Genomic DNA, 57,671 nt, shown 5'->3' with positions numbered 1-57,671 from the left:
ATATCTTTGTTCCTCTAACCCATGAGGGCGATTATCTAGGCGTTCTGGCAATTGGTATTAACCCTAATCCCACCTTAGTCAGGTACTCAAATCTGACACGAGATTTCACGATAGCGGTCTTTGTGTCGATCTGGGTGATGGTGATTTTAGGGGCAGTATTTAATGCGTTAACGATCACCAAACCGATTAAAGAACTGCTCAAAGGCGTAACAAACATTACCGCCGGCAACTTCAAGCAGCGAATTGATTTGCCTCTAGGGGGAGAACTCGGCGAACTGATTGTCAGTTTTAATGAAATGGCAGAGCGGCTGGAGCGTTATGAAGAGCAAAATATTGAAGAGCTGACCGCTGAAAAAGCCAAGTTAGAAACCCTGGTTTCCACGATTGCAGATGGGGCGGTGCTGCTGGATACGAATTTACAAATCATTTTAGTCAATCCCACAGCACGGCGGATTTTTGGCTGGGAAGGTCAAAATTTAGCCGGCGAAAATATTCTGCATCACTTGCCCATGTCGGTGCAAGTAGAACTGACACGACCCCTGTATAAAATTGTCAGAGGCGAACGTGAAGGGGCGGAGTTTCGCCTCACGCTTTCTGAACCGACAGAACGCACCGTCCGCATTTTGCTGACAACGGTTCTAGATCAGTACCGCGAAAGCATTAAAGGTATTGCGATGACGGTACAAGACATTACGCGTGAGGTAGAACTGAATGAGGCAAAGAGCCAGTTTATCAGCAATGTCTCCCACGAGCTGAGAACTCCCCTGTTTAACATCAAATCTTTTATCGAAACGCTGCATGAGTTTGGGGAAGATTTAAGTGAGGAGCAGCGCCGGGAGTTTTTGGAAACGGCGAATAACGAAACCGATCGCCTCACCCGCCTCGTTAACGATGTTTTGGATCTCTCACGGCTGGAATCTTGCCGGATCTATCACTTAGAGGCAGTTGATATCGCCCAGCCGGTGGAACAGACGCTGCGGACTTACCAGCTAAATGCACGGGATAAAGGAATTGAACTGATCCAAGAGATTCAGCCTGACTTGCCTCAAGTGTTGGGTCATTACGATTTGCTGCTGCAAGTGTTTGCCAATTTGGTTGGCAATGCTTTGAAATTCACCGAAACCGGCGGACGGGTGGCTATTCGCGCTTATGTCCTAGATGGGCCATTACCTAATGCTCATTTCTTGCCGGCAGCCGACGAAGACGATAAGACAAACGACAAAGCGCAAATCGTGCGAATTGAAATTTCGGATACCGGCATCGGCATTGATCCAGAAGATCAAGAAGCAATTTTTGATCGGTTCTTCCGGGTGGAAAATCGGGTTCACACCTTAGAAGGCACAGGTTTGGGTTTATCCATTGTCAGAAATATTATTGACAAACACCACACAACTGTGCATTTGGTGAGTGAAGTGGGCGTAGGAACAACTTTCTGGTTTGATCTCAACGTGTTTCAAGAAGCCGCCGCGCCGGTGGAAAAAGTGCGAGTCGAGCCGGCATCTGAAGTAGAAGCAGATTCTGCCATTGCGAGGGTACTTTAATAGTTGGCTAAAATTAACGACGAGCCAGCGCTAGGGCTAAACTGACGATCCCTAACCCCAGTAACAGCAGCCAAGCGGAATTGCGTTGTAGCCATGCTGTTACCGACCCATGTCGGCTGCCGGCATAACGATTGACAGGCATTTCTAGCGGCATAGAACGGTCATGGTAGAGGGTGCAAGTCTTGGCGTAGGGGCGTTGCGGGAACGTGCAGGTGTCGTCGTCGTGATAAATGCAACTGTCACAGAGAAATTCATCTTTGCCGGCCCGATACAAGGGAATACCGGGATGGCCATAAGCTTTCAGCGGAGTGCGGCAGTTGGGACAGGCAACAGCTTGGGCTTCAATCGACTGATGGCAGCGGGGACATAGCATTGATAATACAAAGGAAATCTCGCTTCCTTGATATTTTGACAGAATAGAACTATGGCTGGCAGGGTTGAGATTTTACCCCAAGGCTTGATGGCCGCGTTTTAGCTGCCCTTTTTTATGAAGCGATAGGAAGACAGCATGAATAGCAACGATCTGCTCAAGCAACTGCTCATGATTGGTATCGGTACGACGTCCTTAGTGACAGAAAAAATCCGGGAAGTGAGTGAGGAGTGGGTAAAAGATGGCAAACTCAATTCCGAGCAAGCCAAGAAGTTTGCTGACGATCTGATGCAGCAGCTCAAATCAGACCCCGGAACTTGGGAGGTGCAGATGCAGCGACAGTTGCGGAATGCGCTGCAAGATTTAGGGGTTCCTCGTCAATCAGAAATGGATGAGCTGCGGGGACGCCTTGACCGGCTAGAACGTCAGGTGCGTGATCTGGAAAACAAGCTCTGGCGTTAAGTTGTTTCAGCTTGATCGGGCTTCTTCATCTGAAGCCCAATCGATGATTGTGGCCTCACAGGAAACCGCATCTGTTGCAAATAAACACAGATCGATCATTGCTGTTCATCTGTGTTTATTTGTGAACGCATCTAAAAAATGTCCTTTGGGCCGAAGTTTAATGTAAATCTTCTTCCCAAACGGCAATATAGATGCGGTCGCTCTCATTTCGCTGAATTACGCCTTCTAAGCCGCCGCTGGTAAAGGAATACTGACTCAACTGACGCTGCTGCACGCGTTGCAATGCTTGTTGAACATCCTCACTCGCCCTGCCGCCGGCCATCCCATTTAACGTGGCCAGCATTTGCTCTGGTGGGATTGACTGGGCAAAGGAAACTTCTGTTTGGCGTAGCCGGCGAGAATCCTGGTCAACGATAAAGCCTAAACCAATTTGATTCGGCTCTAACTCATAGAGCATCGATTCGGTATTGGGCCAATAGCCAGTGGCGACTCTAGTGGGTGTGCCAAAAGTTTGCGTAACCGCCCGTTCTGGCATCCCTGGCGATAATCCAGGTACGCGTACATCACCGGCAGCAATATTCGTGGGATTTTCTGCTCTAGGCGGAGTGGCTGCGGGGGGACGAGACGGTGCCGGTGCAGGTATTTGTTCGACCGGGGTCGGGGAAGCGGAGGGGGCGGCTGTCGGAAATTCAGAGGGTTCAGGGTCTGGCTGTTCGGCTGCCGGCGGCGCTGATGGAGAGTCTGCAGGGGTTGGTGTTTGAGATGCCGGTGGCAGCGATTGAGCGGGAGAAGGAACTGAACGAGTAGGGACAGGTGCCGGCGAACGAGTCACAGGTGCCGGCGAACGAGTGGCGACAGGTGCCGGCGAGCGAGTGACTGGTGCCGGTCGGGACTGTTGAGCAACCGGATCGTTCGGTGCCGGTGATTGCAGCGCATTGCGGATCAGCGCAATAGCAACTGCCACAAATGTCCCAAGTAAACCGCCAATAATCAGCGCTTTTAACCAAGCATTACTAGAAGCAGCAGGGCGTGGTGCAGGAGGCCGAACAACGCCTCCGGGCGACACTGCCACCGTCTCGCTTGATGAAAATGTTGATTCAGGGGCAGCTTGCAGCGCCGCTTGCATTTCTTGGGCAGTGCTATAGCGCTGGGAGGAATGAGAGTGAATTGCCTTATCCAGCACCGTTGCCAAACCAGGACTAATATTGGGCGCATAAGGACGCCAAATAATCTCACCCGTTTGCGGATCGCTTTGCATCTGTTGGGGAGTTTTGCCGGTGAGCAGATAAATCCCTGTCAGCCCCAAACTGTATAGATCGCTTGAATAAGTCGGTCTGCCGGCAGCTTGCTCAGACGGCATAAAACCCGGCGTTCCCACAACCACTGACTGAGTGGGATTACCTTGAGTATTGAGGGCGGTGGCCATAGATTCCTTCACCGCGCCGAAATCAATTAACACCGGCAAGCCATCCCGTTGCCGCATGATGATGTTATCCGGCTTAATATCCCGATGCACCATCCGGTTGCGATGCACATAATCCAAAACCGGCAAAATCTTTACCAGGATTTCCCTAACAGCATTTTCGTTGACGCGGCCTTCTGCTGCCACCTTTTGCGTCAGGGTTTGACCCTCGATAAATTCCTGCACTAAGAAAAACTTGCCCGCTTCCTCAAAGTAGGCATACAAGCGGGGAATTTGGTTGTTGCCCTCGCCCAGAGTTTCCAGAATGGCCGCTTCTCGCTTAAATCGCTCTTGCACCAGCTGGTACATCTGGGGATCGTTAATGATCGGTTTGAGCTGCTTAATCACACACTGGCGTGCGGAAGGTGTGTGGGTGTCTTCGGCCAAAAAGGTTTCGCCAAAGCCGCCGGTGGCCAGCGACCGAAGAATGCGATAGCGATTGCCTATCAGGGTCGAACTCATAGAAATTTGGGTAGCCTATGCCTCAATTGTAGAGACATTTAGCTTACACCCATTGCAACCTTAAAAAATTGAATTCCAGAAATGAGAATATTTTAAACAAGCGGACTTAGCCATAGAAACCTTTTTCTCTGTAGGTTCTTGCGATAGAGAAGCAAGTCAGGCAGCGAGCAATTGTTAAGTTTAAAAAACATCTGCCAAAATGGCAACAACTTTACTTATTCTTCCCTTACTCTCATCACTCAAGAGTTTAATTAAACCTGAACGCACCAGCGAATCGATTCGCTGGCTTTCTTTTTTTGCAACCCGCTAAAAATTCTGAATGGCATTAGCGCCGGCGCGGCAGAAGCTGAATTTGGCGAGAGCGCTTTGCTGTCAATTGCTCATTGCATAATTGCAATGTGTGCAGAATTAAGCGGGTAGGAATTTTGTCAAAAATCACCTTTGAGAGGTATCCCTCATGAACCCGTTAACTCTGTCTAAACTGGCAGTTAAGCACACTCAAAATGCAGTTGCAGAATCGGTTTATCGGAATACTGGCTACGACACTACCAAGCCGGTGACTTTTTACGGGATTATCAATGAGCATTGCAATGTGAAATGCCGGCAGTGTGAATACTGGCGGCTCAAGAATTACAAAGACGAAATGAGCATCGAAGAATGGAAGAATGCCCTATTGAGCATCAAAGCGTTTGTCGGCGAGTTTTCCATAAACTTTAGTGGGGGCGAACCTTTTATTAAAAAAGGATTTATAGATTTACTTGCCTTTTGCGGCGCGAATGGCATCCACAGCGGCGTGACAACAAATGGCTCGTGCATGACGAAGGAAAATGCAGAAAAAACTGTAGCAGCTCGGCCTTTTAATGTCAATTTTTCAGTCGATGGCCCTAATGCCGAACTTCATGATTACCTTCGCGGTTATCCAGGATTATTTGCCAAGCTTTCTAACGGCATTAAATATCTGCGCGAGGAGTGTGACAAACAGGGTGTGAAGTTTCCGATTACCGTCAAACCGACGATTAATAAATTAAATTTCCGTTTGTTGCCTGATATCGTTGAGTGGGCGGAAAAAATGGGAGTGACAACCGTCAACTTCCAGCCGGTTAATCGGTGGACACAAGAAACTTATGAAGAACTGTGGGTTGAACAAGAAGACCAAGAAGAATTCGCAAACGTAATTGAGCGCCTGATTGAAATGAAGAAAAACGGCGCACCCATTATGAACAGCGATGAAATCTTGCGACTCATGCTGCCCCACTTCCGTGAAGAAAAAGCGCCGGCGGAAAATATGCCTTGTCGGGTGGGACTTCGCAATTACTGGATTGAAACGGATGGAAATGTAAAACTATGTAATGACTATCCCGTAATTGGCAATGTCAAAAACGAAAGTGCGCGAGATATTTGGTATGGCAAAAAAGCGCAAAAAGTTCGTCAGCAAACTTTGGATTGTGGGAAACTTTGCCTGATTACCTGTGTGTCACAAAAAACTCTCATGGACAAAGTTAAAATGGGGCTGAAACTTCTGCATAACTGAGAAAAAAGCAGATTTTGGGAAAATTTGCCGGTTCAACACGCTTGACTTCTTGCAAAAATTATAAAAACAAACAGAAAAGAAGCGCATCAAATGTTGATGTTTCTCTGCGGTAATAAAAATAATTTTTGCAAGAAGATTAAGCCCAACTCAGAATTCCTTTATCAATCCAACCTACGAGGTTTATAAAGTTTATCAAGAGAAAAGAAAATTGATAAATTGCTGCTATTTTAAATCAAGCAAACCGCTTTCTTTGAGTTTGGGGTTAAAGCGAACTTCTGTTTGTAAGCCACGGGTTTTGAGGGAAGCCAAAATGCCGGCTTCAACCCGTCGGGCAGCATTTTTCAACACTTTTGACTGTTCCATTTCCTGACCGGCAGCCTTTTCATAACTCGCCTGTTCCTCAGAAGTCATCAGGCTTTTCACATCAATCGGCTGAGTCCACTTCACTTCATCAGCTGCATTACCTGCCGGTGTGCCACCATTTTCTGCGATCCAAGATTCACGGATATTTTCTAAAATCGTGCGGCTAGGTCGGTCAATGGTTTGGACTTTTAGCCAGTAACAGTTTTGCGGTTGGCGGACAAAGTGTTGTTTGAGGCTGAGATAAACATCACGGGAATAACCAACAAATTGCAACACTTTTTCTGAATCAAAAATTGCGTATACCCCAACTTTACCTTGCAAGTTTTCAGGTAGTTGTCCACCGCTATCAAGGTAGGAAAGATATTCTAAACTCTGTAGAGATGGGATGTCTGTTTCAGTGGTCATATTAAGTCCTGAGTGCTGAGTCCTAAGTGCTGAGTTTGGAATTGTCAGGTGTGAGTAAAAATTGAAAAGAGCTTTTTTGAAGAAGGGCCGGCTTTAGGGTAATTGGATAAAGTTTTTTTATTTAATTTTGCGATAAATCGCACAAAGCCGGCTGGGTTTAAATATTTTAGCGTTGAACATAAAGTTAGGCGGAACGTTAATAATAACGTAATCTTCTGATTCATGATATGGCTCAAATTCAGCCGGCATCCCTTTGGGGGTTGCCAAACTATAGGGAACTGGCTGGAACAGTAATTCCGTAAATTCAATTTGTTCGCAGTGTCCCTGTTGGGCAATTTGATTGATAAAGGCTTCACCTGTTAATAAGTTAAACAGAGTTGCTTTTGCCGCAGGTTCAAGGGTAAAGCTGCTATCAAAGTTTTGAACGATTTTAAGAGGCATTTTTGGGATACTAACGAATTTGCAAGGGTGGGCTAAAAAGTGCGAAGGCAAAAATTGCCACTTCGATCAGCCTATTGGATTCCGTGCCCCCTGTCAGCTACAAGAGGAGGCGGAAAAGATTAAGAATTTTAAACGTAATAAAAGTGAATGTGGGCTGCCGGCAGTTCGGCAGAAACTCGAATGTTTCGGTTTTCGGTTGCCCCGACAATGCCGGTGAGCGGTAAAATCGAGGACATGATCGATCCAACTCCTCGTCCCAAAATTCCTCCCTATACCTGGAATCGTCCCATTGGCCTCGGATGGGACAAGCCTTACACTGTGCGCTACGCCAGCAATCTTGATGATGGCCCGTGGCATGGAATGCCTTTAGGTGGCTTTGGTGCCGGCTGTATAGGCCGGTCTTCCCGTGGGGATTTTAATCTCTGGCATCTTGACGGGGGAGAACATATTTTTAACAACTTACCGGCTTGCCAGTTTAGCGTTTTTGAGGAAGCAGCCGGCAAGAAGCAAGCATTTGCCCTGTGTACCGAACCCCCGGCAGATGGGAGTCTTCCGGCGTGGCAGTGGTATCCCAAGACAAGAGGGGGAGACGGGGAGACAGGAACCGGCACTTACCATGCGCTTTATCCCCAAAGCTGGTTTGTTTATGAAGGGGTATTTAAGGCAGAACTGACGTGTGAGCAATTTTCGCCAGTTTGGCCCCGTAATTACCAGGAAAGCAGTTATCCCCTGGCTATTTTTGAATGGACTGCTTACAACCCAACCGATGAACCAATCGTCGTCAGCATTATGCTCACCTGGCAGAATATGGTGGGTTGGTTTACCAATGCGATTAAATCGCCCCCAGTGCAGGTGCGGGATGATGGCAGTCCGGTTTACGAATATCAGTCACGCTGGGGAGAAAGTGCCGGCAGTTTTAATCGCTGGGTTGAAGATCATTTCCGGGTTGGCTGCTTAATGAGCCGGCTGAGCACGAATGAGCAACCTGTGGAAGGGGAAGGACAGTTGGCGATCGCCACCGTGACTAACCCGGCTGTGGAAGTGTTTTACAATTCTCGCTGGCAATGTGCCGGCACCGGCGAGGACGTGTGGAGATACTTCGCCGATGATGGTTCCCTCTCTGATCAGGATAACGAAACACCGGCAGCAGAGGGAGAGCAAATTGGGGTTGCCCTTGCCGTTCGCTTTACCCTGAGACCCGGTAAAACTCGCAAGATTCCCTTTATCCTTGCATGGGACTTGCCGGTGACTGAATTTGGTTCAGGTGCCTGGTATTACCGGCGCTACACCGACTTTTTTGGCCGGCATGGCAAAAACGCTTGGTCAATGGTTCGCACCGCCCTCAAACATTCAGATACCTGGAAAGAGAATATTCAAGCTTGGCAAAAACCAATTCTGGAACGCGAAGATTTGCCAGATTGGTTCAAAATGGCCTTGTTTAATGAGCTTTACGCCCTCACAGGCGGCGGCACTCTCTGGAGTGGGGCAGATGAACGCGACCCCAAAGGTCAGTTTGCCGTGCTCGAATGTATCGATTATCGCTGGTATGAAAGCCTGGATGTGCGGCTGTACGGCTCGTTTGCGTTGCTGATGCTGTGGCCAGAGTTGGAAAAATCTGTATTGCTCGCGTTTGCCCGCGCGATTCCTGCCGGCGACGATACCCCGCGCATTATTGGCTATAACCAAGCGGCAGCGGTTCGTAAAATAGCCGGTGCCACCCCCCACGATCTCGGCGCACCGAATGAACACCCTTGGGAGCAAACGAATTATACGAGCTACCAAGACTGTAACCTGTGGAAAGATTTACCCTGTGATTTTGTCTTGCAGGTCTATCGGGATTTTCTGCTCACAGGTGGCAGCGATATTGAATTTCTCACCGACTGCTGGCCGGCTGTGGTTGAAACCCTGGCTTATCTTAAGACATTTGATAAGGACGGCGATGGCATTCCAGAAAATGCCGGTGCGCCGGATCAGACGTTTGATGATTGGCAATTGCAGGGCGTTAGCGCTTACTGCGGCGGTTTGTGGCTGGCTGCCCTTGAAGCTGCCATTGCAATTGGCAAAATTCTGATTAATCAGTCTTTATCCCCAAATCCTCAAGAAACCATTGCCACTTACCAAAGTTGGCTTGATCAAGCCAAACCGATCTACCAGGAAAAACTTTGGAATGGCCAATATTACCGGCTCGACAGTGAAAGCGGTTCACAGGTGGTGATGGCAGACCAATTGTGTGGTCAGTTTTACGCTCAACTGCTAGGACTGCCGGATATTGTCCCCCGTGATTGCGCCCTCACTGCCTTAAGAACGGTTTATGAAGCCTGCTTCCTGAAGTTCCACGAGGGCAAAATTGGAGCGGCAAATGGGCTGCTACCTGATGGATCGCCGGTGAACCCCAAAGCGACTCATCCATTGGAAGTGTGGACCGGCATTAACTTTGGCATTGCCGCGTTTATGGTGCAAATGGGCATGAAAGAGGAGGCATTTGCCCTCAGCGAAGCCGTGGTGCGGCAAATTTATGACAACGGGTTGCAATTCCGCACGCCTGAAGCGATTACTGCCGTTGGGACGTTTCGCGCCAGCCATTATCTTCGTGCGATGGCGATTTGGTCTATCTATGGAGTGATGACAAACTTTCGGGGTTCTCACTAAAAAGTTGCCTCTTAAAAGCGCCCAATCAGTTAATTCCTTGATTGTTTAAAGCCGTACTCTAAGCTGGAAACCTTTAAATAAGGGGTTTTCAGCTTTCAATTTTTGATGAAAATCTAGAATCGATGAGCCGGCTTCAGCAATCTTTATTCTTAAACCCGCGTTTCTAAAATCTGCCTCAGAAGGGTTGTCATGCGTATTAACCCTGATATAAGAATTTCCTTAAGATTTAAGTAAATAGGGCTTAGCTTAAAGTGATAATCGCCAGAAATCTTTCCTCGCAACGTTTTAAACCTGAAATTGCATTTTAAAAGCAATGGTTGAGGGCAATGTGGAGCAAGCTATTGGATGATTTTAAAGATATTATGTGGAAAATTGAAAGAACTTAAAGTTTCTGTAAAGTTCCTCAGCCTCCTCAAATTGCTGGCTGAGACGTGCTTAGCTTGAAGCAAGATCGCTCAATCCACTCAATCAAAATTGCGCTTGCGTGTCCTAAATTTGGTAATTAAACCTTAAAATGCTCTAGATGAGGCAACCTTGGGATGAATTACCCTTGTCGGTGCAACGCTTAATCGCGGTTTGGAAGCCGGCACAGAGGGTAAATAAAGCTGTCTGGGGTTTTGCCGTACTCACCGCAGCACCGATGAAGGCTTTGTTTTCCTTCCAAGCGAGCGAGTCTGTAAAGGCAGGTTATTGCTGAGTACGCCTTTATACAAGCTTTAAAATCTTGAGGCGTAAGCCAAATCAAGGCATAAAAGTTTAAAGAATCAGTAAACTTAGCGTTTTACCCTTGCCATTCCTACTAAATATCTGCGTAAATTTAACAGTAGTGGATTCACTTAAAACCTTCCTGATATGACGGTGCATTTACCAAAGGCTCTTAGTAGAATTTCAGGTTTACTTGCTTGGGGCGTACTAGAGCATGATATCGGCAAGGCGAGCAGTCAGTTTTCCAAGCAAATGTAGCAACGATAACAGCTTTTTCGAGCAAGCGGTCATCAATATTGTAAATCTCATGCTTCGCCGCCTTGCTGATATCTTAGCGAAATCCATCAAGCAGCAGCAACCGAGTTGCATTCATTAGATAAAACTCATTTGAACATCCCTATCAGGAGCCAGGATCATGTATCAGCCATCTTCTTATTCAAATTCTAAAGTCAATCGCACAATGAGTGCCGAGCAATTGGAAGAGATTATTGATTCCATATTAGCCGGCAAGTATTCTTGGGCTTGTGTGTTACTGCTACGCTTTGCCGGTTATAACCCCCTCCATTACATCCCTTACAGAACTTACAATCGGCTGGTAAAGGACAACTCTTCCGTTAGCCGAGGCAATGACAGCAACGTCGCTTCAATCGATGCCGCTTCTAGAAGCACAGCACCCTGTGCCGCAATCTCCTCCTCCCGCAAAGCTAAAGTTGACTACCTAGAAGTGGTTAGCTCACAACCCGCTCAAGTTTGCAATACCCATTTAGATGCCGGTTGATTCAGTACGAAATTAAAAATATTAAAGCTTGAGGGTTTAAATTGGCTCAACCCATTCTCATGCCGACTTCGCATAGGCGCTTTTCCAAAAAGCGTCTCTATTTTTTTGTAGGTATTTTTAAATAAGCTTTTTTCTGAAAATCGTGGTTTTTCACCCGATTAGCGACAGATATTAAATTCTACCCTTAACCAAAAGGTAGGGAAATCTTAACCGGCACATTAACTACAGAGGCAGCATCCCCGATTTGCCAAAATATTAGAGCATCTTGCTGCCACAGATAACAACAAGTGGGCAAGATACCGGCACTACAAGTTGACAAAATCTGTCCCAATTGAGAGGGAGAGGGGGCAGAGGCAAAGGGAGAATTTGGTTCTGGGAAAGAAGCCATTTGCTCAACCTGTAGCTTTTTGCGGAAGTTGAGAATTTTGCTTGAAATTTGAAGATTTTTAAATGACTTCATAGATTTAATACAGCTTATTTTAAATAGTAAAATTAATAGCAAACTATCTTAAATAAATTTCAAAAGTAATCAGTATTTTCCCTGAGAGTAGCTGAACGAAAAATTCTTGATTTCTCCTGTTTGAGCCGGCAGAGCGTTTCAAGAGCAACAAGTGCGTTCAGTAAATTTACGATGAAAAGTCATAATTTTTCAAGCGAGAGACTCTCCCCGATATCATGCGATTCAGCCGCTCCAAACCTTTGTTTATCAAGGCATCCGGGTCATCTAGAGCAGTTATAGCCTAATTAAATTAAAAAGCTTATCATCACGTAAAGATTGGCGTTCAATCCTTTATTTACCTGGCAAAATCTTATAAGACGACGTAGCTTGGTATTAAGACTGAATATGCCGACGTACTTGTGCCGGTGCATCATCAAATAACCACCATCTGCTGAGCCTGAAAGCCAAAGAGCAGCGGCTTCTTGCAAAAATACCTTTTGCTGTGGCAGCTCGTTTTGCTCTGCTATGTCAGTTGAATGCACACTAACAGCCATCACCCACAGGATGACCCCGCCAGATGCAGAGGATTATGACAAAACTGAGAGCCACTCGAACCCGAAACAAGCCATTAAGGGTGGATACAATGAAAAAATTATGGAAATTCTGTCTATTTCTCCTGCATGGCCTATTTTTAGCAATTTTACTGCATGGCCTATTTTTAGGAATCGCGCCTTCAGCACGCACTCAAACAGTGCCGGCTGCTGGGTTGGCATCCAAGCCGTCGGCTTGGGCGACTTTGGCGCAGAAACTAGAATCTCGCTCATCTAAAGCGAAAGAGAAAAGTAATGTTCTTTCCGATCTGCCGGCGGTTGAATCGGTTGTCGCAGATGCAGAAAAATTGGAGGGACTGTTCACCCTCTATAACAACCAAGACACGGGTGAAGTCTTCGCCGAAATCAGCCAAGAACAGCTTGAAAAAAACTTTCTATGTACCGTCACCCTCGAATCGGGTATTGGCGAACGCGGCATTTATAGCGGGATGCCGGTGGGAGATTACCTGTTTTACTTCCGCCGCGTCAATAAAAATTTGCATTTTGTGATCCGCAACGTCAATTTCCGCACAGATCCCGATGATCCACAAAGACGTTCCCTAGAAAGATCGTTTAGCGACTCGGTTCTCTACTCCCTGGAAATTAAAGGCTTCGATGCTGAGCGCAACACCTTATTGGTGGATATGGGTGAGTTGTTGCTGGGGGACTTTCCGGGTTTAAGTTCGATCTTTCATTGGGTTTTGGGTACGCCTTACGAGCTTGATGCCAAGAAATCTTATTTCGGCAGTGCTAACTCTTTCCCGATGAACGTTGAGATCGAGTCGATTTACAGTTTTTCCGCTGCCGGTGGCGATGAAAATACCTATATACCAAGCCTGCCAGACAGCCGTGCGTTTACCCTGCGCCTGCATTACAGCTTGTCCCAACTAGATGATACTAACGGCTACCGTCCGCGCTTAGCTGATGATCGGGTTGGCTATTTCATGACTGTCTACAAGGATTTTTCTAACGATCACAACAAAGATCCTTTTGTGCGTTATATCAACCGTTGGCATTTGGAAAAGCAGAATCCCAGCGCTTTAGTCTCTCCTCCAAAGGAACCGATTGTATTTTGGATAGATAATGCAGTGCCGGTGGAATATCGCGAGTCTATTCGGGAGGGGGTGCTGCTGTGGAATAAAGCGTTTGAGAAAGCGGGATACCAAAATGCAATAGACGTGCGGCAGATGCCGGATGAGGCTGAGTGGGACCCCGCTGATGTGCGTTACAACACAATCCGCTGGATTAATTCTCTTGATGGTGCGTTTGCAATGGGTCCTTCGCGGGTTAATCCGCTTACGGGCCAAATATTGGACGCAGATATTATTGTGGATGCGAATTTCGTGCGAGCCATCAAGCGAGAGTATGGCACGCTTGTTGAACAAGAGCGATCAAGCAGTTCCTCTTTGTTTGCCGGCATTGGTGGCAACTCGGATCTATGTACCTTTAATTCGATTTCCCGCTATCTTCCTAACAAAGAGGGTAAAACCGGCACACCCGATCAAGCCCAAGAAATGGCCGTATTAGGCCGGCTCATGCAAAGTCACGATCTCTGCTATGGGATGCAATCTGCCGATCAGTTTTCTGTAGGGGCGATGTCGCTGTCGTTAATCAATAACCTCAGCCCTGAAAGTTCGCAGATGAAAGAGTATGTGCATCAATTTGTACGTTCGCTCATCGCCCACGAAGTCGGACATACCTTAGGGTTGAGACACAATTTCCACGCCAGCACGATGTTGATGCCTCAAGATTTGAATAACACCAACATCACCCAAAGCAAAGGGTTAGCGTCATCTGTGATGGACTACTTGCCGGTCAATTTAGCACCGATTGGCGTAGAGCAAGGAGATTACTATCCAGCAGTGGTTGGCCCTTATGATGAGTGGGCAATCCAGTATGGCTACCAAACCGGCCCAGGGACAGCCCCACAAGATGAGGTGCGCTTCCTCGAAAAAATTGCCCAGCGTGCGCCTAACTCGGATTTGGCTTACGCCACGGATGAGGACATCTGGTTTGACGATATTAATCCCTTCGCTCACCCATTCGATCTCAGCGGGGACGTGCTGCTTTACTCGCAGCAGCAAATGGATAATGCCCGTTATATGTGGGAGCGGCTGGAAAAACGTTATTTGCCCAAGGGCGAGAGTTACAATGAGCTGCGCGTGTTGTTTAACACGGTGTTTGGCTACTATTTCCAGCAGGCTTATTTTGTCTCGCAATATGTGGGGGGGCAGTCGTTTACCCGCAACCATGCCGGCGATCCCAACGGACGTGCTCCATTTATGTCGGTGCCGGCAGCCAAGCAGCGTCAGGCGCTAGCGACTTTGCAAACGTATATCTTTAATGACAATGCGTTTAATTTTTCTCCAGAACTGCTCAATAATTTAGCGCCGTCACGCTGGGTTCACTGGGGTAACTACGCCCCGATTTTCCGCCTAGATTATCCGATTTACGAGCAAATTTCTTTTCTGCAGCGGGTAGTGTTGCGAGTGCTGATGCATCCCCAACGTTTAGCGCGTCTGCGGGATGCGGAAATTAAGGCGCAGCCGGGAGTTTCCCTAACACTGCCGGAACTGTTTGACACGTTGCAGCAAGGCGTGTGGACAGAGGTGATGGTGGAGGGGATGCCGGTGGAGATTTCCAGCCTTCGCCGATCTTTGCAGCGGGAATACTTGGATATTCTGACGCAGATGGTACTCCGCCAGTCGGAAGTCCCTCAAGACGCCCGAACCCTGGCATGGTATAAGTTGCGCCAGTTAGGTGAATCGCTGGATACCACCCTTGCCAAGGGCGGGAAGTTTGACACTTACACCCAAGCGCACTTGGAAGAAACTCGCGATCGCATTAATAAAACGTTGGATGCTCAGTTACAGAGTAGTTAAATAGGGCATGGGGCATGGGGCATGGGGCATGGGGAGTTGGGAGTTTTCTATGTTTTCTCCCCCTCTTCCCTCCCTAGTCCCTAGCCCCTAGTCCCTAGTCCCTTAGAAGTTAAAACCTACCCCGAACTGACCTTCTATATCAACGTCGTCCAGAAATAGGAAATTAACCATCGCGGTTAAGGTTAAGTCTTCGGTGAACAGGTAATCTGCACCGCCGGTGAGCATGAGATCAAATTCAGTGTCATCGTCATCGTCAATGGAAAGGGCAACGCCTGGGCCGGCAAAAAAGCCTAACCTGTCTGCCGGTTCTCCGGTATCAAAGGTAGGCTGCCTGAATTCGACGGTCGCCGGCACACGGATGTCTAGGATGCCGTTGCTAAATGCGACTGAGGGACGCGCAGATACGCTAAATGCCTGCTCTTGAAATGGCAAGTCAAACAGTCTGATTTTGCTGAGAACGACTAAGTCCAAGATGTCCTCATTGTCGCCAATGTTACCGCCAATCCCGATGAAGTTGTTTCCCGGAATTCTTGTCCGTGTTTCAATCTGAGCAATGGCATCGGGTGCCTTTTCAGTAAAACCGGCCCGTTGTGTATTCACCGGCGCTGGGTTTAAGTCAGCCGCAGCGGTTGAGAACGAACGATCTAACACGGGTTCAGTTGAGATCCGGTGAGTCGGGATTGTGGATGCCGGCAACGTTACTGCGCCGGTGACCAAGTCAGCCTCAGACACAGACGCTGGGGCGGTGTCTGTTAAGACGGTTAAGGTTTGCTCAACTTCTGCTTGTGGCTTAATTGCGATCTCTTGAGTTCGAGCTTGCTTGTTGGTTACAGACTCAGATACTTGCTCCCACCGGCTTGCTGCCGGCTCTTGCAGGGATTCTTCTGCAACCGGCGCTTTAACAGACAGTACCGCCGCGCCACTCGTTTCTGCCGCAGCTGGCAAGCTGCCAAACATAACGCTTAAGGCGGTGAACGTCACGATGGAAGACACTCGCCTATTAATTATTTGTTTCACGGTCACTCCTCTTCTCTGATTGATGGCTCAATTTCGATGTTTCGCTGTTTTACATCTAATTGGTATAGCCTTTAGGCTTAATCTATCCCAAGGTAGATTTCCGCCTGTTTGCTAAATGACAATAGCTTACTGCTCTTTTGAACCAATAATCAGCCACAACTCAAGGAGTTAGGATACTAAAAAAATAAAGGAGGGGGAGAGGGGGTGATTGGGAGAAACAATGATTTAGATCAATGCAAATTACTAGCAATAAGTAAAGCGCTGACACATATTTAAGTTTCAGCAATTTACATCGGCTTGAAGTTCTTGCATAAATCTACAATTTAATATAAAATTAACGGTTAACTTTCACTTGGGAAAGTAAACGGTTAACAGATGCCGGTGAGCGTAGGGCGAGGATTCATTGCAAGTGTGAGTTGCCGGCGCTAGAACCGTAGGGACATTTGCCATACAGAGTGCAGATTTACGCCTACGCCCTTACCCAGATGAATTTAACTGGGAATCACGATAATTTTGCAGCAGAAAGCCAGTTGCAGTCCATACAAAAAAGGGGTGAGCTTTTTGCTCACCCGCTAGGAAAAACTAATTTTTGAGGCCGGCAACTTTTCTAGTTCTCTGGGTGATAGCCAAGAAAAAATTAACCGGCTTAGACAGACAAACCGACAGCTAACTCTGCGGTTCGGGAATCGTAATATCAATTCCTGTCACCTTAGTGCCATTCCCCAAACTTGTCAGAGACGGTTGAATCGCCTCCGCATTTCCCACCACCAAAGTCACGAGGTTTTCAGGCTTCAGGTAAGTTTGAGCAACCCGCTGCACATCAGCAATGGTTGTGGCTTCAACAGCCCGCCGGTATTGGAAGATAAAATCTTCCGGGTAGCCATAATACTCGTATCGCATCAGGCGCGATAGGGTTTGCACGGGATCGGCAAAATTGAAAATAAAGGAATTGAGGGTAGATTCCTTCGCATAAGCCAATTCTGCGGGAGTCACCGGCTCAGTGCGGATGCGCTCAAGTTCGCTCATAATTGCCTTAATGAAGGGCACCGTTGCATCAGAGCGAGTTTGACCGGCAGCGACAAACACGCCTGGGTAATCATACCGGGGACTCCAAAAGCCATAAACCGTATAAGCCAAACCTTGACGCGAACGAATTTGGTTAAATAGCCGGCCCCCAAAACCATTGAGAACATCATTAAGGACACTCAAGGCGGCATAGTCGGGACTGTTAAGCTGGCCCCCTAAGTGGCCCATCTGCACATAACTTTGAGTCAGTTGGGGTTGATCCACCAAAAAAACGCCACCTTTGTTCGCCTGAGACACCGGCGGCAGCGGCGGCACTTGCAGTTGTGGATTAGCCGGCCAATTGCCAAACTGTTTTTCTACTAGCGCTTGCATTTGTTTCGTGTCAAAGTCACCGACAATGCCCAAAATCATATTGTTGGGATGGAAATATTGCCGGTGAAATTGAACGAGATCGTCGCGGGTAATTTTATTGATGGTGGCATACTCGCTGGTGCGAGCGTAAGGGCTAGTTTGCCCGTAAATTAGTTTTTGGAATTCACGACCGGCAATTTCATCGGGATCGTCGTTGCGCCTCGCGATCCCACCCTGGCGTTGTTTTTTCGCCAGATCCAACTTGTCGGGGGCGAACACCGGCTGGCGGATCACCTCAGCGAATAGCCCAAACACTTCATTCACATCTTCACTTAAGGCGCTAAAGCTGGCACTGGCTGAACTGCTATCTACCCCTGTTTCTACAGAAGCTGCCCGTTGTTCTAACAGCCGATTCAGCTCATCGGGTGTATGCTCAGTTGTGCCGCCGATCCGCATCACTTGGCCCATCACTTCCGCCAGACCAACTTTTTCTGCCGGCTCAAAGCGATCGCCGGTGCGAAATAGCGCTGTACCGCTGACTAGAGGCAGTTCGCGATCTTCCATTAAGAATACAGTCATGCCATTTTTCAGCTCGTAGCGCGTGTAATCTGGCACCTGAATTTCTGGCAGTGGCGGAAACTGCAATTCTGTGTAATGTTTGGCTGCCTGCGCTGCTGCCGGCAAACGAAACACCATCACGAACAGCATCGCTACCACAAGCAGCCACGCCCATCTACTAGCTTTTTTGCGCTTCATCAACCCAAAGCCTTGCATACTTAATATTTCTCCTGTTTCCTGATTATTTGGGGAATGGGGAATGGGGAATGGGGAATGGGGCATGGGGCATGGGGCATGGGGCATAGGGCATGGGGCATGGGGCATGGGGCATTGATTGTTAATACTCCCACTCTCCCACTGTGCCCCTCTCCCACTCCTTCACTCCCCGTCTCCCCTACTCAGCACTCAGCACTCAGAACTCAGCACTTAAAATCCTATTTCGGCAGCAAACGCCCAACGGTGCGGTTTTCAGGCCGGAAGGTGGTTTGGGCGACTCGCTGAATATCTGCCGGCGTTATGGCGGCAATGGCTTCCAGTTCTTTGAATAGGTTGCGCCATGAGCCGGTTTTCGCCTCATACTCCAACAGCAATTCAGCCATGCCTTCGTTGGAATCGAGCGATCGCAACAAGTTAGCACGGGCTTGATTTTTCACCCGATCCAGGTCTTCAGTAGACACCGGCTCGGTTTTTAGCCGCTCAATTTCTTCGCTCAGTGCGGCTGCTACTTCGTCTACTGTGTGATTTGGCGCGGTTAGAGCGTAAAACAACATTAAGTTGGGGTACTTCTCACCGGGAAACCCACTGAAACCTTGCGCGTTTAACGCTAGCTGCTTTTCTTCGACCAGGGATTTGTAGAGTCGAGAGGTGCGCCCATCGCTGAGCAGAGAACCGATCATTTCGTAAATGACATGATCTGGGTGATTCATCGCAGGCCGGTGGTAGCCTTCCAAATACCAAGGTTGAGATTGCAGTTGCAAGGTTACTTCCTGGGTTTGGGTTTGGGCAGGTTCCACAAGCTCGACATCGGGAGGTGCCGGCATTGCTTTGTAGCGACCAAAATAAATCTGTGCCAGCCGTTTCACTTCTGCTGAATCAACATCCCCCACAACTGCAATTGTGATATTGCTGGGGACGTAGTAAGTGTTAAAAAATTGCTGGACATCCTCGCGCGTCAGGTTTTGGATGTCTTTCATGTAGCCGATGACGGGGCGTTTGTAGGGATGCACCTGGTAAGCTTTATCAAGAAACGCTTCGATCATCTGGCCGATAGGCGAGTTGTCGGTACGCAGACGGCGTTCTTCGATAACGACTTGCTGTTCTTTATAAAATTCTCGAAATACGGGGTCGAGAAATCGCTCCGACTCTAGCGACATCCACAGTTCTAGCTTATTGGACGGGAAACTGTAGAAGTAGCGTGTGGCATCTGTGGAGGTTGTGGCATTGAGTCCGACGCCACCGGCTTGTTCCACAATTTGACCAAGTTCATTTTGCTCGCTAATGCTGTTGGCTTGCGCCTCGACTTTATCAAATTCTGCCTGAAGTTGTGTGACTTCGGCTTCTTTACCGGCTGCTTTTGCGGCTCGAATCTGCTTCGCTAATTGATCCAGCCTATCGAGCAGTGGCTTTTCCGCTTGGTAGTTTTGTGTGCCTATCAGGGTTGTGCCTTTAAAGGCTAAATGCTCTAGGAAGTGCGCGACGCCGGTTTTGCCTTCTGGCTCATTGGCACCGCCGACATCAGCATAGGTGAGAAAGGAAACCACCGGCGCTTGATGCCGTTCCAAGACAATAAATTTCATCCCGTTATCGAGGGTAAATTCATTGATCCGCTCAATGACGCGATCTAAATAAGGCTGGATCGATTGAGCCTGTGTGCCCGTTTGCGGGGTACGGGCGAAAGCCGGTGCCGGTGGCAACCCCCACCACAGCAGCACCACTGCCAAAATCATAACTGTGATGCGCTGCCATGCGGCCTTGGGTTGCCGGCTGCGAGACGACTCGAATGGATCGATTGGACTCATAGAATACAAATTCACACGCTGCTATTCCTAGGATAAGGAATTTCAGGTGGCCTGGTTTATTTAACATCCCTTGATTCGTAGGTTGGGTTTCGTGCCTCAACCCAACTTCCCAACTTCGCCCAACAACATCATTGGATTTCACACAACCTAACAAACTCGTTAAAATAGTTGGGTTTTCGCTTTGCTCAACCCAACCTACGGGGAAATAACGAAAGTTTTATTAAAAAAATAGCCTTCAAGCTTAACGAACTATGAAAGTTTTGCCGATTCACGAGCTAAGCATAGGAGAATAACGGTACAGATACTCAGTCTCTTTATTAATAGATTTACTATGCGCTTGTTTAACCGGCAACCTCCGTCTGAAGCTCAAACGCGCACCCGCATCTTGCAATCAGCACAGCGGTTGTTCGCTAACAAAGGTTACGAGGGCACCACAACCCGCGATTTGGCGGCTGACGCGGGGGTGGCTGAGGGCACCTTATTTCGCCATTTTTCTAATAAAAAAGCGATTTTGGTAGAGGTTGCGACTCAGGGATGGGTAGATATTCTTACTGATTTGCTCACGGAATTGAGCGAAATGGGCAGTTATAAAGCAGTGGGACAGGTGATGCGCCGGCGAATGTTGCATCTGCGAGATAATGCCGACATGATGCGGGTGTGTTTTCTGGAGGCGCAGTTTCATCCAGATTTACGGGATCGCATTCAAGCAGAAGTGATTGGTAAAATGACGGACGTTGCAGAGGCGTTTTTTCAAACTGCAATGGATCGGGGTGTTTACCGGCAGAGTAATCCTAGGATTGTCGCGCAAGTTTTTCTGGGAATGTTTGCCGTTGCAGGATTTAGCCAAAGTACGCTGCTGGAGGAAGATTCTTCTCCTCAAGCTTTGTTAGAAATGGCAGAAGTTTTGGCTGATATTTTCCTAAATGGTGTTTTAAATAAGGGTGAATAGGGGCACTAAGGTTTGGGGTTAGGGTGCGGGTTAAATTTCTCCTGCCGATATTTAGTAAAGCCACAAAGTAGAGTCAGATAAATGCCGCAATGACGCAAGTCTAAACGGCTGTGCTTGCTTTTGTTTAAATAGATCCCAACTTGAAGAAATAAATCCAAGCTATTTACGGAGGTATTATGGCTACTTTTAGCGTTACAAATACCAATGATAGTGGTGCCGGCTCCCTCAGACAAGCGATTATAGATGCGGATATTACAGCCGGCACGGATACGATTACATTTAATATTGCCGGTGCCGGTGTGCAAACGATTGTGCCGGCAACTGCACTGCCAACGATTACGGATGCCGTTGTTATTAATGCAACAATGCAACCGGGATATGCCGGCACTGAAATTATCGGCAATTATATTGGCAGCAATGTTACGGGTGATGCTGCGTTAGGAAATGGAGGATTATCGGAGGTAAGAATCGAAACAGCCGATAATGTAATTTAAAATAACTTCGTTGCCGGTAACACCGCCGATGGAATTGGCATTGGTAAGCGACTATACCACGACATCAGGAACGTTAACCTTTGCTGCCGGGGAAACAATAAAAACGATTACTGTGCCGGTGTTGGGTAATACAGAAAATGAACCAGAATAAAGCTTTTTTGTCAATCTTTTTAATGCTACCAACGGCATATTCACGACGAATTTAGCGACTGGTACGATTGCTAATGATCATACGCCGATTCCAACACCAACGCCGGTTCCAACGCCTAGACCAACACCAATTCCAGCATCTACACCAATACCTATGGCTACACAACCTATTGATCAAGAGTGCAATTGTCCCATAGTCACTATTCCTAACCAGATTACTCTACCGCTCGGTAATACATCTGAGACGATTTTTACCGCGCAGCAAAGTGGCGATGTGGGGAGTGACACACTCCAGGGAAGCGCGAGTAATGATAGCATCGTCGGCGATAGTGGTGATGATTTTGTTTTGGGTGAAGCGGGTAACGATCACTTAATTGGTGGAGAGGGAAACGATAGCCTACAAGGTGGTTTGGGAAGTAATGTTCCCGTGGGAAATGAACTAGATCGTGACTCGATTGAAGGGAACGCCGGCAATGATTCTTTATTTGGCAATGAAGGTCAAGATACCATTTTTGGCGGCAACGGTGAGGATCTGATCTGGGGAGGTAAAGATGACGATTGGTTATGGGGTGAAGACGGTTATGATACGCTGTATGGGAATTTAGGAAACGATATTATTTTTGGGGGGAAAGGGAATAGTGATGCTGTCGGAGATATTCTTGAAAAGGATTTAATCTTTGGTCAAGATGGTAACGATTATCTCAATAGCAATGAAGGTAATGATATCGTTGTTGGTGGCAATGGTAATGACTGGGTTCATGGGGGGAAAGATGACGATTTGATCGTGGGTGATCTTGACAATGATACCCTGTTCGGTGACATGGGAAATGATATCTTGCGTGGCCACGGTGACGAATCGGACTCCAATGATCCTGAAGGACGAGATTGGTTATTTGGCGGCAGTGGGGATGATTTTCTCGATGGCGACGAGGGGGATGATAGCCTTTTTGGGGGCGAAGGCAATGATACCCTGCGTGGCGAAGCTGATAACATACCTGAGCTTCCAAATAGTGATCTGCTGATGGGAGAAGCCGGCAATGATTTGATATTCGGTGACACCGGAAATGATACGTTGTGTGGGGATGAAGGAGATGATACTTTAGTTGGCAAAAACGTCAATAACTTTGGTCTGAGCAACTTATCGCTAGCCACTGAAGAAGATGATCTTTGTGGCGGCGCAGGTAATGATTTATTGGTTGCTAATAGGGGAATTGATACGCTGAATGGCGGAGATGGAAATGATTCTCTCTATGGGGGGAAAAATAATGATACCCTCTATGGAAGCATCGGCAATGATTGGTTATCGGGTGATTTAGGGAAGGATTGGATAGCCGGCGGTTCAGGAAATGATAATTTTGTTTTCTCAGCTACAAGTGCCGATCTTGAGGCGGCTATTGAGTTTGGTCAAGATATGAGTGGCGATATCATTGCTGATTTTATTCAAGGTGAGGATAGAATTGCTTTAGCTGCCGGCTTAACGTTTGCTCAACTCACTATTTCTGCGAGTGGGAATGATACCTTCGTGAAATTTGGGGAGGTGTCATTAGTAACCATTCAAGGAATCGCCTCAACTGCAATTAGTGCCGGTGATTTTATCTCAATTTAATTTGTACCAAGTGGGGTGCATGAGTCACGCACCCTACCCTTGCAAACTGTAAGTCAGTGCTTAATAATGCCTCAAATTCCAACTGCACAAGTTAAACCAGGATATGTGCCTCAATCTCAGGACACCAGTATTGATGCTGATGTCTTAATGTTTCAACTTTTACGACAACTCACTCCTGCCCAAAAAATTGAAAAATTTTCATCCTTTAATCGTTCTAGTCGGAAACTTGTCCTTTCAGGAGTGAGTTATCAATTTCCTGATGCCCCAATCAATATCATTAAAAAAGAAATTTTAAAGAGGCGCTTTGGAGAGCATTATTTTCAACTTTTGCATGATAAAGAATTAAATGGAGAAGAGATTTTGATAGCTGACCCGATTGAGCTAGCCAAGGAGGTTGTTAAGATTTTAGATCGGTTAGGAATTGTTTATGCGATTGGGGGTTCTGTTGCTAGTTCCTTATGGGGAGAAAACAGACAAACGGCTGATTTAGACTTAATTGTTGATATCTCTTTAGAGCAAGCTGAGCAACTTATTCAAGAAATGAAAACTGATTTTTATATCAGTCGTGAAGCTGTTAGAGAAGCAGTCATGCACCATAGCTCTTTTAATGCTATGAGCCAAAAATTGATAGAAAAAGTTGATTTTTTTGTGATCAATAAGGACGAGCCTTTCTTCCAATCTAAACTGAATCGACGGCGGTTGGTTGAAGGGCTTTATGTTTATTCTCCAGAAGATATTATCCTGCAAAAACTTGTTTGCTATCGACTTTCTAGAGAAGAATCACAAAAACAATGGAGAGATGTTTTAGGGGTTTTGAAAGTTCAGCAAAATTCTTTAGATATGAATTACTTACAGTTTTGGGCTGAATCTTTAAAAATTACAGAAAATCTAAACAAAGCTTTACAACAAGCCGGCCTGTAGCGAGTTAAGGAGTGCATCTCACGTTTGTAAAGATACCAGCAGTGGGATCGAGATGCTGGCTAATATCAGACGCAAGCATCCTTCCCGCACTACAAATTTACAAAAATAGAATACTCCCTTAGTTCAGTAATAAAAAAGTAGTAGGATGTGTGATTAATTACGCCCCCTAATGTTGCAAACCTTTTAAATATTCAAAATTTTTTCTGGCATTAATAGTATACGGATGCTCTAATCCTAACTGACTCTCAAGAATCTCCAATGCTTGCTGGTATAAAGGTTCCGCTTCGCTGTAGCGTCCTTGTGACTCGTAAAGGAAGGCTAAGTTGTTGAGTTGGGTGGCTAAAGCGGGATGGTTGTCTGGCAAGCTGCGGCGGACGATTTCCAATGCTTGCCGGAATAAAAGTTCGGCTTCGCTGTAGCGTCGTTGTGCATAGTAAAGACCGGCTAAGTTGTTGAGGTGGGTGGCTAAATCGGGATGGTTGTCTGGCAAGCTTTGGCGGACGATTTCCAACGCTTGCAGGTATAAAGGTTCGGCTTCGCTGTAGCGTCCTTGTTCTCGGTAAAGGTTGGCTAAGTTGTTGAGGTGGGTGGCTAAATCGGGATGGTTGTCTGGCAAGCTTTGGCGGACGATTTCCAACGCTTGCAGGTATAAAGGTTCGGCTTCGCTGTAGCGTCCTTGTGACTCGTAAAGCAAGGCTAAGTTGTTGAGGTGGGGGGCTAAACCGGGATGGTTTTCTGGCAAGCTGCGGCGGCGGTCGATTTCCAAGGCTTGCAGGTATAAAGGTTCGGCTTCGCTGTAGCGTCCTTGTGCATAGTAAAGATTGGCTAAGTTGTTGAGGTGGGTGGCTAAATCGGGATGGTTGTCTGGTAAGCTTTGGCGGTCGATTTCCCCCACTTGCAGGTATAAAGGTTCCGCTTCGCTGTAGCGTCCTTGTGCATAGTAAAGATTGGCTAAGTTGCTGAGGCCGGTGGCTAAATCTGGATGTTCCGAACCCAAACGATGTTCCGCCACTACGACACACTGCTTTTTCCAAACTTCTGCCGGTTCATATAATGCCTGACCTTGATAAAACCAGCCTAACCCTAAAAACGGCTCTGTTACATCCTCATCCTCCACATAGTCAGACAGGTGGGAAGCACCGGCTTCTAGATGGGGAATGGCAGGACTGAGGGAGGCAACTTCTTCGCGGGTAATAATTTGTTGGGGAATTTGTTTTGCCACATCCACCAATGCAGTGACAAAGGCTTGTTTTAACCCTTCAGCCTTTCCCTGACATGACTCAACTTGAGCAAATTCTTCTAGCTTCAACCGGCAATATTCCCGAATCAGGGGGTGCAGCCGATAGATCCCCTTCTCTGTGCGTTCCAACAAATGCAAATTCACTAAACTCTCGTCTCGCGTTTCCTCTAACTCTTCTGTATCTGCAAGAGGCAAACACTTTTCTACCAGCCACCAGGGAATCGCAGTCGGGGCAAACACCCCCAACAAGCACGCTAATTGCTTCGCCGCTTCATCCAATTCTTGCCAACTTAAATCAATGGCTGCCTGTACGCCGAGGGAGGCTGTCATATCGGCTTCCGATTTTGGCTTTTGCAGGGCAGGTTGTTGCAAGCGCTTCTCTTCTAATCGCCGCAGCATTTCCGCCAGAGATAAATCCGGTTTTCGCCGCAGATATCGCCCCACCAATTCCAAACCCAAGGGCAAATATCCCAGCCACGCACACATCTTTTCTGCTTCCCCCAATTGCTGTTGAATGCGCCCATCTCCCACCAGCAATGTTAATAACGCCATCGCCTGATCTGGGGTAAGTACATCCAGCGTCAAAGTTTGCACCTTTGCCCCCAACTGCAACCGCGTGGTGAGCAACACTTTAAAGCGTGGCGGCATTACATCAACACAATCTTTTACTGCGTTGTAATCAGAAACATCGTCAAAAATCACCAGCACATTCCCCGGTGGACATTGCTGGAAGCAATACTCAACCTTGCGAATCAAAGTATCGAGTTGATCGGGTATCGCAAAATTAGGAAAATAAGCGATAGCAAATTCCACCCACTGCGCCTTCACATCCCCGGCTTTTGCCGAGAACCAATAAACTCCACCCGGATAATCATCAAGATGGCGACGCGCATATTGCAGGGCGAGTTCTGTTTTCCCCACTCCTCCCATGCCAGAAATCGCAGAGCTCGCAACTCGGCTTCCCTGCTGCAACAACTCGCGGATCTTGTCTAATTCTTCTTCCCGCCCAATAAATTCCTCTGGGTTAACAATACCTTTTTGCCCCAAATTGTTGAGAGGAGTGGCAGTAGAAAGATTAACAGTTGGCGGATTTATGGGAGGCGGAGACAATTTTGCAGCCGCTTGCTTGGATTTTTCAGGACGTTTAGCTTCCCACTCAATATCAAACTGCCTAAGATTCTCTGCTTTATCCTTGTGCCACAGTTTCAGCGTAAAATGCCACTCTTCTGATCCTTGGGTCGCGCTGCGGTTATCTTCCAGAATTCCCAAGAAGTCTTCTAAACGTTTGAGTGCTTCCCGAACTTGCGCGTCAGTTAACTTGCCTTCGTACTTATCCTTTAGCGTCAATTCTTCCAGACATCTGCGCTTTCCCCTGATAGCTATCTGCGTCTCATTCTGCCGGGTAAACTGAATCGAGATTTTATTCCCCTCCTCATATTCATCATTGACATAAGCCAGTAAGGCTTCAAACAGACGCTTTACCCGTGCTTTGACTTCTTCACCGTAGGAAGGCCGTGCCATAGAATAATTGGGGATTAAAGATTGGGGATCTCTTGATCTGCCCCCTAAATCCCCCAATTCTGGGGGACTTTGAATGCCGGTTCCCCCCAATTTTGGGGGGTTAGGGGGGCGACTTGCAACACTACAAAGTTTGGGGATACCCTAAACCATTCATCTACCCCAAACTACTGATTTCTCTGATTATACACAGCTTTTCAGAGGTGCAAGTGTGCGTCTTGCTTTGCCTCACTACCCCAAAAATATCGTGAATTCAACGACGAGAAAGAGGTTGAATTCCATGAAACCGCAACAACGCAAACCCAAATTTTCCAAGAAACAAATTTTTATCGCCACTCTGCTGACTGAATTTGCAATCGGTGTGGGTGCCGGCTTCCTTCATCCGGCTTTAGGGATTGTAATAGATGTCGGGATGACAACTATTCATATTGCTACTTACAAGGACAAAAATAATAAAGATGAATAATGATTAATCTTAGGGTGCCGGCCGCGTGCCGGTATCCTTCCAAACTGTTATTTTAGGGAGCAAGATGCTCCCACTTTCCCAATATTATTAGGAATCAGGGATGCACCCGACTTGATATGAGTCAGTTTCAACTGACTTTAGCTATTAGCTAGGGACTTAACTCCCAGGCGGGCTGGCGGGCTAAGCGCTTGACCCCGTAACCGCCTGGGATTCAAATCCCAGGCTAATAGCGAAAGTCCTCTAAAGAGGACTGATATAAAATCTGGGTTTAATCCGCGATTAAAAATTCTGGAATGCTCATTCTTTCACCCTCAGCAAATAATGAGTTCAAGATTATTTCTTTCCCTCAATTTTTAAAGTAATTTCGCTTGTTGAATCCACTGCGCCACTTCTTCAACAGAGGGACAAAGATCGCGGCGTTGCAGCGTCGCCACTTGCAGGCGGAGAATTTGTTGATGTAATCTGTGAGTCGGCGTTTGCGCTAATTGCGCCACAGAAGCGATGCCGGCGTGCAGCAAAAGTCCGCAATATTGACAGCCAACGCTAGGAATGCGAGCCAGATTTGCCAGCGCCACCCATTTATTAACATATTGAATGTGAATTTGCAATTGATTTGCCAGCGCTAACCGGCTTGCAGGAGTGCCGGCTTTTTTAATCAGTTGTGCTGTCGTGGTAATGCCGCATTCTTCGAGTTGAGATTGATTTTGAGCGCTCAATCCCGGCAATTGATCAATGGGCCAATTCCGCCCTTGGATCGCATTTTGATGAGTTTGCTTAGAAGTTTTCATAAAATTTTTGACTAAATGACCTATCTAAAATCTACAATCTAAAATACCCAATCTGTCATTGACATTATTATGCACATTCCTAAAGATTTCTCTATGGCACCGGCACTACGTCGCCGCCGGCAGCAATTAGCCAAATTAATTGATTTTCCGGTTATTCTTTGGTCAGGACACAGTTGTTCACGCAATTTTCCCGCCAATACCTATCCTTTTCGTGCCAGCAGTCACTTCCTTTATTTTGCCGGCTTGCCAATAGAAAATGCCGCAATTCGCCTAGAAGCCGGGAAGTTGGAACTGTTTATGGATGATGCGCCGGCTGATAGTGCGCTATGGCATGGAGAAATGCCGAAACGTGACGAAATTGCTACGGTTATCGGTGCAGATGCCGCATTTCCCATGACAGAATTGCCATCCCGCGCTGCCGATGCCGGCACTATTGCTGTGCAAAATATGGCAACGCAACAGCAACAGTCTCAAATATTAAATCGGCCTATTTTTCCTGCCAATTCACCCGAAGGAATTGATTTAAAATTAACCCAAGCAATCATCTCCCTGCGCCTCACTCATGATGATGCTGCCTTAGCCGAATTGCGACAAGCCGGTGTTGTCACAGTGGAAGCGCACAAAGCCGGAATGAGAGCAACACAGACAGCCGAAATCGAAGCCGGTGTTCGTTCTGCAATGGAGAGCCATATTATATCACATAATATGGGCTGTTCCTATTCCAGCATTGTCACTGTCTGCGGAGAAGTTTTGCACAATGATCAATATCATCACCCCCTACAACCCGGCGATTTACTGTTAGCAGATGTCGGCGCTGAAACAACTTTAGGATGGGCGGCTGACGTGACGCGCACCTGGCCGGTTTCTGGCAAATTTTCTCCCACCCAGCGCGATATTTACGACATAGTTTTAGCCGCCCATGATGCTTGTATTGAAAAAATCCGCCCTGGCGTAGATTATCGGGATATTCATCTCCTTGCCTGCCAAATTATCGCCCAAGGATTAGTCGATTTAGGAATTTTGCGCGGTGCTGCTGAATATTTAGTAGAAATGGATGTTCACGCCTTATTTTTCCCTCACGGAATCGGACATTTACTCGGATTAGATGTTCACGATATGGAAGATTTGGGAGATTTGGCCGGCTACCAAGAAGATCGAGTCAGAAGTCATCGCTTTGGCTTAGGCTATCTCCGCTTAAATCGCCTCTTAAGTGCAGGAATGTTAGTCACGATTGAGCCTGGATTTTATCAAGTGCCGGCGATTTTAAATGACCCAAATTTACGCTCAAAACATCAGAATAGCGTGAACTGGGATAAATTAGAAAAATTTGCCGATGTGCGCGGAATTCGGATTGAAGATGATGTATTAGTTACGGGAAAAGGTACTGAAATTTTGACAGCAGCTTTGCCGAATAAAGCAGAAGAAATTGAGGATTTGATTGGAGCCAATTGACTTGCTTAACTCAGAAAAATAACTTTAATTGGATTGAAGAAAATAAAGTTATTTTTCCTTTCATGGTAGACAACAAACTTATAAAATCTAAAAAATATGATCAAAGTATAACCTAAGCGATTTGCCAAACAAGACGGGATTTTCCCAGAATTCACAAACCATCTGGAAAAGATAGCTAAAGAAGCATTCCAGCCGTAAAATTACTCTTCAAAAATTGCGCCACGTTGGCTTAATTCTCGCTTCATTTCCTCACAAACTCCTGAATTGCCGGCAAAGCGAGTTTTTTCCAACTTCGCATTTGTGAAATTCACCCGCGTTAAATCAGCACCACTCAAATCAGCGCCGGCAAGATTCACCCCCGTCAGATCCGCATCCTTTAAATTAGCACCATGCAAATGAGCACCGGCAAGATTCGCACGGCTTAAATAAGCACTGCTTAAATTCGCCTCATTCATCTGTGCGCCGGTAAGATTAGCACTACTCAGATTTGTCCGCAGATCAGCACCAATTAAATTAGCCAAACTTAAATTCGCCCCGGCAAGATTTGCATTCACTAATTGAGCATCCGATAAATTTGCCCCACTTAAATTCGCCCCGGCAAGATCGGCTAACGTCAACTTCGCACCCGTCAAATTCGTACCCATTAAATTCGCCCCACACAAATCGGCATAGTGCAGGTTAAAACCACTTAAATCAGCGCCGGCAAGATCCTCAACCGTATTCAATCCTAAACTTTCCGCTAGTGCCACGAAATCTGTTTCTGTCCCCGCTAAAAACAACTCCCGTGCAATTTCTAGCTGCGTCTGATGACACTCACTTGCCGGCTCATCCTCTCCCAAAGCCTGATAAGTTAATCTGAGATTTCCCAGCGTCTGTCCCTCATCAAGCCGGTTTTGCATTTCTCGCGCCATACCCAGCCGCCGCTGCTGGTATTCCATACCACGGGCGAACTCTCCTAACGCATAAAAAGCATTTCCTAGATTCAACAGCGCATTACTCTCGCCGCGCCGATCTTGAATTTCCTGGGCAATTTCTAGATGCCGGTGATAACAAGCGATTGCTTCTGTCAAATTTCCTAAAGCCTGGTAAGCCGCCCCCAAATTCCCCATCGCCGCCCCTTCCTTACGGCGATCAGGAATATTTTGATAGGCTGCCAGTGCTTGTTGCCAAGACTGTAAGGCAGCTTCAAACTCACCTGTTTGATATTGTGAAATCCCTTGTTTCAGCAACAGATCGGCTTCATTCATATCTCACAAACACCCTCATAAAATCGGCAGCATTCTAATCTATAAATCCTCTAAAATTGCACCGCGTTCTTGCAATGCTTCCTGCATTTGTCTAGAAATTCCAGAATCATTGCGAAATCGCGCCCCCTCCACATTGGCACCGGCAAGCTCAACATCGGCAAGATTTGTTAACACCAACCCCGCATGATTTAAATCCGCATCCGTCAGATTTGCCCCGCTAAGATTCGCCCCGCTTAAATTGGCATTGCTCAAACTTGCCTCCCTCAAATTCGCGCCGGCAAGATTCGCCCCGCTTAAATTTGCTAAAGCTAACCCACAAAGATGCAAATCCGCATTCATGATATTTGCATCACTCAACAAAGCACCGCTGAGATCGGCACCGGCAAGATTTGCCCCACTTAAATTTGCACTGGACAGATCCGCATCATTAAGCAGCGCACCCCGCAGGTTTGCCCCAACAAGATTTGCCCCACTCAAATCCACACCCACTAAGGTTACGCCTAGCAAATTTGCACCGGCAAAATCTTCAGCGGGATTAAGTTCCGCCAGTTTAGCCAACTCGAAAAAATCATTGGTTTGATCTGCCACAATCTTGTCAATAACTTCTGCAAGTTCAGCCGGCGCGATTGCCGAATCTTCACTGCCGTTACTACTCCAAGATGACTGTTCTTGCAGCGAAGTATATTGCAGCGCCGCCACCCGAATCAGAGAAGGCTTGAGGTTAAACTCAACAATTGCCCCCGTTAATTTTTTTTCTAAAATAGAAAGTTTGTTTGGGCTGATTTCAGGTGGCCACAATCCCTCAATTTCAGTAATTTCTGTATCTGCCGGCAACACATCAAAGATCGCTTGCACTTGGCAAGGCAGACTCGTGACTTGCAACGTTCCCAAAGGGAAATTCTTGAGAGAACCTTGGAGAACAGCTTGGCTAGATGGAGCTGCAAATATCCAGCTGGGTTCTGTCTCACCCCCGCCGGTGATCACCTGACACTGGCAGGGATTGGGCTTTTCGGCTGCCGGCTCGTCTATCAGCGTTACCATGTCACTGCCGGCTTCCTGCTGCGACTCTTGCAGCATTTTGCAGTTTTCGAGCTTCAGCCTTAGCCGGCCCCGGATCAGGCCAAATTTGAAGCGCCCCTCCAACACCGACTGCCACGATTCATCGAAGTTGAGGGTTACGGATAAGTCAATTTGCTCGCCAACTGGGCCGGTTTTTCTAGGGATGCCGGTCAAATTCATTGATAAGCAGTCTGGCTGAGGCATGGAGGAGAGAAGTTCTTGCATCGCCCATTCAGAATTTGTCTTCAGGACATCTTAGATATCCAAATTTAGCTTAATCCAAAAGCAGCCTCACACTTGATATGGACTCAGATCAGCTAGATCGTGAATTCTTGAAGACAAAAAAATTTAAGGGCGCTTCCTGCTGGAGAAGACGCCCTCGATTGGTTTTGTTATTCAATTGATCTGGGTGATTTAATTGTTTTTTTTAGCTAGGTGCATCAGCCGGCTGCCCGATCCAGATGCAACCCTAGGAGGCAAAATCCAAGCAACGATCCTACAACTGCATTACAGCAATTACAGTTCACTCAACAGGAGGCAGATTGTTGACTTGAGTTGCATCGAGTCCCACTTCTGCTGCTGAGCGCGAAAGCATCGACTGCTGCCGATTTTTGATTTGGTGCTGGTGACGCATCATCAGGGCGCGAGCTTGATCTTGAGTAGACATTTTAAATTCCTCCGGTGTAGTCAATGTAATGCAATAAAGAGATAAAAATTAGCTCATCGTCGAATGAGAGCGGTCGTAGGAAACAGAGAAGCTGGAGTGAGGTTTGCCTTGAATGTTGCTCCAGTAGTCATCGGCTTCGAGTCCAACTTCTGCCGCTGCACGGGAGAGCATCGACTGCTGCCGATTCTTGATCTGGTGGTGGTGACGCATCATCAACGCACGCGCTTGATCTTGAGTGGACATTCTCGGTTCCTCCTGTTTTTCTGAGAAAAAAGATGGGCTTGTTTGCCTTCTCTATTTAAGATATCAGCAAATTCTGTATAAATTTTTACAGAATGCGTTTTTGAAACAAAACTTAATATTCTCTCAGAAAAGGGCTATAACTGCGTTGGCCCTAAAAAGCTCAGGCTCCCTCGTTGGTATAGAGGAAGCCTGGTTTTGAGTGCTGAGTCCTGAGTGGGAGAGTGGGAGAGTGGGAGAGTGGGAGAGTGCTGAGTCCTGAGTCCTGAGTCCTGAGTGGCAGAGGGGAGAACACTTAATTTTCCCCATGCCCCATGCCCCATGCCCCATGCCCAATGCCCCATGCCCCATGCCCTCTTACAAAGGCCGGTAGACGCGGTAGTTGATGTTGGGGAAGATATTGTCGATTTCTTCGACTTTTTCCAGCCAGCCGCTATCAATTTTGCCCATCTTAATTTCGTCGTAGAGCTTATTGAAGCGCATCAGGTGTGAGCGCGTCCGGCGCACGGCATAGGGCACCATTGTGCCGGTACGCATAATAAAGGCCCAGTCAGAAGATTGTGCCAGCAAGACTTCCCGCGCTGCTTGATTGAGCGCCCGCCACTCCAGCTCATCTGCCGGCTCAAGCTTGCCCAGCTCAATCATCCGTTCTGCGGCTTTGTGCAAATGGGGATAAACCCAGGCATTGGTATCATTGAGCCAGTATTCGTGGAAACCCTTATAACCCCAACTCGATTGGGAGGGGCGGGCGACTTGCTGAGCGGGGTTCTCGCGCAGGTAATCGGCCAAGTGGGTCATGCTATATGTCCCTTGGTCATACCAACTCTTGCGGAACAGGTAATTGATAAACGAAGGGCCTTCATACCACCAGTGACCGAATAACTCAGCGTCGTAGGGTGAAACGATAATGGGAGGACGCTGCATGATGCCGTGCAGGTGTTGCACTTGGCGTTCACGGTTGAACATGAAGTTGCCGGCGTGTTCAGCCGTCTTTTCCCGTGCCCAGTAAGGATCGTAAAGCGCTTTATCTCCTAAACCCAGACCTCGACCTGTGATCTTGTGGTATTTGATGCCAACGTTCTTCCGCTGGCCGTTGGGCATGATGTAGGGTTTGATGTAATCGTATTCCGCTTCCCAACCCAAGTCTTTGTAAAATTCCCGATATTCTGCGGCACCGGGATAGCCGACTTCAGACGACCAAACTTGTTGTGAGGATTCATGATCGCGACCGAAGGCAGCGACGCCACACTCAGTATAGATGGGGGCGTAGGTGCCAAAGCGTGGGCGGGGACGCGCATAGAGGATGCCGTGGCCATCAGTGAGGAAATAACGCAAGCCGGCATCGGCAAGCATCCGGTCTAGCCCTTCATAGTAGGCGCATTCCGGCAGCCAAATTCCTTTAGGAGACCTGCCAAAGTTTTCTTCGTAGTGTTCGCAGGCAACTTGAATTTGCGACCAAACTGCCTGGGGATACATTTTCATCAGCGGCAGGTAGCCGTGGGTCGCCCCGCAGGTGATGATTTCTAGATTGTTAGTGTCTGAGAACTGCTTGAAGGCGCTAACAAGATCGCCTTTATGATGCTCCCAATACTCGCGAGCTTCGTGAAACTCTGTGGCGTAGTGCTCGGCAAGGTAGCGGATATGGCCATTATGTTTGTTATGTTCAACTTCCATCTCGGCCAGTTCTTCAAGTTTGGCCAAGTGTTCGCTGTAGCGTTCTTGCAGTAGTGGATCGCGCAGCATTGACACCAATGGCGGTGTCATGCTCATGGTTATTTTGAAGTCAATGCCGTCTTGCTTTAATCCTTCAAATACTCGCAGTAAAGGAATGTAGGTTTCTGTGATGGCTTCATATAGCCATTCTTCTTCTAATACATAATCACTTTCAGGGTGTCGGACAAAGGGAAGATGGGCGTGTAGAACAAGGGCGAGGTAGCCAATAGCCATAAATTACTCAAGGATCGTGGTTAAATGCAGAACCGATTGGGAGCCGGGGAATTTTACAATATTTAAAGATTTTAAGATGAAAGGGGAACGAAAGAGCAATCATCGGCTAAAATTTCATCTAAAAAATGTTTCCTAAGACAGATGACTCGATCTGAAATTATGGCTGTTGTCAGCGAGGGATTTGCATCTATCAAATTGGAGGATAGCTAATAATATAAAATCCGATACATTAATGTAATTTAGAAAACAAAAAGCTGTAATTCTTCCATAGTAATGCTTTTAGCGATAACACCCAAGGTAAAATTTACCCACCCAAAATTGATATGAGCGACAACCAGCATCCAGCATTTGAGCCAAATCAACCGGCAAACTCAGGTGATGGGATTTCCAATCGTAACAAGCCGGCAGACGAGTCCCGCAAAATTACTGAGGTGCCGGCAGATTCATCTGAAGATGAAAAAAATTCGGTTTGGGAGTCTGTTACGGAGAAAGTCACCGGCGTTGGCGGTGCAATCGGCAATAAAGCATCGCAGACGGGTAAGGCGGTGGTAGAAACGGCTGCAAATGTGGGAGAAGCTATCGGGAATACGGCATCTCAAGCGGGTAAGGCGGTTGCTCATGCGGGAGAAGCTGCTGCCAAACAAACACAACGAATGTTCTCTCAAGCGGCGCAAGGAGCCGGTGTGGCGGTTGCTTTTGTGGGAGATAACCCACTGTTGCGATATGCCACTCAGGTGTTGCAGGTGGATTGGTTGGTGAGAATTGTGGATCGCGTGGATGTGGTGAAAGCGCAGGAGGCAGTGCAACAGCTCAAGCAAAAACATCCAAATCAATCACCGAGTCAGATTGCTCATCATTTGATGCTGGAGAAGTCGTTTTATGCCGGCGGCATTGGACTGGTAACGAGCTTGGTGCCTGGGGTAGCGGCGGCAACCTTGGGGGTTGATTTGATGACAACAACGCTATTACAAGCGGAAATGGTTTATCAAATCGCTGCCGCCTATGGGATGGATTTGCAAGATCCGGCACGCAAAGGCGAAGTTTTGGCAATTTTCGGGCTGGCGCTAGGCGGATCACGGGCAATTAAAGCCGGCTTGGGGTTGTTGCGGACATTACCGGCAGCCGGTGCGGCGATTGGTGCGAGTGCGAATGCGGTGATGTTGTATTCACTGGGATATGCGGCGTGCCGGTTCTATGAAGCCAAGCAAAACCCGCTCACTTCTAAAGAAACCCTCTCGCAAACTCAGGCGCAGAGCGAGAAATATCAAGAGGTGGCGCTAGAGCAACAAGCGATTATGGATGGCATTTTAGCCCACCTGATTTTAGCCGGCAATCCGGGGAAATCTCGCGACGACATTGTGCCCGAATTGCAACCGCTAAACCTCAGTCCCGCTTCCCTGGAGGTCATTTCTACCAATTTGCAATCCCCTCAACCTTTAGAGGCACTGCTTGAGCGCCTTAATCGTGATTTTGCGGTGGCCCTGCTAGGGCAGTGCGATAAAATCGTTAAACTCGACCAAATTACTTCGCCGGCAGAATCTGAAGTCATCGCAACCATTACAACAAAATTAAATACCAAAATTGACGCAATCCAGTAACTACACGGATGCGAAGCCTTGAGTGCAGATGAGCAAAATAAGGAAGAGTGAAGAGTTAAGTTTGAAATGTGAAGGGTTAAGCAATTTATCCTTCACCCCTGCAAGCGCACTTCTCTTTCTTTCGCCTCTGTCCTGCACTGCCGGCTACCCAATCGGCAATCAGCGTTCAGGAGTATTTAATAAACGTAAGGATAACCTTAGTGTTGCGGTAGTCCTATGCAAACTCAAGCGCATTTCCCCGAATCTAGTCTCGATCAGGTCATCAAGAAAATTTTTACCTCCTACCGGATTACACGCGCCGATCAACAATTATTTATGAAGACGCTGCTATCCAAAGACACACTCACCCCGCAAGAGCAAGAGCAGATTGACCGTGTGTTCGACGCCTTACGCAGAGGGTTGCTCCGAGTAGTCGATTAAATGTGCCGGTTTCTATTAAATTGTCAGCGCTTAATTTTGCTCTAAAGTTCCAAGGTTTTGTGAAAGAGTTGGTTTTTTCCCACAGCGTTGTGTCAAATTTTTAGGGGAATATTTTTGAGGCTGCAAGCAAACGGTTACTGTTTCTTTTTGAATCGAGTACGATTGCAGCCGGCACTCTTATTTTTTTATCTGTAGGTTTGAGCGTCTCGACTTATTGCTAAAGTTGATTTTTTTACCCTAGATAAATGCAGAGTGCTGGCAGGTATATACAGATAAAGCCAGAAAATGTATGACATCTATCATACAAAGTAAAAAATAACTTTAAGCTTAATCAAGCAAAATTAACACGAAAAACAGGGGCAAATATATGGATGGCCCCTTGAAAACATGAGAATTGGCTAATAAGCGAACTCAACAGCTTTTTAGGCAACTGCCGTATCCCTCAATAGCAGCGATATTTATAAACTGATACTGTTAGCGACAACAAAACCGCTGTCCACATCCACTGTGGAATGCCCTCTAAAACTCCAAACACTTCGGGGAGTACAAGACCTAACACTGCCATAATGTAAGCCGTTGCGATAGTGGCAATCACAGGGGTGAAAATGCTAAGAATTTCTCTCATCGTTGATTAACTCTCCTTTTGCTATGGTGTTGGGCAGCGCTCTCGCCAGTCTCTTGCGGATTTCTATTTCACGTCCTGTTTTCGATAATGTCAACAATTTTACATAAAAATCCATACATGGTGTGGCAATTTCTAGTCTGGCTGTGTTAAATTCGGCAATTTGGCAACCAGGCTAGAGGCACCAAGATCGATTAAGAAAGAAGAAATTGAACGTCAAATCGGCTTTATAATGCCTCACCAATCAGAGTAAAAGCGGCCCAGTCCTTGGGATTGGGGTGTTGTTGCATCGTGGTAAGCATGGCGCTGCGGAGGGCTTGGGCTTTGTCCTGCTTTTGCAGAAGATGCCGGTAAAATTCAGTCATTAAGGATGCGGTTGGGGCGTCTGGAACTGCCCACAGTGACACAATCGTGCTAGGCACACCGGCACCAATCAAAGCGCGAGATAACCCAATAACCCCATCGCCGGTGATGCGTCCCCCAGCCGTATCACAAGCACTGAGGACGACTAAATCGGCATTAAGTTTCAGCTGTAAAATTTCACCGGCACTCAGCAAACCTGTGTCACCTTTAGAAGGGGCGAGTGCAATTGCCCCCGGTATGCCTGATCCCTGAAAATCATCTAATAAGCCGTGGGTTGCCAAATGAATTAGCCGCGCGGCAGGCATTTGCTTTGTAATTGCCTCCTTGGTGGCAGCAGCGCCGGTGATCCCTTGAGTGTTGAGTATTTGAGCAATCGCCAAGGCTTCCCGTTGTGCCCCTGGTAAACTGGGTAACTGCTGGGGCGGCTCTCCTGGTTTTAACGAAATGCTTGGCATCGTGGGATTGCCAACAACCAACGTCTTTGTCCCTGAAATTTGTTGCCGTTGCCGGTGGGTTAAATCCAGCACTTGAATTGCCGGCGCTATGACAATTGTGTGTTTTTCAATCAGGTATTTGCCGGCTTGATCTTGTAAAGCGGCGAAAGGAACGAGAAATAGTTGTTTTTGCGGGATAAATGTCACACGGGCTTCTGGATCTGCCGGCAACAAATCTGCAATCGGTGAAATAAGTAACTGATGAAGTTGTTGCAGCCGATTTGCCGGCTCAGTTTCACTCACCCTCGCAATGGTTCCCAACCCGCGACCCCGAACACCTATAGATTCTCGGCTGTTAGTAACGAGTTGGGAAAGAGACGTATTTTGTTGTTGCCATAGGGATTTGAGATCGCTTCGACGAAATGCAACTTCACCTGTCGGCTTAACCACCCAAATAAATAATTCTGATTCTTGATAACTTTGTTTATTTTTAACATTGAAATCATCATAAATAATGGAATATTCAACTAATGTTGCATTTTGCTGTTTGGCAATTTGTTTAATTTGCTCGATATTTGGCGGCGCAATTTGAGCAGCAGTTTCAGGAGATAGCCGGCCTGCTAATAATTCTATAAATGCTCTAGCTCGCCCTCGCTCTGCCATTTCCAGCGCTGCTTCGGGTTTATTTTGAGCAATTAACACTTGTTCCAATGTCGTGTAGGTATTTCTTTGGGTTTCAAAGATTGACACTTTCAGCGCATCATTATCTTTTAAACCGGCTCTGAGAGATTCTAAAACTTGAATGCCGGCACGCAGCGTTTTTTCGGCTTCAGGTAAATTTCCAGATCGAAACAGGGACAGCCCTAAATTATTTAGAATAGACCCTTCTGAAATCGGATTTTTAATGTCCCTGACAATCTCCAAACTCTGCCGGTCATATTCTATAGCTTTCTCATAATCATTCAGGAAATGATAAGCCAATCCCATATTTCCCAGCGCCTTTGCTTCCCCCAGTCGGTTGCCAACTTCTCGCGCCACCGCCAAATGCTGCTTATAGTAATTAATAGCTTGGGCGTACTCACTCTGGTCATCGTAAACAAGACCGATCTGTCCCAAAGCCGTCCCCTCTGCGCTGCGATCACCAATTTCTTTAGCAATCGCCAGTTGTTTCTCGTGGTAATCAATCGCTTTAGCATACTCGCCTATCTCGCGGTAAACAATTCCCAAATTTCCCAGCGCGTTTCCCTGCCCATCACGATCGCCAATTTCTAAGGAAATCGCTAAGTGTTGGTTGTACTTTTCAATTGCTTTGGCATACTCTCCCACCTCAAAATAGACTGTTCCGAGATTGCCCAGCACTGTTGCCTCTTCCTGGCGAGCGCTTAGGGATTGCATAATTGATAAAGTCTGCTCGTATTGTTCAATTGCCTTGGCATACTCGCCCAACTCCTGGTAAGCACTTGCCAAATTTCCCAGAATATTCCCCTCACTTGAAGGATTGCGAATTTCTCGTGCAATGCTCAAACTCTGCTGATATAAATTAATCGCCTGAGTCACGTCACCTTGATCGTGGTAAACCGTTCCCAACAAGTTGAGCGTGGTTGCCTCACCACTGCGATAGCCAATTTCTCGCGAGATATCTAAAGTCTGCCGGTAAAATTCTATTGCCTTGGAATAGTTGCTTTGCGCTTTGTAGGTGCGTCCTAAATTGCCCAACGCATTCGCTTCTCCCAGCCGATGTTTGAGGGATTGAAAGATCGCTAAACTTTGCTCATACATTTCAATCGCTTTGGGATAATTGCTTAGTGCATAATAATCATCGCCTAAGTTCGATAAAATGATAGCTTCTCCTCCCCGATTGCCAATTTCTCGCATAATCATGAGCGTCTGCTCGTTATTTTCAATTGCTTTGGTATAATTGCCAAAATTCTTGTAAACAACTGCAAGATTGCCCAGCGCATTCGCTTCTCCCCGGCGATCTTTGAGTTCTCGTGCAAATGCTAAACTTTGCTCGTACGCCTCAAGGGCTTTGGCATAGTCTCCCAAAGCTTTGTATACATTTCCCAAATCATTAAGTGCCGATCCCTCACCCGATTTATCTCCAAGCTTTCGTGCCAGCGCTAAATCTTGCTCGTGATACTCCATCGCCTTTTCATAATTGCCCAAATCATTGTAAGCAATTCCCAAATTTCCAAGAGCGTATAGTTGCCCTTTTGGGTCATTGATTTCTTGGGCAATGGCTAAACTTTGCTGATAGTATTCAATCGCTTTATTGTAGTTATTAATACTGTAGTAAGCAGCTCCAAGGTTGCCTAAAGTCCATACCTCTCCCTGTCGGTTTTTAAGTTGCCGGTAGATAGTTAGTGCTTGCTGCCAAGATTCAATTGCTGCTTCAACTTGATTGGCTTTTAACTGCTGAGCACCTTGAGTTAACAGTCGTGATGCTTCTGCTTCAAGGTTATTAGGGGCTTGTGCTAACACCCCACCCTGATGGATTTGGGATCTGCGATTCGGGATGAATTGAGAATTAAGGAGAAGAGTAGATAGAAATGTAAAGAGGGCGCTACGGACTATTTTTTGAGTTTGCATACGATTAAGATCAAAGAATTAATTATGAGTTTCCAAACAAAAATTTTGAATGAGCGGTTAATTTTAGACACCAAGCGTTAACTCATCTGTATTTATCGGCGTTTATCTGTGTCCACCCGTGGCTAAAAACTAATCAAATTATTATTTGAGCGGTACACCGGCAGCCTATTAAATTAACCGCAGATGCACGCAGATAAACGCAGATGAATCTATTTTTTTGCAGGAATTGATAAACTCAAATCACTTCAAAACTTATTGAGAGTGCTGCCATTTGGGTTGTGTCGATGCCACGAACCGCAGGATTAATTGCTGCCGCCGGCATCCCGCGACTGGTTTCTCCTAAGTCATCGAGTAAATCTCCCATCACTTCCGCCGGCTGATTTAAAGTCACGGGGCCTCGTCCTACTCCCGTTTGAGAGGATAATTGACGCAATGCCTGAAGGGCTTTTCGTAGGGGAAAACTGCTGGCAACAATCAAGACTTCAGTCAAACCTTTGGGTTCCTGGGTAATCAGTTTAAATCCATCTTTATTTGAGTCTGGAATTGCTAGAGTCTGGCCGGCACTCACCCGTGTTACGTCATCCGATGCTGTCCACTGATTAGGAAAAACCACTGAAATTTCGCCACTAGAATCAATCACCAATACACTGAGATAAAGATCGCGAGATTCTTTATTCTCAATTTGAAATTGAATCGGTGTTTGTAAGGGCAGTTGCGTAACAGTTGATGCAACCTTTGGCTGAACACTGGGTTGTCCCCCACCCCGCGCCGTGAATGACTGCGCTAAAACTTGGCTTTGATTTTCTGGCGTCATGGAGACAACTAAATTCAACCGCGAGGAATTACTATTAAGAGTAAGTTTGACAATTCGCGCGGCGAGAAGTGATTTGAGTTTAGCTTGCAACCGGCTCACCGCAGCACTCACCGGCTCACCGGCAGCCCCAAAGGAATTAGGAATCACTTCCAAACTGGGGGAAAATAAGCCAATACTATCCACGGCTGGAAGATTGGGAATTTGCCTAGACTGTAATTCTTGGCGATACGTGCCGGTCATCCGTCCTAAAATGTAGTGCACCTCTTTTTGTTGCACCGGCACCACTTCAATGCGTCTGATCGCGTCGATGGCTTGTTTGGCGCTGCCGGCATCGTTACCAAGAGACAAATCTAAACCGATGCGGAGATTTATGTCGGTGGGAATGCCCCGTGCGCGTTCCTGCAATAGCGATCCCGGCTGGGCGTTTTGCAGCAATTTTCCCTGCCCAATTAATCCATTTCGAGATTCTAACTGTACCAGTCCTTGTTCGCCACCACGGGCGTCCACAACGGTGAGAACCGCCCCTTTCCCAAATGCAGCAAGGCTTTGGGGATCGAGTCCTCCTAGCCATAATGTGGCTTGATCGCCGTTAACATTAGTAACAACTGCTTCCGCCGGCTGCGTTTGCCGGTTGATAAAATACAGGGGTTTGTTATCGTTGCCGCTATTCGGTTTAACTTCAAATATCGGTTCTTGCCGGCTGAAGGAAAGCTGGGTGGTACTGCGGGCAATATTCGGAATCGCATTAGCCAACACTTCTGTGCCGGTTTGCTGCCAGAGATATTGCGTCATTAAATAAGTAAATGCGCCGGCAAAAAAGTCGCTGAAGGGCGAATCAGCAGCTAATTGATTACGTTTTGTCGAGGCAATCACCGCACCTTTCGCGATGCCGGCGCGACGCTGTTTGATAAATTCTTCTGGAGAAAGATTCAGCCGTGAAAGCCATTGCTGTTGATATTCAAACTCAGCCGCACTCGCTTCGAGTTGTCTGCCGCCATCACGGGATCGCACCCGGAAATTCCCCCGCGTACCTCCGCCGGAGTGGCAGCTATCGAGCACCGCCGTTACATTTTCTGTCTGCAATGCCGACATTAATAAAAATAGCGTGTGCCCCATAATGTCTTGCACAGCACCGCCTTTCACGGGATAATCGGGCGGTAGTTTACTATCTGCCGGCACAAAGGTACTATTCAAACCATCAGGATAATCTTTATCTGGATCGACGACTTGAGATCCGTGTCCGGAGTAGTGAAATACCACCACATCTCCCGGTTTGGCTTGTTTAATTAAATGTTCTTCAAACGCCTTTAAAATGCCGGTTCGTGTGGCTTGCGCGTCTGTCAGTGTCAGGATATCCTTCGGATTGAAACCAAATCTGTAGGTCAGCAGTTGCCGCTGTAATTCTACATCCGTGATGCAGCCTTGTAAATTTGAAAAACCGGCATCTTCAGCGTATTGATTAATTCCCACCAGCAAGGCAAGTTTGCGCGGGGTGCTTTGAGCCAGCAATTTACCCATTTTGTTGCCTTGCTGCTGTATATCTAGCTGGCTTAAACCTAAAGTTGAAAGAAAAGAGCCGGTGAATTGCAAAAACTGACGGCGCTTAATGCGGGACATCGTTCCTCCTCAAGAATTTTGATTTCTGATTTTGGATGCACCCATTTGAGCTTTTAAATTTAATGAGTTTTATTAAGTATTAATACAGAATTGGGATTGTTTGAGAATTTGCCAAGATTTATGATTATTGATTAGGTTTTGTTTTTATTTAATAGCAAAATTTAGAACATGAGTCAAGAAATTAAAAGCAGAGTTTATGAAATTTTAGAATCATCTGATTCTGAGGATTGGCTGAGCCGATTCGACGATATTAGCGTAACTGTGCTGGTAATTTTAGATGTTACTGATTTTGTTTTGGCGACTTCTCAGGAAATTTATTCCAAGTATGAGGTATTTTTATCAAATATTGAATTAATTGCCGTTATCTATTTTACAATTTTGTATCTTTTGCAGCTTTGGTCATGCACAGCAGATGCTAGATACTCACATCGTTTTTGGGGAAGATTGCAATATGCCGTGAGTCCTTTAGTGGTGATTGACTTAATGGCGATTATTCCTTTTTTCTTGCGCGTGATGTTTCCGCACGTGCAATTAATCGAATCAACAGAAATTTTGCGATTGTTGCGACTACTAAAATTAATTAGATATTCAGAATCTCTGCAAACTATTCTGAAAGTTATCAACGGCAAAAAAGATGAATTAATTATGACGGTTGTAGCGGTGATTATTTTGTTAATATTTGCATCTAGTATCATGTTTTTGGTGGAAAATGAAGCGCAACCTGAAGCGTTTCCCAGCATTTCAGCGGCGATGTGGTGGGGAGTGGTAACATTAACAACGGTGGGGTATGGAGATGTTTACCCGGTAACGCCGGTGGGAAAATTATTTGGCGCAGCCCTTGCTTTTATTGGGATTGGATTGTTTGCGCTGCCGGCTGGAATTATTGCTTCAGGGTTTTCTGAAGAAATCCAAAAAAGAAAGCGTCCTGAACTTGAGGCAAAACCTTGGACAAAAGAACGACAGCAGGCAATGACAACCCATATTGAACAATCAGCAGAGTTAATGAAATTCTGCATAGAGACAGCGAAGAAACAGTTTGGCGATAGTTTTGAGAATGAAGAAATTATCCGAGACTTAGCGATTTCCCTATATAAGGAAGCAGTGGGTAAGTTTAAGGTTCATTGAAGCCGGTATCAGGGGATTTAAAGTGTCAGGTATTTAATTTGTTAATATTGATGAAGAGAGGCAAAGAAAAATTCACTGATTTTAATTTGTTTCTTACCGCACACTGTTAGATTCCCTTAGCTTTAACTCCTCAACTTAAGTGGATCTTCTAAATTACACTCATACTGAATATTCTTAACTATAAAACTTGCATTAAACTTCTGCTTAAATTGAATTTGCAATTGTTGTATGTTTGTTCCAGTGGTTGGAACGCGAGTGGACACTACGACGCATAACTTTTTTTTGTTTTTGACATCATCTGAAAGTAAAGCAATAGTTGACTGTATTTGCTTAACTGCATGGGAGATGTCACTGCCTTTTAACTCTACATATATCTCTATGTCCTCTTGAGGAATCAGCACATAATCACAACGTAAAGTTTTATTATCATTAATAGCGCAGCCATCTACTTTAATTTTGCGTATTTGCTCTTGGTTAGAATTTTTAAAAGTTATTTTACTCTTATTTTCTTGCAAAACAATTTTTGTATCAGATACATATTCCTCACATTCTGGAAAGCTTTTCATAGATGACTTAAGCTAGGTTCAGAAGTTTATCAAACTCGATAGCTAGCTCATCAGAGACAGCATCAATAACTTTTGCATCTATTAAGCCCGTATCGGGGCATATAATATTGCAACATTTACCATCTGCTAATGTGTAAGCAGATAAATCCTTAGTCATTAATGCCTTATACCTAGGCACTATTTTCTCTAGCTCATTCAACGCATTTTCATCCGCTTGGTTATAGAGAATTCCAGCTTGTAGCAAATTATTAATCGCTGTTAAAGTATACGGGCTGTGAGTCGTTATAAAAAATTGAAGCTGATCCTGTTGCTGATTAAACACAGTGGCTATCAAGTCAATAATATCGCGTTGTGCGCTGGGAAATAGATGCGCCTCTGGTTCCTCAATATAAACTGTTCGCCCAGGAGAAGAACGAGGGTTAATAAAAAATGGTAGCGTAGCTAGCATAATTGCCAGAGGTAATGTCTCTTGTTGACCGGAAGATGAGTTTGCAATACTAATACGTCTTCCGTCTGCAATCTCTAAAAAATCTTTACCCTTTTCATGTATATGTTTACCGCACAACGCTTTTTCTACTAATCTATCTATCTCATCTTGTATGTCTTTCTCTTCTCTAGATTGGTTTTTTATTCTAGAACGTAAGCGATAACGTATGCCTTTCATGTTTTCGTATGTAGAGCCAAAATCCCTCAAAAACGGATCGAGAGCATTATTGCTAGATATAAAAGAGAATATATTACTTTGAAGGTTAGCAAAAAAAGAGCGCCCTGCTGGAATAAAAAGTTGTACGAACTGTGCTTCTATGCCAAGGGAGTCTTTTATCATATATTCAGTTAAGTATTCTCTACCTATAATTAGATAAGATATATTAATGCCTAAAGCCTCGTATCTTTTATCTTTAGATGCTTTTTTTTTCTCTTTTTTTATATAATTGCGTAAATCATCAAATAGTTGTTTGTAAAAATCTGAATAAGTTAATAAAACTTTACCTTTATTCTGAGGGTTTTTACTAATTTCTATAAAAACATCGGAGATTTGATATCTTATAAAAAACTCATTATTGCCTAGTGAATTTGATGGAAAATATTCTTCAAATTTTTTAGAATAATTCGAGTTTAAGTCGCGCTTTGTCTGCTCATTTACTACAGTCGATAAAATGTCCCCAATAAAGCTTTTAAAATAGAAAAGTAGCTTTGCACATACACTTTTACCACTAGCTTGAGGCCCAATCAAAATGTTTATCTTTCTGACTTCAATCTCTAGCTCTTTAATTCCAGCAAAGTTTTTAACGATTAGTTTTTCAGGCATAGTTGAAAGTTAAGTAGGCTCAAGATAACCTTAATCTTATTGCATGAGCTGGCAGCTTGTAAGTCTATGATGCCATAAAAGTAAATCAAATAACAATTATAGCTTATCCTTCAGCGAAAAGCGGGATTGTGTAATAAGTTCATCACTCAACTAACGGCTGAACACCGGCTAAGTACAAGGCTGATCACTTTTGCCTGAGAAACGCGCATAGGCTGAGAACACAAAACAATAGCCTCTGGAGGTTGCCCCTATTACTTACATAGCCTGAAATTTGCAGTCGGCAGCGACTCCCCGGCCACCCAAAATTATATCGTTGAGATAGCAGAGGAGTATGAGATTAAACACTCGGCTAATTGCGAGGTGGAATATTCAAATTAGCCCGCCGGCGCTTCCGAGAAAAACCAATTCCTAACAACAGAAATCCTGCCGCAGTTCCCAAAATTTGGCTGGGTTCTGGTACATCCGCACTTGCTGGTAACGCAGCAGAACTTATTTGTTTGTTCATTCCTTCCGGAATAGGAATCGGCACAAATTCCTGCCGTTTGGGATTTTTTGGATCAACTCGTACCTCTTCAGACACTGCAACAAATGCCGTGTATTGAGATAGCAACCGATAGGCAAGTGCAGTATCAGTAACTGCCTTAACACCGGCAGGATTTTCAGCGCCGTACATTTGATTCATCAAATCCTTAATTCGCGCCCTTCCCCAGAGTTGTGAAATGGCAGAATTGCCACTCACTTGATCGAAATTCACATTGAGAATCTTCTCATAACGCTGACCCCCTGCGATAGTGCCGATGATGCGAATTTGCCCATTTCTTTGGTCTTGTTTACGCCCAAATAAGACTAAAGGTTGACTTGCAAATAAATCTGCTGCCTTGAGGGGATAAATTTCCGCCGGCTTCCCAGAACCTACCCAAGTTACCTCAATATTTGTTAAAACCGGATTGTTAATTTCTCGAAAAAATTTCTGTGCAACAGCCTTGGCAGATTCATGGGGAGGCACAATTTCAGCCGTTCCTCGTCCCAACTCTGCCAGCCGGTTAATTAAAAACCGATTCGTTGAAGAACCGACACCAAAACTATAAAGCCGGTTTCCAGCTTTTAGCCGCTTCTGAACTTCTGCAATCACTTGAGTGTCATTACCAATCAATCCGTCTGTCAACAAAACTACACTTCGTAAGCGTCCTTTAGGTGCCGGCGAAAAGTTTAAAACCTTATTCATTCCATTCATTAACTCACTGCCACCATTCGCACTTAAGCGATTAACATAAGCAATCGCTTTGGCACGATTTGCCGGCGTATTTGGTAACGGTTTAGAGGACAGTTGAGTTGTGTTACTGGCAAAATCTATAATCGTAAACGTGTCATCAGGATTGAGACCATTAATAAACTGTCGCATCAATTCCTGAGATTGTTGAATAGCCGCACCGGCTTGAGATCCAGATGTATCCATCAAGAACACAACATCTTTAGGCACAATCTGATTCGGATTGTACTTGACTGCCGGAATTAAATAAGTTGCAAAATGACCGCCTTTTTCATCCGATTGAGTTAATACCGTTGCCTGAGTGGAAGCACCGGCAACTTTATAACGCAGAATTAAATCTTTATTGGGAATCGTATTTTCTCCAGCAAGTTTCACTTCCATTGTTGAACCGGCACGTTGAATTGCCATTTGATGGGAAGGTGAACGGACTTCAGTAATCGGGACGCCGGCATCAATATCTACCGTGACATTAATATCTTGCCCAGATCGAGTTGTGGCAATTGGTGGATTTAGTTTCGCGCCATCTGCTACACTTGTTCCTGGAATATAACGCGGCCCTACCACCATTGGGAAAACAAATTCATAGTCGCCTCCCTCAAACTTTAAACTTTCGGTGTAGCGAATGGTGACATCAATTTTCTCACCGGGTTTAATATTAGCCAAAGATTGGGTAAAAATATTATCCCGTTCCTGTTCAAGCAAGCCGGCAGTTTTCCCCTGCTGTTTCGCTTGCTGATAAATTTGCTTTGCTTCTTCCCGCTTTTTAATTAAGCCACGAATCACGCGATTCCCAACTCGAATTTCCATATCATCCACCGCCGCCTCATCTGGCAGAGGAAAGGTATAAATCGCCTCTAAAGGTTCTTTGTAAGGATTAGCAAATGTCTGCGTCACCTCCACCCGCGACACATTTCCAGAAATTTTTGCCTGGACTTCCGTATGTTGCAACGGAAATATTTTTTGTTGATTATCCGCAGTAAATAAGCCTGGAACCTGTGGCGGTGCTTTTGGCTTCACCGGCAGGTTATATTCCTCCGATACTGGGCTATTGTAATAAGTTGCCGGCGGCGGAAATAATGTACTCAATACACTCATGCCGGCAATCCATCCCACGACGATAACAGTCCCCCCTAATAGCACCTTATTCTTTGTCTTTGACAGTGCTGAAGGAGTCGCATTTAAATCCGTAAGAATTTCAGTCGTTGATTCATAACGCCGCTTCGTTGCACTTTGCAGCATTTTGTCAATAACTTTCCCCAACTGAGGACTCACCGGCATCCTCAAATAATCCCGCCAAACCCAACAATCTTCGCCGCTATCAAACAAATCAAAGGGAGCAACTTGAGTCATTAAATGGATACAAGTGACACCCAAACTGTAGATATCACTGGCAAAAATTGCCTTGCCTTTGGTTTGTTCCGGCGCTGTGTAGGCAGCAGAACCGATCATCGTGCCGGTTTTCGCCAAAGCCGTCTCCGTCGCCAATTTTGCTGCCCCAAAATCGACTAAAACCAGCTTGCCATCAGCCTGCCGGCGAATAATATTTTCTGGCTTAATGTCTCGGTGAATAATTTGGTGATTGTGGACAAACCATAACACCGGCAGCAAGTCATTCAATAGTTGACGAATTTTAGTTTCGTTAAAAGATCCCGCCTCTGCTAATTCTTGCGCCAAATTGCAACCGGCAATCCACTCCTGCACAAGATACTGATGTCCGTTTTGCTCAAAATACCCCAACATTTGCGGAATTTGCGGATAGTTACCTAGTTGTTTGAGTCGCCGCGCTTCTTCTCGAAACAGTTCTGAAGCTTTCTCAGTATTGCCGGTTTGCTGCGGAAAAAACTGCTTGATCGCGCACCGTCTTTGTGCCGGCAGCAACTCATCCACCGCCAGAAAGGTGCGCCCAAATCCGCCGGCACCGATGGGTGCAATTGCCCGATATTGCCCTTGTAGCAGTAATTGAGCGCCGCAACTATGACAAATTTCCGCTGAGGGTGGGTTTTTCGGGCTTTTACAGTTGGGATTGAGGCAGTAGCACCCATCGAAGTTGCCGGTGGAGTTTCGTTGAGAAGACAATTGACTCATAAACACCTGATTTTTAAGACTTAATGGAGTTGCCAGGGATGGCACATGACGTGTCCAAGCGAGGAAGCGCTTGTTGAATAGGCGCTACAGTTTTTGCTGGGTGAAATACGGATTAATCAGAGCAAAAAAAGCAGCCGGTGCGCGTTGCTGAGCTTCAGAAAGTGCCGGTGGACAAGCACTCAAAAGCCGGCTCGTCTGCTGAAGTACAATAATTGCCGCGATTCTAGCCAATCTTTCTTCAGGGGGATTGACACAGATCACTTTAAACTCGGAACACTGGATGCTGTAGCGCTGTAAGCCTAGGGTTTAAACCCCAGCCAGTTGGGTGTAGAGGTAAGCCGGCAAATACTAGGCGTTTGAGTTGGGATCTGTTATTTTTTGGGATAATATGCGTTGAGTTATTTCTGATCCAGCAAACGAATTTGATTGCTGCGGTTGCTGGGATTGACATCACGCGCAGCAAGAGCGCTTTCACAACTGTCGATACCCAATTTCTGAATTGAGGAAATCAGGGTGCTGTCATCAAGGGAAAGAACATGGCTGGGAATCCCGCACACGTCAAACGGCTGCTAGAAACGAAACAATGTCAGGGAGGCGATCTTAGGGATGCCAACCTGAGCCGGTTCAATCTCACGGGTGCCGACCTCAGCGGTGCCAAGTTAATGTTTGCCAATCTCAATAATGCCAAACTCAGCAAGGCCAATTTGAGTGGGGCTGATTTAAGTTTTGCTAACTTAGTGGCTGCGGATCTGGTGAGTGCTGATTTAAGCGGTTTAGACGCTAAGGGAATTAATTTGTTTGAGTCCCATCTCAACAGTGCCAACCTCAGCGGTGCTGACTTAAGAGTGGCAAATCTGGTAAACAGTGATCTCAGTGATGCCAACTTAAGCGGATCAGATATGGGAGGGGCGAATTTAATCGGCACCCAGATGACGAGAGCCAACCTGAGTGGGGCAAACTTGGGAGGGACAAATATGGGGAAAACAAATTTAGTTGCAGCTAACCTGCTGAATGCGAATCTGAGTGATGCGCGGTTAGTGGAGGCTGATCTCAGTGATGCTAACCTCAGCGGTGCGAACTTGAGTAGCGCCAACCTATTAAATGCAAATCTGAGTGGCGCAAATCTCAGTGGTGCCAATTTGAATGGTGCGAACTTGGCAAATGCGAAGCTGGATGGTGCAATTGGGCTTGAGAGCGACAGCCAAAATATAAGGCGATCAAATGTGGAGACAACCTCAAGTGCGCCGCCGGTGGGAATGTCTTACTTGAGTTTGCCTCATGCAGGGCCGTATTATTCCGATTCCCCAGGTTCTGCCGGCAAGCCACGCTTCGGTACGCCCTAGAAATCGATTTTTCTTAGTGGTAAATTGCCGGTTGGCACTATTGTTTGCCTAAGGTGTAAACGTCCCTGTGCTGGAACTTGTACAAGGTCTTATACGAGTTCACCAAATTCTTGATAAAAATAATGCCTCTAGAATAAAACCCTATCCCGTGACCGAGGCAACTAATGGATTCTTCAGCCCCACACCGGCTGCCTCAACTAGCCAAAGTGTTCTTCAAACTCGGCGCAATCGGATTTGGTGGCCCTGCGGCTCACATCGCCATGATGGAGGATGAGGTTGTCAACCGGCACAAGTGGCTGACGCGAGAGCAATTCCTCGACCTCGTCGGTGCAACAAACTTGATTCCCGGCCCGAATTCTACGGAAATGGCGATTCATGTGGGATACATCTACGCCGGCTGGTTGGGGTTAATCGTCGCCGGCATCTGTTTTATTGGGCCGGCAGTTGTGATCACCGGCGCATTTGCTTGGGCTTACGTCGTGTTTGGCCAACTGCCGCAAGTCGCCCCCTTGCTCTATGGCATCAAGCCGGCAGTCCTCGCCATCATCCTGGGCGCTATCTGGAAACTAGGGAAAACCGCTGTTAAAAACCGCAAACTTCTGCTGATCGCGGTTGCGGTTGTCGTAGCCTTATTTTTAGGGCTAAATGAAGTGATTGCCCTATTACTGGGGGGTTTGCTGGGAATGCTTTGGCTGCGTTTATCCCAGAAACGCAATAATGGAACCGGCACAGGATTTAACGGATGGCTGATCGGATTTTCCTTCCATCCTTTACTCTCCCAACTTTCTACCGCTTCCCCGGTTGCCTCCCCTGCGGCCCCGACTTTGTGGCAACTGGGATTATTTTTCCTGAAAGTTGGGTCTGTTTTATTTGGCAGTGGCTATGTGCTGGTCGCCTTTCTAGAAGAGGGATTAGTCGGGCAAGGCTGGCTAACTCAGCAGCAGCTACTTGATGCGATTGCCATTGGCCAATTCACACCAGGGCCGGTGTCATCAACTGCTACATTTATTGGTTATGTGATTGCCGGCTGGCCCGGAGCAGTCGTAGCCACACTGGGCATTTTCCTGCCTTCGTTTCTGTTTGTTGCTGCATTAAACCCACTGATCCCGCGCCTGCGTTCCAGTCCTTGGGCTTCTGCATTTTTAGATGCGGTGAATGTTAGTGCTATTGCCCTGATGGCGGCAGTGACTGTGCAACTCGCTAGAGGAACCCTGCTCGTCTCAACCGGCACCCAACTCAACATTGATTGGCCGGCACTCTTCATTGCGATCATTGCTGCCGGTGCTGCCATTCGCCTTCGCGTTAGCGCCGTCTGGCTCGTGTTAGGGGGCGCATTGATGGGCTGGCTTGCTAATTTGATCTTGATCAACGGATAGGCGAGGAAGGGCTGGGAAACGAGTCCCTAGCCCCTAACCCCTAGTCCCTAACCTCTAATTACCGGCCAATGCCAACGTAACGAAAGCCGGCTTTTTCCACCGTCTCGCGATCCAGGAAATTGCGGCCATCAATGATCACGCGGTTGTTCATCAGCTTGGCCATTTTTGCATAGTCAAGCGTGCGGAACTGTTCCCATTCCGTCACCACCAGCAGGGCATCGCAGCCATCGGCCAGCCGTTCTGGATCGGTTTCCACAAGCACGCCAGATAGGCCATGACGAATGCCGGTTTGAGACACAATCGGGTCGTAAGCTTTCACTTTTGCCCCCAGCCGGTTTAATTGCTCAATCACGTTGAGTGCCGGCGCATCGCGCATATCATCCGTATCCGGTTTGAAGGTCAGACCTAACAAACCTACGGTTTTACCCTTAAGGATTTTAAGTTCGTGCTGAAGTTTTTCAATCGCGAGTAACCGCTGACGCTGGTTGACGCTGACTGCAGCTTTGAGGAGTTGAGCCTCATAGTTATAGTCATCAGCAGTGTGAATTAACGCGGAAACATCTTTGGGGAAACAGGAACCACCCCAACCAATGCCGGCATTCAAAAACTTGCTGCCAATTCGGGAGTCCAAACCGATTCCTTTGGCAATCTGCACCACATCTGCACCGACGCGGTCGCAAATATTGGCAATTTCATTGATAAAGCTGATTTTGGTTGCCAAGAACGCATTTGCGGCGTACTTGATCATCTCAGCAGAACTAATATCGGTGACAACCACCGGCACCGCCGGCAGCGACTGATCTTCAGCAAACTTGCGCTCAATGATCGGCGTGTAAAGTTCTTGCATCATTGAGATGGCTTTGGGGCTGTTGCTTCCCAAAACGATCCGATCTGGGTTAAAGGTGTCGTAGACTGCTGAGCCTTCGCGTAAGAACTCTGGATTGCTAACGACATCAAACTTAACACCGCTTTCAATGGCAACCTCTTCATTTGTGCCGCCACCGACTCCCACTAGCACCTTCTGACGCTCTGCAATGCCATCAAGCACAATCATCCGCACCCAGTCACCTGAACCGATCGGCACGGTTGACTTATTCACAATCACCTTGTACCCGCCGTCTAAATGGGCACCAATGCCACGAGCAACGGCTTCGACATAGCGGGTATCGCTTTCGCCGGTTGCGAGTGCCGGTGTCCCCACGGCAACAAACAAAATCTCACCGTGAGCCACCCCGGCTGCCAAATCTGAGGTAAATTCCAGATTCCCACTCTGATAGGCTGACTGCATAATCTCTGTCAGTCCCGGTTCAAAGATTGGCGACTGCCCAGACTTCAGCAGAATTACTTTTTGTTCGTTGTTGTCTACGCACACGACATGATGGCCAATATGGGCCAAGCAAGCGCCGGTTACTAAGCCAACATATCCAGTACCAATGACACAAACACGCATAATCGTAGATCCTCAAAAATAAGGGTTTGGGGTTTGGGGAAAGAAAAGTAAGAGGTGGGCGGCGTGAACCGAGTTAATTGTGCCCATACCAGCGGCATGAATTGCACCTGTGGAAAATTTGTTTGAGTGCTTTTTTGTTTTGCCTTCTCTGTTTACTTTTTGTGCCTGTTCGCCGCAGTGTTATTTAATGCAAAGGTTGTTAGTTTGAAGTGACACGGTCGCGGAAGTCCTGCACTGTCAACTTTAAACCTTCTGCTAGGGGCACTGTGGGCTGCCACGACAGCCAAGTTTTAGCAAGAGTAATATTCGGCTGCCGCTGCTTCGGGTCGTCTTCAGGCAAGGGTTTAAATATAATTTCCGCCTCTGGATTGACCATGTGCTGGATTTTCTGAGCTAATTCTAAGATAGTGTATTCATCCGGGTTGCCCAGATTGATCGGCCCGATGTGTTCGCCATTCATCAGCCGGATCAGCCCTTCCACTAAATCAGAAACGTAGCAGAAACTGCGGGTTTGTGATCCATCGCCATAAACGGTTAGGGGAATTCCCCTTAAGGACTGCACGATAAAGTTACTCACCACTCGACCGTCATTTTCTAACATCCGAGTTCCGTAGGTATTAAAGATGCGAGCCACTCGAATGTCAACGCCATTTTGCCGATGATAGTCAAATGCTAGGGTTTCGGCAACCCGCTTGCCTTCGTCATAACAGCTGCGAATGCCGATGGGGTTCACGTTGCCGCGATAGTCTTCTGTTTGCGGGTGAACTTCAGGATCTCCATACACTTCGGAGGTGGAAGCTAGCAGAATTCGTGCTTTGACACGCTTTGCCAGTCCCAGCATATTCATGGTTCCCAAGACATTCGTTTTGATAGTCTTAACGGGATTGTACTGGTAGTGCACCGGCGACGCAGGGCAAGCCAAATGGTAAATCTGATCTGCCTCTAACCGAATCGGTTCGGTGATGTCATGCCGGATGAGTTCAAAGTAGGGATGATTGAACCATTTCAAGATGTTTCGCTTGTGGCCTGTATAGAAGTTATCCACACAAATCACTTCATGGCCATCGGCCATCAATCGGTCGATGAGATGGGAACCAATAAACCCAGCGCCACCTGTAACCAAAATTCTCATCGTTTCCTACTCCCGCTCTGTTGATATAAAATCCGGTTGAACACTCTGAATCTTGTCCACTCCTTAAACAAGCTGAAAGTTTGACTATGCTTAGTTTTCAGCCATAATTATCAGCGTGATTAATCGCGCCTTTACCCTCTAAAACCCTGACATACAAAATTTAAAATCGATCAGGTATAAAATCGCGCCTAAAGGAATTATTCCCCTGTTGCTGCGTGTTCTATCTCCTCTATCCTTAGAGTTTTACCATTCCAGCCTTGAATCAAGGCAGGGTCACTGGCTGCAAGTGAATAAGGCTTTGCTACAAAAGGCGGACTCCAAACCAAATCAACTAGCAAGTTAACAAAAACTGCGGCTGAAACGGGACTTCAGCACGCAGAATTTATCAAATCTTTAACTGTTGGAGCAATTTGCCAAATTGTTTGGCCTTAACCTTGATCTAGCTTAAGCACTGCCATGAAAGCTTCTTGGGGTACATCCACGGTGCCTACCGACTTCATCCGTTTTTTACCTTTTGCTTGCTTCTGTAGCAGTTTTTTCTTCCGGCTGATGTCACCGCCGTAACATTTTGCAAGCACATCTTTACGAATCGCGGGGATTTGTTCGCTGGCGATCACCCGACTGCCGATGGTGGCTTGAATGGGAACTTTGAACTGATGGCGAGGGATCAATTCTTTGAGTTTTTCTACCATTGCCCGCCCAACGTTATAAGCTTTGTCACGGTGGACAATCATCGCCAAAGCATCCACGGGATCGTTGTTAATCAGGATATCGAGCTTGACGAGGGGATTTTCGCGGTAGCCAATCAGGTGATATTCCATACTGGCATAACCACGCGAACGGGACTTCATTTGGTCAAAAAAGTCCGTTACCACTTCTGCCAAAGGCAATTCATAAATTAATGTGGTTCGCCCTTGGGTCAGATATTTCATATCTTTAAAAACACCGCGCCGGTTTTGAGACAGTTCCATCAAAGCACCGACGTAGGTTTCCGGGGTAATCATCTCCACCTTGACAAAGGGTTCTTCGATTTTTTCCCGGTGGTTGGGATCTGGCAAGCGGCTGGGATTATCGATATCAATGGTTTCGCCACTGTTGGTTGTCACCCGAAACACCACAGAAGGCGCGGTGACAATCAAATTTAGATTGTATTCCCGCTCTAAGCGCTCTTGCACAATTTCCATGTGCAGCAAGCCTAAGAAGCCACAGCGGAAACCAAATCCCATTGCACTCGATGTTTCCGGTTCGTAGTGTAGGGAAGCATCATTTAATTTCAGCTTTTCTAGAGCTTCGCGCAAGTCGGGAAATTGGTCGGCATCAATGGGAAATAATCCACAAAACACCATTGGTTTGGCTTCGGTGTAACCGGGCAGTGGTTCAGATGCCGGCACTTTGGCCAAGGTAATCGTATCACCCACACGGGCATCTTCTACGGCTTTGATTGCAGCAGCCAGATATCCCACCTCACCGGCATGAAGTTCATTGACTTGGACTTGTGTGGGGGAAAGCACACCTAATTCGTCAATGTCATATTCTTTACCCGATGCCATCAAGCGGACGCGATCCCCTTTTTTCAGGGTGCCATCCATGATGCGAAAATAGACAATTACGCCGCGATAAGCGTCGTAGTAGCTATCAAAAATCAGCGCCCGCAAAGGTTGAGATACGGTGTCTTTGGGTGCCGGCACCAAATGGACAATGGACTCTAGAATCTCATCAATTCCAATGCCTTCTTTCGCAGAAGTATGAATCGCACCTGAGCAATCTAAGCCAATAATTTCTTCGATTTCTCCCTTAACTCGTTCTGGTTCAGCGCCAGGTAAGTCAATTTTATTGAGAACCGGGATAATTTCTAGGTTATGGTCTAGGGCGAGATAGACATTCGCCAAAGTTTGCGCCTCTACACCTTGGGAGGCATCTACCACTAAAAGCGCTCCTTCGCAAGCGGCCAGACTTCTTGACACCTCATAGGAAAAGTCTACATGGCCGGGAGTGTCAATTAAATTCAGGACGTACTGCTGGCCATCCTTGGCTGTGTAATTCATCCGGGCCGCTTGCAGCTTAATAGTGATGCCGCGTTCCCGTTCGAGTTCCATGTTGTCGAGGAACTGTTCCTTCATCTGCCGGACATCGACGGTGCCGGTGGTTTGCAGAAGCCGGTCTGCGAGGGTTGATTTGCCGTGGTCAATGTGGGCAATAATAGAAAAATTCCGAATACGAGAGACGGGAACGTCAGTCATACGCTTAGCTTTAGCTGCCTGCGAGAAAAAACAAAAAATAGGGGGTCGAGAATCTGCACCCAAAGACTGGGCTGCTTAACGCATTTTAATGCTTTCCCAGCAAGAGCGGGTGATTCTAGTTTGATTGCTGTGTTCTGAATAAATCAGCGTCGTACAATAAGGATTAGGGAATGCCGGTGCAACCCGTTTGCCGGTTGCGGCTGCCTGACTGACAGGAGCGAGTGTTTTCTTAAACAGCGCGTTATTCCATCTGCTGTCTGCATATCGGCTGCAAAGCCCGTTCTTAACTTTTTAATAGGATTTTTTGATGATGAATGAGCCTGCTGTTGATACCCGTCGCTCAGCCGATAAGGTAGAAGTTTCTATCCAGATCGATCCTGCCCTCCTTGAGGAAATTAAGCACCTGACGAACGATCCAAGCAAGGTGGTGGAAACCGCCTTGCGGCAGTGGCTACGAGGTGAAAGCCATCGGGATGACGAACTGACTCGCAACCTCCCAAGAAACCCGCCGGTGCCGCCTAGAG

Annotated in this window: 48 protein-coding genes (2 of these 48 cut by a window edge); 21 read left to right on the top strand and 27 right to left on the bottom strand. The window is 46.6% G+C overall.

Features of this window, described 5'->3' with window-relative positions; all coding sequences use genetic code 11:
- Positions 1-1,541: the 3' portion of a two-component system sensor histidine kinase NblS gene (gene nblS, locus H6F73_RS03865; protein ID WP_190757483.1), read on the top strand. The gene continues 469 nt to the left of window position 1, outside the view; only the last 1,541 of its 2,010 coding nucleotides appear in the window; its start codon lies beyond the left edge, outside the window; it ends in the stop codon at positions 1,539-1,541.
- Positions 1,542-1,554: 13 nt separating this feature from the next.
- Here nblS and H6F73_RS03860 read toward each other — a convergent pair whose 3' ends face one another.
- Positions 1,555-1,914: a zinc ribbon domain-containing protein gene (locus H6F73_RS03860; protein ID WP_190757482.1), complete on the bottom strand. Its 360-nt coding sequence runs from the start codon at positions 1,912-1,914 to the stop codon at positions 1,555-1,557.
- A 135-nt stretch (positions 1,915-2,049) separates the two neighbouring features.
- Between H6F73_RS03860 and H6F73_RS03855 the strand changes: the two genes are divergently transcribed.
- Positions 2,050-2,373 carry a phasin family protein gene (locus H6F73_RS03855; RefSeq protein WP_190757481.1) on the top strand — a complete coding sequence of 108 codons (324 nt, stop codon included), beginning with the start codon at positions 2,050-2,052 and terminating at the stop codon, positions 2,371-2,373.
- A 157-nt stretch (positions 2,374-2,530) separates the two neighbouring features.
- Here H6F73_RS03855 and H6F73_RS03850 read toward each other — a convergent pair whose 3' ends face one another.
- A complete protein-coding gene (locus tag H6F73_RS03850; RefSeq protein WP_190757480.1) occupies positions 2,531-4,297 on the bottom strand; it encodes a serine/threonine-protein kinase in 1,767 nt (588 codons plus the stop codon).
- Between the two features lie 457 nt (positions 4,298-4,754).
- On the opposite strand from H6F73_RS03850, the gene H6F73_RS03845 reads away from it, so the two are divergent.
- Positions 4,755-5,828 (top strand): radical SAM protein, encoded by a 1,074-nt coding sequence (locus H6F73_RS03845; protein WP_190757479.1) that lies wholly within the window; start codon positions 4,755-4,757, stop codon positions 5,826-5,828.
- A 222-nt stretch (positions 5,829-6,050) separates the two neighbouring features.
- On the opposite strand, the gene H6F73_RS03840 is transcribed toward H6F73_RS03845, so the two are convergent.
- Positions 6,051-6,596, bottom strand: coding sequence for a GIY-YIG nuclease family protein (locus H6F73_RS03840; RefSeq protein WP_190757478.1), 546 nt, complete (start codon positions 6,594-6,596; stop codon positions 6,051-6,053).
- Positions 6,597-6,713: 117 nt separating this feature from the next.
- A complete protein-coding gene (locus tag H6F73_RS03835) occupies positions 6,714-7,037 on the bottom strand; it encodes a hypothetical protein (protein ID WP_190757477.1) in 324 nt (107 codons plus the stop codon).
- Positions 7,038-7,271: 234 nt separating this feature from the next.
- Here H6F73_RS03835 and H6F73_RS03830 point away from each other — a divergent pair, with 234 nt between their 5' ends.
- From H6F73_RS03830 to H6F73_RS03820, 3 genes are all read left to right on the top strand, one after another.
- On the top strand, positions 7,272-9,686 hold the full coding sequence (locus tag H6F73_RS03830) for a GH116 family glycosyl hydrolase (RefSeq protein WP_190757476.1): 2,415 nt from the start codon (positions 7,272-7,274) through the stop codon (positions 9,684-9,686).
- A gap of 523 nt (positions 9,687-10,209) precedes the next feature.
- Entirely contained in the window at positions 10,210-10,383 is a 174-nt protein-coding gene (locus tag H6F73_RS03825; protein WP_190757475.1) for a hypothetical protein, read from the top strand.
- 423 nt (positions 10,384-10,806) lie between these two features.
- Positions 10,807-11,169 (top strand): HetP family heterocyst commitment protein, encoded by a 363-nt coding sequence (locus H6F73_RS03820; protein ID WP_190757474.1) that lies wholly within the window; start codon positions 10,807-10,809, stop codon positions 11,167-11,169.
- A gap of 184 nt (positions 11,170-11,353) precedes the next feature.
- On the opposite strand, the gene H6F73_RS03815 is transcribed toward H6F73_RS03820, so the two are convergent.
- Together H6F73_RS03815 and H6F73_RS03810 are read right to left on the bottom strand one after the other, a co-directional pair.
- A complete protein-coding gene (locus H6F73_RS03815) occupies positions 11,354-11,629 on the bottom strand; it encodes a hypothetical protein (protein ID WP_190757473.1) in 276 nt (91 codons plus the stop codon).
- A gap of 284 nt (positions 11,630-11,913) precedes the next feature.
- On the bottom strand, positions 11,914-12,162 hold the full coding sequence (locus tag H6F73_RS03810) for a hypothetical protein (RefSeq protein ID WP_190757472.1): 249 nt from the start codon (positions 12,160-12,162) through the stop codon (positions 11,914-11,916).
- 89 nt (positions 12,163-12,251) lie between these two features.
- Here H6F73_RS03810 and H6F73_RS03805 point away from each other — a divergent pair, with 89 nt between their 5' ends.
- On the top strand, positions 12,252-15,080 hold the full coding sequence (locus H6F73_RS03805) for a zinc-dependent metalloprotease (protein WP_190757471.1): 2,829 nt from the start codon (positions 12,252-12,254) through the stop codon (positions 15,078-15,080).
- A gap of 102 nt (positions 15,081-15,182) precedes the next feature.
- On the opposite strand, the gene H6F73_RS03800 is transcribed toward H6F73_RS03805, so the two are convergent.
- Both H6F73_RS03800 and H6F73_RS03795 read right to left on the bottom strand, forming a co-directional pair.
- Positions 15,183-16,097, bottom strand: a complete 915-nt coding sequence (locus H6F73_RS03800; protein ID WP_190757470.1) for a hypothetical protein — start codon at positions 16,095-16,097, stop codon at positions 15,183-15,185.
- A gap of 666 nt (positions 16,098-16,763) precedes the next feature.
- On the bottom strand, positions 16,764-18,248 hold the full coding sequence (locus tag H6F73_RS03795; RefSeq protein ID WP_347239471.1) for a pitrilysin family protein: 1,485 nt from the start codon (positions 18,246-18,248) through the stop codon (positions 16,764-16,766).
- A gap of 36 nt (positions 18,249-18,284) precedes the next feature.
- On the opposite strand from H6F73_RS03795, the gene H6F73_RS03790 reads away from it, so the two are divergent.
- On the top strand, positions 18,285-18,533 hold the full coding sequence (locus H6F73_RS03790; RefSeq protein ID WP_190757510.1) for a hypothetical protein: 249 nt from the start codon (positions 18,285-18,287) through the stop codon (positions 18,531-18,533).
- Here the strand turns inward: H6F73_RS03790 and H6F73_RS03785 are convergent.
- Complete coding sequence (locus H6F73_RS03785; RefSeq protein WP_242072329.1) at positions 18,467-19,978, bottom strand: pitrilysin family protein; 1,512 nt, start codon at positions 19,976-19,978, stop codon at positions 18,467-18,469. The genes H6F73_RS03790 and H6F73_RS03785 overlap by 67 nt on opposite strands.
- 403 nt (positions 19,979-20,381) lie before the next feature.
- Between H6F73_RS03785 and H6F73_RS03780 the strand changes: the two genes are divergently transcribed.
- From H6F73_RS03780 to H6F73_RS03765, 5 genes are all read left to right on the top strand, one after another.
- Positions 20,382-20,999 carry a TetR/AcrR family transcriptional regulator gene (locus H6F73_RS03780; protein ID WP_190757469.1) on the top strand — a complete coding sequence of 206 codons (618 nt, stop codon included), beginning with the start codon at positions 20,382-20,384 and terminating at the stop codon, positions 20,997-20,999.
- Between the two features lie 176 nt (positions 21,000-21,175).
- Complete coding sequence (locus H6F73_RS03775; protein ID WP_190757468.1) at positions 21,176-21,493, top strand: hypothetical protein; 318 nt, start codon at positions 21,176-21,178, stop codon at positions 21,491-21,493.
- Positions 21,494-21,521: 28 nt separating this feature from the next.
- On the top strand, positions 21,522-21,644 hold the full coding sequence (locus H6F73_RS26870) for a hypothetical protein (protein WP_277882579.1): 123 nt from the start codon (positions 21,522-21,524) through the stop codon (positions 21,642-21,644).
- Positions 21,645-21,797: 153 nt separating this feature from the next.
- On the top strand, positions 21,798-23,249 hold the full coding sequence (locus tag H6F73_RS03770) for a calcium-binding protein (RefSeq protein ID WP_190757467.1): 1,452 nt from the start codon (positions 21,798-21,800) through the stop codon (positions 23,247-23,249).
- Positions 23,250-23,315: 66 nt separating this feature from the next.
- Entirely contained in the window at positions 23,316-24,170 is an 855-nt protein-coding gene (locus H6F73_RS03765; protein WP_190757466.1) for a hypothetical protein, read from the top strand.
- A 166-nt stretch (positions 24,171-24,336) separates the two neighbouring features.
- Here the strand turns inward: H6F73_RS03765 and H6F73_RS03760 are convergent, their stop codons facing one another.
- Entirely contained in the window at positions 24,337-26,931 is a 2,595-nt protein-coding gene (locus H6F73_RS03760; RefSeq protein ID WP_190757465.1) for a tetratricopeptide repeat protein, read from the bottom strand.
- Positions 26,932-27,208: 277 nt separating this feature from the next.
- On the opposite strand from H6F73_RS03760, the gene H6F73_RS03755 reads away from it, so the two are divergent.
- On the top strand, positions 27,209-27,394 hold the full coding sequence (locus tag H6F73_RS03755; protein ID WP_190757464.1) for a hypothetical protein: 186 nt from the start codon (positions 27,209-27,211) through the stop codon (positions 27,392-27,394).
- A 353-nt stretch (positions 27,395-27,747) separates the two neighbouring features.
- Here H6F73_RS03755 and H6F73_RS03750 read toward each other — a convergent pair whose 3' ends face one another.
- The gene (locus H6F73_RS03750) at positions 27,748-28,182 is read right to left on the bottom strand and encodes a DUF4332 domain-containing protein (protein ID WP_190757463.1); all 435 of its coding nucleotides are present in this window, start codon (positions 28,180-28,182) and stop codon (positions 27,748-27,750) included.
- Positions 28,183-28,251: 69 nt separating this feature from the next.
- Between H6F73_RS03750 and H6F73_RS03745 the strand changes: the two genes are divergently transcribed.
- Positions 28,252-29,634, top strand: coding sequence for an aminopeptidase P family protein (locus tag H6F73_RS03745; RefSeq protein ID WP_190757462.1), 1,383 nt, complete (start codon positions 28,252-28,254; stop codon positions 29,632-29,634).
- A 200-nt stretch (positions 29,635-29,834) separates the two neighbouring features.
- On the opposite strand, the gene H6F73_RS03740 is transcribed toward H6F73_RS03745, so the two are convergent.
- The 6 genes from H6F73_RS03740 to H6F73_RS03715 all read right to left on the bottom strand — a co-directional run bounded on the left by H6F73_RS03740 (position 29,835) and on the right by H6F73_RS03715 (position 34,794).
- On the bottom strand, positions 29,835-30,881 hold the full coding sequence (locus tag H6F73_RS03740; protein WP_190757461.1) for a pentapeptide repeat-containing protein: 1,047 nt from the start codon (positions 30,879-30,881) through the stop codon (positions 29,835-29,837).
- Positions 30,882-30,920: 39 nt separating this feature from the next.
- Positions 30,921-32,165 carry a pentapeptide repeat-containing protein gene (locus tag H6F73_RS03735; RefSeq protein WP_242072319.1) on the bottom strand — a complete coding sequence of 415 codons (1,245 nt, stop codon included), beginning with the start codon at positions 32,163-32,165 and terminating at the stop codon, positions 30,921-30,923.
- A 298-nt stretch (positions 32,166-32,463) separates the two neighbouring features.
- Positions 32,464-32,607: a hypothetical protein gene (locus H6F73_RS03730; RefSeq protein ID WP_190757460.1), complete on the bottom strand. Its 144-nt coding sequence runs from the start codon at positions 32,605-32,607 to the stop codon at positions 32,464-32,466.
- A gap of 48 nt (positions 32,608-32,655) precedes the next feature.
- Positions 32,656-32,850: a hypothetical protein gene (locus tag H6F73_RS03725; protein ID WP_190671825.1), complete on the bottom strand. Its 195-nt coding sequence runs from the start codon at positions 32,848-32,850 to the stop codon at positions 32,656-32,658.
- Between the two features lie 134 nt (positions 32,851-32,984).
- Positions 32,985-33,191, bottom strand: a complete 207-nt coding sequence (locus tag H6F73_RS03720) for a hypothetical protein (protein ID WP_190757459.1) — start codon at positions 33,189-33,191, stop codon at positions 32,985-32,987.
- A gap of 13 nt (positions 33,192-33,204) precedes the next feature.
- A complete protein-coding gene (locus tag H6F73_RS03715) occupies positions 33,205-34,794 on the bottom strand; it encodes a glycoside hydrolase family 57 protein (protein WP_190757458.1) in 1,590 nt (529 codons plus the stop codon).
- 323 nt (positions 34,795-35,117) lie between these two features.
- Here H6F73_RS03715 and H6F73_RS03710 point away from each other — a divergent pair, with 323 nt between their 5' ends.
- Together H6F73_RS03710 and H6F73_RS03705 are read left to right on the top strand one after the other, a co-directional pair.
- Complete coding sequence (locus H6F73_RS03710; RefSeq protein WP_199330389.1) at positions 35,118-36,392, top strand: EcsC family protein; 1,275 nt, start codon at positions 35,118-35,120, stop codon at positions 36,390-36,392.
- Between the two features lie 216 nt (positions 36,393-36,608).
- Complete coding sequence (locus H6F73_RS03705) at positions 36,609-36,812, top strand: hypothetical protein (protein WP_190757457.1); 204 nt, start codon at positions 36,609-36,611, stop codon at positions 36,810-36,812.
- Between the two features lie 442 nt (positions 36,813-37,254).
- Here H6F73_RS03705 and H6F73_RS03700 read toward each other — a convergent pair whose 3' ends face one another.
- The 3 genes from H6F73_RS03700 to H6F73_RS03690 form a co-directional block, all read right to left on the bottom strand.
- Positions 37,255-37,437 (bottom strand): hypothetical protein, encoded by a 183-nt coding sequence (locus H6F73_RS03700; protein ID WP_190757456.1) that lies wholly within the window; start codon positions 37,435-37,437, stop codon positions 37,255-37,257.
- A gap of 224 nt (positions 37,438-37,661) precedes the next feature.
- Positions 37,662-40,712 (bottom strand): tetratricopeptide repeat protein, encoded by a 3,051-nt coding sequence (locus H6F73_RS03695; protein ID WP_347239470.1) that lies wholly within the window; start codon positions 40,710-40,712, stop codon positions 37,662-37,664.
- Positions 40,713-41,055: 343 nt separating this feature from the next.
- Positions 41,056-43,251 (bottom strand): caspase family protein, encoded by a 2,196-nt coding sequence (locus tag H6F73_RS03690; RefSeq protein ID WP_190757454.1) that lies wholly within the window; start codon positions 43,249-43,251, stop codon positions 41,056-41,058.
- Positions 43,252-43,419: 168 nt separating this feature from the next.
- Here H6F73_RS03690 and H6F73_RS03685 point away from each other — a divergent pair, with 168 nt between their 5' ends.
- A complete protein-coding gene (locus H6F73_RS03685) occupies positions 43,420-44,376 on the top strand; it encodes a potassium channel family protein (RefSeq protein ID WP_190757453.1) in 957 nt (318 codons plus the stop codon).
- A 122-nt stretch (positions 44,377-44,498) separates the two neighbouring features.
- On the opposite strand, the gene H6F73_RS03680 is transcribed toward H6F73_RS03685, so the two are convergent.
- The 4 genes from H6F73_RS03680 to H6F73_RS03665 all read right to left on the bottom strand — a co-directional run bounded on the left by H6F73_RS03680 (position 44,499) and on the right by H6F73_RS03665 (position 49,837).
- Positions 44,499-44,942: a hypothetical protein gene (locus H6F73_RS03680; protein WP_190757452.1), complete on the bottom strand. Its 444-nt coding sequence runs from the start codon at positions 44,940-44,942 to the stop codon at positions 44,499-44,501.
- Positions 44,943-44,949: 7 nt separating this feature from the next.
- The gene (locus tag H6F73_RS03675) at positions 44,950-46,251 is read right to left on the bottom strand and encodes an AAA family ATPase (RefSeq protein WP_190757451.1); all 1,302 of its coding nucleotides are present in this window, start codon (positions 46,249-46,251) and stop codon (positions 44,950-44,952) included.
- A 349-nt stretch (positions 46,252-46,600) separates the two neighbouring features.
- On the bottom strand, positions 46,601-49,606 hold the full coding sequence (locus H6F73_RS03670; protein ID WP_190757450.1) for a VIT domain-containing protein: 3,006 nt from the start codon (positions 49,604-49,606) through the stop codon (positions 46,601-46,603).
- 84 nt (positions 49,607-49,690) lie between these two features.
- Entirely contained in the window at positions 49,691-49,837 is a 147-nt protein-coding gene (locus tag H6F73_RS03665; protein WP_190757449.1) for a hypothetical protein, read from the bottom strand.
- A gap of 305 nt (positions 49,838-50,142) precedes the next feature.
- Here H6F73_RS03665 and H6F73_RS03660 point away from each other — a divergent pair, with 305 nt between their 5' ends.
- Together H6F73_RS03660 and chrA are read left to right on the top strand one after the other, a co-directional pair.
- Positions 50,143-50,949 (top strand): pentapeptide repeat-containing protein, encoded by an 807-nt coding sequence (locus H6F73_RS03660; RefSeq protein ID WP_190757448.1) that lies wholly within the window; start codon positions 50,143-50,145, stop codon positions 50,947-50,949.
- Positions 50,950-51,113: 164 nt separating this feature from the next.
- Positions 51,114-52,325 carry a chromate efflux transporter gene (gene chrA, locus H6F73_RS03655; RefSeq protein ID WP_190757447.1) on the top strand — a complete coding sequence of 404 codons (1,212 nt, stop codon included), beginning with the start codon at positions 51,114-51,116 and terminating at the stop codon, positions 52,323-52,325.
- A gap of 58 nt (positions 52,326-52,383) precedes the next feature.
- Here chrA and H6F73_RS03650 read toward each other — a convergent pair whose 3' ends face one another.
- From H6F73_RS03650 to lepA, 3 genes are all read right to left on the bottom strand, one after another.
- Positions 52,384-53,775, bottom strand: coding sequence for a UDP-glucose/GDP-mannose dehydrogenase family protein (locus H6F73_RS03650; protein WP_190757446.1), 1,392 nt, complete (start codon positions 53,773-53,775; stop codon positions 52,384-52,386).
- Between the two features lie 199 nt (positions 53,776-53,974).
- A complete protein-coding gene (locus H6F73_RS03645) occupies positions 53,975-54,907 on the bottom strand; it encodes a UDP-glucuronic acid decarboxylase family protein (protein WP_190757445.1) in 933 nt (310 codons plus the stop codon).
- 428 nt (positions 54,908-55,335) lie between these two features.
- Positions 55,336-57,147, bottom strand: a complete 1,812-nt coding sequence (lepA, locus tag H6F73_RS03640) for a translation elongation factor 4 (protein ID WP_190757444.1) — start codon at positions 57,145-57,147, stop codon at positions 55,336-55,338.
- Positions 57,148-57,457: 310 nt separating this feature from the next.
- On the opposite strand from lepA, the gene H6F73_RS03635 reads away from it, so the two are divergent.
- Positions 57,458-57,671: the 5' portion of a type II toxin-antitoxin system CcdA family antitoxin gene (locus H6F73_RS03635; RefSeq protein WP_190757505.1), read on the top strand. The gene runs 17 nt beyond the window's last position; 214 of the gene's 231 nt are visible here — the first part of the coding sequence; its start codon is at positions 57,458-57,460; its stop codon lies off the right edge, out of view.

The organism is Microcoleus sp. FACHB-68 (genome assembly GCF_014695715.1).
Taxonomy (GTDB): domain Bacteria; phylum Cyanobacteriota; class Cyanobacteriia; order Cyanobacteriales; family Oscillatoriaceae; genus FACHB-68.
This window is presented reverse-complemented; position numbering and strand designations above follow the sequence as displayed.

What these genes read in the sequence shown, in the direction of transcription:
- H6F73_RS03860 (WP_190757482.1), bottom strand. Translation starts at nt 1,914, where the DNA reads ATGCTATGTCCCCGCTGCCATCAGTCGATTGAAGCCCAAGCTGTTGCC.
- H6F73_RS03855 (WP_190757481.1), top strand. Translation starts at nt 2,050, where the DNA reads ATGAATAGCAACGATCTGCTCAAGCAACTGCTCATGATTGGTATCGGT.
- H6F73_RS03850 (WP_190757480.1), bottom strand. Translation starts at nt 4,297, where the DNA reads ATGAGTTCGACCCTGATAGGCAATCGCTATCGCATTCTTCGGTCGCTG.
- H6F73_RS03845 (WP_190757479.1), top strand. Translation starts at nt 4,755, where the DNA reads ATGAACCCGTTAACTCTGTCTAAACTGGCAGTTAAGCACACTCAAAAT.
- H6F73_RS03840 (WP_190757478.1), bottom strand. Translation starts at nt 6,596, where the DNA reads ATGACCACTGAAACAGACATCCCATCTCTACAGAGTTTAGAATATCTT.
- H6F73_RS03835 (WP_190757477.1), bottom strand. Translation starts at nt 7,037, where the DNA reads ATGCCTCTTAAAATCGTTCAAAACTTTGATAGCAGCTTTACCCTTGAA.
- H6F73_RS03830 (WP_190757476.1), top strand. Translation starts at nt 7,272, where the DNA reads ATGATCGATCCAACTCCTCGTCCCAAAATTCCTCCCTATACCTGGAAT.
- H6F73_RS03825 (WP_190757475.1), top strand. Translation starts at nt 10,210, where the DNA reads ATGAGGCAACCTTGGGATGAATTACCCTTGTCGGTGCAACGCTTAATC.
- H6F73_RS03820 (WP_190757474.1), top strand. Translation starts at nt 10,807, where the DNA reads ATGTATCAGCCATCTTCTTATTCAAATTCTAAAGTCAATCGCACAATG.
- H6F73_RS03815 (WP_190757473.1), bottom strand. Translation starts at nt 11,629, where the DNA reads ATGAAGTCATTTAAAAATCTTCAAATTTCAAGCAAAATTCTCAACTTC.
- H6F73_RS03810 (WP_190757472.1), bottom strand. Translation starts at nt 12,162, where the DNA reads ATGGCTGTTAGTGTGCATTCAACTGACATAGCAGAGCAAAACGAGCTG.
- H6F73_RS03805 (WP_190757471.1), top strand. Translation starts at nt 12,252, where the DNA reads ATGAAAAAATTATGGAAATTCTGTCTATTTCTCCTGCATGGCCTATTT.
- H6F73_RS03795 (WP_347239471.1), bottom strand. Translation starts at nt 18,248, where the DNA reads ATGCAAGGCTTTGGGTTGATGAAGCGCAAAAAAGCTAGTAGATGGGCG.
- H6F73_RS03790 (WP_190757510.1), top strand. Translation starts at nt 18,285, where the DNA reads ATGGGGAATGGGGAATGGGGAATGGGGCATGGGGCATGGGGCATGGGG.
- H6F73_RS03785 (WP_242072329.1), bottom strand. Translation starts at nt 19,978, where the DNA reads ATGATTTTGGCAGTGGTGCTGCTGTGGTGGGGGTTGCCACCGGCACCG.
- H6F73_RS03780 (WP_190757469.1), top strand. Translation starts at nt 20,382, where the DNA reads ATGCGCTTGTTTAACCGGCAACCTCCGTCTGAAGCTCAAACGCGCACC.
- H6F73_RS03775 (WP_190757468.1), top strand. Translation starts at nt 21,176, where the DNA reads ATGGCTACTTTTAGCGTTACAAATACCAATGATAGTGGTGCCGGCTCC.
- H6F73_RS26870 (WP_277882579.1), top strand. Translation starts at nt 21,522, where the DNA reads ATGGAATTGGCATTGGTAAGCGACTATACCACGACATCAGGAACGTTA.
- H6F73_RS03770 (WP_190757467.1), top strand. Translation starts at nt 21,798, where the DNA reads ATGGCTACACAACCTATTGATCAAGAGTGCAATTGTCCCATAGTCACT.
- H6F73_RS03765 (WP_190757466.1), top strand. Translation starts at nt 23,316, where the DNA reads ATGCCTCAAATTCCAACTGCACAAGTTAAACCAGGATATGTGCCTCAA.
- H6F73_RS03760 (WP_190757465.1), bottom strand. Translation starts at nt 26,931, where the DNA reads ATGGCACGGCCTTCCTACGGTGAAGAAGTCAAAGCACGGGTAAAGCGT.
- H6F73_RS03755 (WP_190757464.1), top strand. Translation starts at nt 27,209, where the DNA reads ATGAAACCGCAACAACGCAAACCCAAATTTTCCAAGAAACAAATTTTT.
- H6F73_RS03750 (WP_190757463.1), bottom strand. Translation starts at nt 28,182, where the DNA reads ATGAAAACTTCTAAGCAAACTCATCAAAATGCGATCCAAGGGCGGAAT.
- H6F73_RS03745 (WP_190757462.1), top strand. Translation starts at nt 28,252, where the DNA reads ATGCACATTCCTAAAGATTTCTCTATGGCACCGGCACTACGTCGCCGC.
- H6F73_RS03740 (WP_190757461.1), bottom strand. Translation starts at nt 30,881, where the DNA reads ATGAATGAAGCCGATCTGTTGCTGAAACAAGGGATTTCACAATATCAA.
- H6F73_RS03735 (WP_242072319.1), bottom strand. Translation starts at nt 32,165, where the DNA reads ATGCAAGAACTTCTCTCCTCCATGCCTCAGCCAGACTGCTTATCAATG.
- H6F73_RS03730 (WP_190757460.1), bottom strand. Translation starts at nt 32,607, where the DNA reads ATGTCTACTCAAGATCAAGCTCGCGCCCTGATGATGCGTCACCAGCAC.
- H6F73_RS03725 (WP_190671825.1), bottom strand. Translation starts at nt 32,850, where the DNA reads ATGTCCACTCAAGATCAAGCGCGTGCGTTGATGATGCGTCACCACCAC.
- H6F73_RS03720 (WP_190757459.1), bottom strand. Translation starts at nt 33,191, where the DNA reads ATGGGGCATTGGGCATGGGGCATGGGGCATGGGGCATGGGGAAAATTA.
- H6F73_RS03715 (WP_190757458.1), bottom strand. Translation starts at nt 34,794, where the DNA reads ATGGCTATTGGCTACCTCGCCCTTGTTCTACACGCCCATCTTCCCTTT.
- H6F73_RS03710 (WP_199330389.1), top strand. Translation starts at nt 35,118, where the DNA reads ATGAGCGACAACCAGCATCCAGCATTTGAGCCAAATCAACCGGCAAAC.
- H6F73_RS03705 (WP_190757457.1), top strand. Translation starts at nt 36,609, where the DNA reads ATGCAAACTCAAGCGCATTTCCCCGAATCTAGTCTCGATCAGGTCATC.
- H6F73_RS03700 (WP_190757456.1), bottom strand. Translation starts at nt 37,437, where the DNA reads ATGAGAGAAATTCTTAGCATTTTCACCCCTGTGATTGCCACTATCGCA.
- H6F73_RS03690 (WP_190757454.1), bottom strand. Translation starts at nt 43,251, where the DNA reads ATGTCCCGCATTAAGCGCCGTCAGTTTTTGCAATTCACCGGCTCTTTT.
- H6F73_RS03685 (WP_190757453.1), top strand. Translation starts at nt 43,420, where the DNA reads ATGAGTCAAGAAATTAAAAGCAGAGTTTATGAAATTTTAGAATCATCT.
- H6F73_RS03680 (WP_190757452.1), bottom strand. Translation starts at nt 44,942, where the DNA reads ATGAAAAGCTTTCCAGAATGTGAGGAATATGTATCTGATACAAAAATT.
- H6F73_RS03675 (WP_190757451.1), bottom strand. Translation starts at nt 46,251, where the DNA reads ATGCCTGAAAAACTAATCGTTAAAAACTTTGCTGGAATTAAAGAGCTA.
- H6F73_RS03670 (WP_190757450.1), bottom strand. Translation starts at nt 49,606, where the DNA reads ATGAGTCAATTGTCTTCTCAACGAAACTCCACCGGCAACTTCGATGGG.
- H6F73_RS03660 (WP_190757448.1), top strand. Translation starts at nt 50,143, where the DNA reads ATGGCTGGGAATCCCGCACACGTCAAACGGCTGCTAGAAACGAAACAA.
- chrA (WP_190757447.1), top strand. Translation starts at nt 51,114, where the DNA reads ATGGATTCTTCAGCCCCACACCGGCTGCCTCAACTAGCCAAAGTGTTC.
- H6F73_RS03650 (WP_190757446.1), bottom strand. Translation starts at nt 53,775, where the DNA reads ATGCGTGTTTGTGTCATTGGTACTGGATATGTTGGCTTAGTAACCGGC.
- H6F73_RS03645 (WP_190757445.1), bottom strand. Translation starts at nt 54,907, where the DNA reads ATGAGAATTTTGGTTACAGGTGGCGCTGGGTTTATTGGTTCCCATCTC.
- lepA (WP_190757444.1), bottom strand. Translation starts at nt 57,147, where the DNA reads ATGACTGACGTTCCCGTCTCTCGTATTCGGAATTTTTCTATTATTGCC.